Source organism: Nioella nitratireducens (assembly GCF_001879715.1).
Taxonomy (GTDB): domain Bacteria; phylum Pseudomonadota; class Alphaproteobacteria; order Rhodobacterales; family Rhodobacteraceae; genus Nioella; species Nioella nitratireducens.
Genome location: NZ_MNBW01000012.1, coordinates 57,672 through 112,592, shown reverse-complemented (window position 1 = coordinate 112,592; position 54,921 = coordinate 57,672). Strand labels below are relative to the sequence as shown.

The window sequence follows — 54,921 nt, the reverse complement described above, 5'->3', positions numbered from 1 at the left end:
TTGGTAAAGACATGAACCGTTTTGTTGCGACCTTCGCTTTCGTTGGCCTGTTGCGCCCCGCCCCCGGAACATGGGGCAGCCTTGCCGCCATTCCCGTGGCCTTTGCCCTGCACCAGTTGGGCGGTTTCGCGGCGTTGCTGCTTGGCACCGTCGTTGTGGCCATCGTCGGCTGGTGGACCACCCACGAATTGATCCGGGACAGCGACAACAAAGACCCGTCCGAAATCGTGATCGACGAGGTTCTGGGCATGTTCCTTGCGCTTTGGCCAGTCTCTTATGGCGCCGTCATGGCCGGGGCCAGCTTTTTTGCGCTTTGGCCCGGCGTGCTGACCGCCTTTGTCTTCTTCCGCATCTTCGATATCTGGAAGCCCGGCCCCGTGGGCCTTGCCGACCGGCGCGGCGATGCGCTTGGGGTGATGCTGGACGATGCCGTCGCGGGCGGGCTGACCATGCTGGTCGTGGTGGTCTTCGCGGCCTTTTCGCATCTGGTGCTGATGTGAACGCCGCCGCCGTCATCGACGCCCTGCGCGCCCGCGGCTGGCTGATGGCCACCGCGGAAAGCTGCACCGGCGGCATGATCTCGGCGGCGATCACCGATGTGGCGGGCAGTTCCGACGTGTTCGACCGGGGCTTCACCACCTATTCCAACGCCGCGAAAGAGGCGATGCTGGGGGTGAATGCGGCCACCCTCGCCGCCCATGGCGCGGTGTCGGAACAGGTCGCGCGCGACATGGCAGAGGGCGCGCTGGCGCGGTCCGACGCGCAGGTCGCGGTCGCTGTCACCGGCATCGCGGGCCCCGGCGGATCCGGTCACAAGCCCGAAGGGCGGGTCTGCTTTGGCCTTGCCACGGACGCGGGCACCGCCACTGAAACGGTCGAGTTCGGCGCCATTGGCCGCGCCAACGTGCGGCAGGCGACGGTGGAGCACGCGCTTGGCCTCGTCCTGGCCGCCGCGTCCCAAAACTGACCGATTTCGACACATAGCCCGCACTTTATGCCTATTTACAGGGCATTTCTGAAATTGCGCAGATTTCGGGCGACAATTCTGGCCTTCGCCCTTTCTTTTCGCGCGCCCTGCTCGTTTTTCGCGCGCAATGCCTGAAAACAAGGGAAGGAGATCGGGGAATGAACGCAGCGGATACCGCCTGGATCATCGTGGCCACGGCGTTGGTTTTGTTCATGACATTGCCGGGGTTGGCGCTGTTTTACGGGGGGCTGGTGCGCGCGCGCAACGTGCTTTCGGTGTTCATGCACTGTTTCGCCATTGCCTGTTTGATGAGCATCCTGTGGCTGGCGGCGGGCTATTCCATCGCCTTCGGCCCGGCAGACAGCCCGATCTGGGGCGGGCTTGGCCGCGCCTTCCTGGCCGGGGTCGATGCCGAGACCTTGTCGGGCACCTTGCCAGAGGTGCTGTTCTTCGCCTTCCAGATGACCTTCGCCATCATCACGCCTGCGCTGATCGTCGGCGCTTACGTGGAACGGGTCGGCTTTGGCTTCGTTCTGATCTTCTCCTCGCTGTGGATGCTGCTGTGCTATGCGCCGGTAACGCACTGGATCTGGGGCGGCGGCTTTTTGTCGGACGGTGGCATTTTCGGCGAAACCGGCGTACGCGATTTCGCCGGTGGCATCGTGGTGCATGAAACGGCGGGTCTGGCCGCGCTGCTGATCGCGGTTTTCCTCGGCCCGCGCCGGAACCAGACGACCCCGCCGCACAATCCCGGCTTCGTCATGATCGGCGCGGCGATGCTGTGGGTGGGCTGGTTCGGCTTCAACGGCGGTTCGCAGCTGGCCGCCGATGGCGGCGCTGCCATGGCACTGGTGGTGACGCATATTTCGGCTGCGACCGCCTCGCTCAGCTGGGGGCTGTGGGAAAAGCTCAAACACGGCACCATGTCGATGGTGGGCGTAGTAACCGGCACCATTGCCGGGCTGGCCTCGATCACCCCCGCCTCGGGGTTCGTCGGTCCGATCCCGGCGCTGATCATCGGCGCCATCGCGGGCATCCTGTGCCAGGAAATGGTGACGATGATCCGCAACAAGGCCAGGATCGACGACACGCTGGACGTGTTCGCGGTCCACGGCGTCGGCGGCATCTTCGGCACCATCATGATCGCGGTCTTCGGGGCCGGGTCATGGATCGCACAGCTTGGGTCGCTGGCCATCGTGGGCGTCTATACCGCCGCCGTGACCGTGGCGTTGATCGTTGTCGTGCGCGCCATCACGCCGTTGCGCGTCGATGTCGAGACCGAAACCAACGGTCTGGACCTGTCGGTTCACGGCGAACGGGCCTACGACATGTCAAGTTGACGCTGCAGTCGCCACGGTCGGGAAATCCCGTTTCGGAAAGGGCCGCTCGCGGCCCTTTCTGCTGGCGGCACCGGGCCGGGCCTAGCCGTACAACTCTTGCGCGCGCGTCTCGAAGGCTTGCACGATCCGCTGCATCGCCTCTTGAAAGAACAGCCCCGCCGCACCCTGCAACAGCTTGTTCTTGAACTCGAAATCCACGTCAAACCCCACTTCGCAGCCACCCTCGGCGTCGGTGAACCGCCAGTGCGAAATCATGTGCTTGAACGGACCCTCGATATATTCTGTGTCGATCTCGCCCATCTCGGGGCGCAGCACCACGCGGCTGCCAAAACGTTCGCGGAACATCTTGAAACCGATCACGAGGTCGGCCAGCATCACCTCGCCCGCGGCATTGGCCGTGACCGAGCGCACCCGCGCGGCCATGATCCACGGAATGAACTCTGGATAGCGGGCCACGTCCGCGACCAGAGCATACATCTGGCTTGCGGTGAATGGCAGCAATCGTGTCTCTGCGTGTTTGGGCATCGCGCTTTCGGGTTTCCTCGGACCGCCTCCATGTCCTAGAAGTGACAGGGGAAATCAAGGGACAGGGTCGAAATGGCGCAGAAACCTTACGTTGTAGACCAGATGATCTCGGCCAAGGCCATCGCCGCCCGGATCGAGGAACTGGCCCGAGAGATCGAGACAGCCTTTGCCGGCACCGACAAGCTGGTGGTCGTTGGGCTTCTGCGCGGCAGTTTTGTCTTCATCGCCGATCTGGTGCGCGAACTGGACCTGCCGGTCGAGGTCGATTTCCTTGAAACCTCGTCCTATGGCAGCGGTATGGAAAGCAGCCGCGAGGTGCGCATTCTCAAGGATATCCGGGGCGAGGTCGAGGGCCGCGACGTATTGGTGGTCGAAGATATCGTCGATACTGGCCACACGCTGCACCATGTGCTGCACCTGTTGCAGGGGCGCCATCCCAGGCGGCTGGAAACCATCGCCCTGCTCGACAAGCCCGCCCGCCGGGAGGTGGACGTCAAAGCCACATGGACGGGCTTCGAGATCCCCGATGAATTCGTCGTGGGATACGGCATCGACTTTGCCCAACGCAACCGCAACCTGCCCCATATCGGCAAGGTCCGCTTCGTGGACCAGGCCGCGTCGGCATGAACCTGTTCTGGCTCATCCGGATGCGCCGATGGGCGCAGAACCCGCCCCCGATGAGCCGGGTCTTGCTGGTGCTCGGGGTCATCGCGGTCTGCCTCGTGCTGTTCGGGATCGAGCGGATCTGGGGTTGGCCCGACTGGCTGACGGTCGAGCCGATCGGGCGCGGGATGCGCCGGTTCTGACCGCCGCAAGACGGTTTGCCAGCATTTGCGCACATTGCCTGTGCGGGTCACCTTTTTGTGAGCGCCGCCTAGGCCCTTGCCAGACGCCCCGATTCCTGCGGAAACTTGTCACTGTGACCGTAACTCTGACAGAGAGGCCATGATGCCCGTTTTCAAAAAGACGATCCTCGCAAGCTCGATTTTCACCCTCGCTTTTGGCGCCGCCGCCATGGCGCAAATGGATTATTCCGCTCAGATCGCGGCCCGGCAGGGCCAGATGGACATCATGGCGCTGAATGTCGGCATTCTCGGCAACATGGCGCGCGGAAATACCGGCTATGATGCCGACCTGGCGCAGGCCGCCGCCGACAACATTTTCGCTGCCGCCTCGGTCGGCCATCAGATTGCGTGGCCCGCGGGGTCGGACAATTTCGATCTGGGCGACGCCACTGCCGCCCTGCCCGCCGTCTGGGACGATCCCGACGGCTTCGACCAAGCCTGGGGCGATCTGCGCACCGCCGCCGCTGGCATGGCCGAGGTCGCGGGGACGGGTCTGGACGCGGTTCAGGGCGCCATTCGCCCGCTTGGTGGGGCCTGCGGCGGTTGTCACCGCAATTTCCGCCAGTCCGACGACTGATCTGCACGCGGGGCGGCAGGACCAGCCGCCCCACCGCAGGAGGCGCCCATGCGTTTTTCCCGTGTCCTTCTTGGCTTGATCGTGGTCGGTGCGGCTGCTGGCTGGCTTTTGTCGGCGCCGCAGCCGCTGACCGCCGCCGATATCCCGGACCGCAGCCCCGACGTAGCCCATGGCGAGCAGGTCTTCTGGGCCGCTGGCTGCGCCTCTTGCCACTCGGTCGAGGACGCCTCGGGCGACGCGCGGCTGGTGCTGTCGGGTGGGCGCAGCTTTCCATCGAATTTCGGGACATTCTACGCCCCCAACATCTCATCCGACCCGCAGCACGGGATCGGCGATTGGAGCGAGGCGGACTTCCTGTCTGCCGTCATGCGCGGTGTCAGCCCGGACGGCCGCCATTACTATCCGGTCTTTCCCTATGGCACATACGCGCATGCCGGGATCAGCGACATGCAGGATCTGTGGGCGTTCCTGCAAACCCTGCCCGCCGACGCCACCCCCTCTCGTCCCCATGACGTCGGGTTCCCCTTTTCGGTCCGGCGTGGGCTTGGCCTGTGGAAACGGGCCTTCCTCAACGAGGATTGGGTGGTCGATGGCAGCGACCTGTCGCCCCAGGTCATGCGCGGGCGCTATCTGGTCGAGGCGCTCGGCCATTGCGCCGAATGCCACACGCCGCGCAATGCGCTTGGCGGGCTGGAGCGGGCCAATTGGCTTGCCGGGGCCCCAAACCCCACGGGCGAGGGCCGCATCCCCGGCATCAGCCCCGCGCATCTGAATTGGACCGAGGCCGATATCGCCGCCTATCTCGGCGACGGGTTCACCCCCGATTTCGACAGCGCTGGCGGCGAGATGGCCGAGGTCATCACCAATATCTCGCAATTGCCAGACGCCGACCGGGCCGCGATTGCCGCCTATCTGCGGGCGCTGCCGGGCGGCTAACCCCTTTGCCTTCCCATCAAAAAACGCCGCGACAACGCCTTTGGCCCGGCCCGCTTCTGCCCGAGCTCCGCCGCATTTGTTCGGCATCGTCCCGCCTATTCCTCGGCCAGAAGGTCGATTGCAAATAGGGACAGAGCAGATGCTGAACATTCATCAATTCATTGCCGACGACTCTGGCGCGGTGACCGTTGACTGGGTCGTGCTGACCGCCGGGATCGTCGGGCTTGGGCTTGCCACCATGGCCGTGGTTTCGGCCGGGGTGGAAAACCTCTCGGGCGATGTCGGGACGCAGCTTACAAGCCAGACCATCACCAGCAGTTTCGGCTCCGGCCTGCCGTCGATCACATGGAACGGCGGAACGTCGCAGGAATATTACGACTACGGCGCGGGCCTCGCCCCCGGCAACAACGGCGCAACCTATTACTGGGCACAACAGGCCGCCAGCGCAGATGCGCCCGAGGGCTTCAACTTCGACAATCCGCTGGCCGATCCGGATACCGGCCAAGTCGTTTACACCAGCAATGACGGCAATTATTACGCCTCGGGCGGCGAAGTTTGGGCAGTCGGCGACTACCCCGGCACGCCGCAATACTGGGGCGCCTGAGCATTTGATCCGCCGGGGCTATCCCAGAACCCGGCGGATCGTCTCCCGAAACAGACCCATCCCCACGGGGATCAGCGTGTCGGGGAAATCGAAATCGGGGTTGTGCAGCTGCGGCTGCCCCTCGCCCGAGCCAAGCCAGACCATCGCCGCCTTGGCGCGCTGGCCGAATTGCCCGAAATCCTCTGACCAACTTTGCGGATGGTCCGCCACGGCCCACGGCGTGCCGGTGGCCTCAAACGCCGCCTCCAGCACCGCGACCGCCTCGGGCGCGTTGGTGCAGGCATCAAACACATCGTGATAGGTGATCTCGACGGCAAGGCCCTCCCGCGCGGCCTCGTCCGCCACCCGTGCTTCGGCGCGGGCCACGAGGTTGGCCATGCCCTCATCGGTAAGGCTGCGCAGCGTCGCCCAGACCTCTCCCTTGCCGGGGGCAATGCCGAAGGTAGCCTCGCCAAGCGTCGCATGGGTCAGCGTTACCAATTGGTAGCCGTCGACCAGCGGCCCACCGGGGCCAAGCGACTGAAGCCCCGGCATCAGCCGCGCCATGGCCGCCATCGGCGACAACCCGTCCCGAGGCGCAGCGGCATGAGAGGTCTTGCCCTCCAGACGCACCCGCATCCCACGTGACGCGCAATTGGCCGGCCCATGGCAGATCTGCACATGGCCCACCGGAAGACCGGGAAAGTTATGCAGCGAAAACGCAAAATCCGGCGCGATCCGGTCAAAGCGGGGATCATCCATCACCGCCCGCGCGCCCTGCCCCGTTTCCTCGGCCGGTTGCAGCAGCAGGACAGCACGGCCCCTTGCGGGACGCCGGTCCGACAGGTCGCGCGCCAGACCGGCCACCATGACCATATGACCATCATGGCCGCAAAGATGCCCCTTGCCGGGCACCGTGCTGCGATAGGGGCTGTCGGAGAGTTCCTCGATCGGCAGCGCGTCCAGTTCCGCCCGGATCAACACGGTCGGCCCCTCTTGCGCGCCCTCGAATACCGCTGCAACGCCATGCCCGCCAAGCCCGTTCAGCAGGTCGTCCGGCGCGAAATCGGCCAGGAAACGCGCCATGCGGGCCGCCGTCGCCTGTTCTTCGCCGGACACCTCGGGATGGGCGTGCACCTCATGACGCAGCGCCACCAGCCGATCCAGGAAAACGTCGTTACGCAACGAAAGGTCAGCCCAGTTTCGCCAGCCGCGCCGCGCGAAGCCGGGCAAAATCGTCGCCCGCATGGTAAGACGAGCGCGTCAGCGGCGTGGCCGAAACCATCAGGAAGCCCTTGTTATAGGCCGCCTTTTCGTAGCCCTTGAATTCCTCGGGTGTCACGAACCGATCCACCGCGTGGTGTTTGGGGGTGGGCTGCAAATATTGGCCGATGGTCAGGAAGTCGATATCGGCGGCGCGCATGTCGTCCATCACCTGATGCACGGCCTGCTTGTCTTCGCCAAGCCCCACCATGATGCCGGATTTGGTGAACATGGTCGGGTCCAGTTCCTTGACCCGTTGCAATAGCCGCAGGGAATGGAAATAGCGCGCGCCGGGGCGCACCTCGGGATAGAGGCCGGGGACGGTTTCAAGGTTGTGGTTGAACACATCCGGTTTCGCCGCGACCACGATTTCCAGCACCTCGGGAGCGCAGCGGATAAAGTCTGGCGTCAGGATCTCGATCGTCGTGCCGGGGCTGCGATGGCGGATCGCGCGGATGGTCTGGGCGAAATGTTCGGCCCCGCCATCTTCGATATCGTCACGGTCGACGCTGGTGATGACCACATGGTTCAGCCCAAGTTTCTGCACGGCGTCAGCCACACGGCCCGGTTCGAACGCGTCCAGCGCTTCGGGCGGCTTGCCGGTGGCGATGTTGCAAAAGGTGCAGGCGCGGGTGCAGACCTCGCCCATGATCATCATGGTGGCGTGCCCCTGAGACCAGCATTCGCCCGCGTTCGGGCAACCGGCCTCTTCGCAGACCGTGACCAGCTTGTGCTCTCGCATGATCTGGTGGGTCTTCTTGTAGCCCTCGCCAACCGGCGCTTTCACGCGAATCCAAGACGGTTTCTTGGGTTGGGCGTTATCGGGGCGGTGCGCCTTTTCCGGGTGGCGCTGTTCGGGGATCTTGAGATCACGCATGCAGGGGCTCCTCCAATCCGCCCTATTTAACCGCAAAAGGCGGAAAAGTAACCCCGCGCGTGGCGGGATGCGGCTATGCAAACGTCAAATGCCGCGACCGCATTGCAGACCAATCTGGAATCGTTCTAAAGGACGCAAAGCGAGTTCCGACTCCAACGATTTTCCCTTTACCGACAGGAGAGTAACCATGCTTCCCGGTTCCAGATTGCCGCAAGTGACCTTCAAGACCCGCGTCCGCGACGACAGCCTAGAAGGCCCCAACCCGTTCCGCTGGCAGGACATGACCACCGATGACTATTTCGCCGGCCGCCGCGTGGTGCTGTTCTCGCTGCCCGGCGCCTTCACCCCCACCTGCTCCACCTACCATTTGCCCGGTTTCGAAAACGGCTATGCAGATTTCGCCGAGCACGGCATCGACGCGATTTACTGCATGTCCGTGAACGACAGCTTCGTCATGAACAAATGGGCCGAGGCGCAGGCGCTGGAAAACGTGCAGGTGATCCCCGACGGGTCGGGCGAGTTTACCCGCCGCGTCGGTATGCTGGTGCGAAAGGACAACCTCGGCTTCGGCCTGCGCTCGTGGCGCTACGCGGCCATCGTCGATGACGGTGTGGTCGAGGCGTGGTTCGAAGAGCCGGGCCTGGAAGACAACCACGGTGACGATCCCTACGGCGTATCTTCGCCCGAAAACGTGATGGCGTGGCTGCAAGAGCAGGCACGCGGCGCAGCGGCCTGATCGCCCGCACCAGACGACCAACACGGCCCGGACACAGCGTCCGGGCCTTTTTCGTTGCACAGGCCGCACGCCGCATTGCCCACAGCCCCCGTGCGGGCCAAAGTGGCCACAGCCGAGCAATGGAGAGCAGCCATGGCCATCGACTGGGTGCAGCATCGCCAGCAAGACCACAAGATCACCCGCGCGCAGGAATTCCTGAAGCAGATCGTCTATGGCGGCAATGACGGGATCGTCACCACCTTCGCCATCGTCGCGGGGTTTGCTGGGGCGTCCTCGGACCAGACCGGGCAGATCGGGGCGCTGGCGGTGCTGGTGTTCGGCCTTGCCAACCTCTTTGCAGATGGCGTCTCGATGGGATTGGGAGAGTTCCTGTCAGGCCGTTCGCAACGCGACCTCTACCACGCGCGCCGCACCAAGGAGTTGAGCGAGCTGGCGACCGATCCCGCCGGCGAGCGCACGGAAATGAAGCAGCTTCTGCGCGAACGCGGTCTGTCCGTCGCGGATGCGCGCACCATGACCGATATCTTGATGCGCAATCACAGCTTCGCTGCCGACCTGATGATGACCTATGAATTCGAGATGCCCGACCCGGCCAGCAGCACGCCGCTGGTCAGCGGGCTTTATACCTTCGCCGCCTTCCTGTCGCTTGGGGGGATTCCGCTGGTCCCCTACCTGATCGGAATGCCGCTGGAGGCCGCCTTCCCGGCCTCGGTCGCGGCGACAACCCTGGCGCTTTTCGGGTTGGGTGTCTTGCGGTGGCGGGCCACGGGCGAGGCGCCGGCCCGCTCGATCCTTGAAACGATGGGCGTGGGGGGGCTGTGCTCCGTGGTCGCCTATATCGTCGGCGCACTGGTCGGCTGATCCCCCTTGCATCCCGGCGCGGCTTTGGCCCTGATGGCGACATGACACACCGTGACACGCTGCTCGCCACCGCCCGATCGCCCGAAACCCTCGCCCGCTATATCGCGGAGCTTGCTGATCTCGTGGCCTTTCCCACCGAACCCGGCGCGGCCAAGGCCCATGCGGCTTGTCAGGCCCATATCGCGGCGCTGATGGCGGACCACGGCTTTGCCGCTCGCAGTATCGAGGGCGATCACCCGCCCGCCCTGCTGCTTTCGCGGGTCGAGGGGGACGGTCTGCCCACCATCCTCGGCTATGGCCATGGCGATACCGTGCCAGGGATGGACGGGCGCTGGTCCAAGGGGCTCTCACCGTGGCAATTGACCGAGCGCGACGGCAAGCTCTACGGGCGCGGCGTGGCCGACAACAAGGGGCAGGTGCTGGTCAACCTCACCGCCCTGCGCCTTGTGCTGGACGCGCAAGGCGGTCTCGGCTTCAACATGCATATGCTGGTGGAAATGGGCGAAGAGATCGGCTCGACCGGCCTGAACGAGATCTGCGCGGGCCTGAAGGATGAGATTGGCGCCGATCTGGTGCTGGCCTCGGACGGGCCGCGACTGGCCCAAGATCGCCCGACCGTCTTTCTTGGCGCACGCGGCGCGGTGAACCTGACATTGACCATCCGGCACCGCAGCGGCGGGCGGCATTCGGGCAATTTTGGCGGGCTCTTGCGCAACCCCGGCACCGAGATGGCGCATGTTCTGGCAAGCCTCATCGGGCCGCATGGCGAGGTCCGCGTTCCCGGCTGGACACCGCCCGGCATCCCCGACGATGTGCGCGCGGCGTTGGCCCCGATCACCCCTGCGGGCGGCGAGATCGACCCCGGCTGGGGCACCCCGGGCCTGACCCCGGCGGAACGGGTGCACGCGTGGTCCACGGTCGAGGTTCTGGCCTTTTCCTGCGGCACGCCCGAGCGCCCGGTCAACGCCATCCCGCCAGAGGCCGTGGCCCATATCCAGCTGCGCCATGTGGCCGGAATCGACACCGACGCGATCACCCCCAACCTGCGCGCCCACCTTGATGCAAACGGCTTTGATTTTGTCGAGATCGACGAGCCCGAGGCCCGTTTTCCGGCCTCGGCGACACCGCTTTCCAACCCGTTCGCGCAGTTCGTTCTGTCCTCCATCGAGGCCAGCACCGGCCAGCCCCCCGGCCTTTTGCCGTCGCAAGGCGGGTCGCTACCCAACCATGTCTTCACCGACACGCTCGGCCTGCCCGCCGTCTGGGTGCCGCACAGCTACCCCGGCTGCAACCAGCACGCGCCGGACGAACATCTGCCCAAGGCGATGATGCCCGGCGCCATCGCGCTGATGGCGGGGCTTTACCACGACATAGGACAGGCGGGTCGCGCCGGGCTGGGGCTGGACTGAGCGCACGGCAAACGCCAGTTCACGCCATATCCCCCTGCCGCTTTGTCGGAAACCTGCGATCGAGTGCCGCTTGGGCGCGCTAGGCTGCCGGGAAACCGGACTGCGAAACAGGAGATTTTCATGCAGACCCAAGCCCGTGTGGTGGTAATCGGCGGCGGTGTCGTCGGGTGCTCGGTGCTCTACCATCTGGCCAAGGCGGGCTGGACCGACAGCCTGCTGTTGGAACGCTCGGAACTGACCTCCGGCTCGACATGGCACGCGGCGGGCGGCTGCCACACGATCAACGGCGATCCGAACGTGGCCAAGCTGCAGAAATACACCATCGAGCTGTACCGCGAGATCGAGGAGCTTTCGGGCCAGTCCACCGGGTTTCACATGACCGGCGGTGTCATGCTCGCCTCGACCCCGGAACGGTTCGACTGGCTGAAATCCACCATGGCCAAGGGTCGCTATCAGGACATCCAGTCCCGCGTTATCACGCCGGAAGAAGCGCATGAGCTGATGCCGCTGATCGACCCGGCGCAGTTCGTGGGCGGGCTGGAAACCGTGGTCGACGGCCACCTCGACCCGTCGGGCGTGACCTGGGCCTATGCAAAATCGGCGAAGAAACTGGGCGCGTCCTACGAACAGCATTGCAAGGTCGAAGAGATCCTGCGCGCCCGCGACGGCGGCTGGATCGTCAAAACCAACAAGGGCGACGTGGCTTGTGACCATGTGGTGAACGCGGGCGGCCTCTGGGCCCGCGAAGTGGGCAGAATGGTGGGGCTCGAACTGCCGGTTCTGGCGATGGAACACATGTACCTCATTACCGAGGACATGCCGGAAGTCGCTGAAATCAATGAAAAGACCGGCAAGGAAGTCATCCACGCGGTCGATTTCGATGGTGAATTGTACCTGCGGCAGGAACGCGGCGGGATGCTGATGGGCACCTATGAGAAAGCCTGCGTGCCGTGGTCGGAACGCGCCACCCCGTGGGAGTTCGGGCATGAGCTGTTGCAACCCGATATTGATCGGATCGCGCCTTCGCTGGAAGTGGGTTTTGAACATTTCCCCGCCTTCCAGAACGCGGGCATCAAGCAGATCATCAACGGCCCCTTCACCTTCGCCCCCGATGGCAACCCGCTGATCGGCCCCATTCGCGGGTTGCCCGGCATGTGGTCGGCCTGTGGCGTCATGGCGGGCTTCTCCCAGGGCGGAGGCGTCGGGCTGGCGCTGGCCAACTGGATCACGGCAGGCGATCCCGGTTTCGATGTCTGGGCCATGGATATCGCGCGTTACGGCGATTGGGCCACGATGAGCTATACCAACCCCAAGGTGCAGGAAAACTACGCCCGCCGCTTTTCCATCAAGTTCCCGAACGAGGAATTGCAGGCCGCCCGCCCCTACAAGACCACGCCGATCTATGACCGGCTCTTAGGTCTCGGCGCGCAGATGGGCGACAGCTGGGGACTGGAAGCACCGCTCTGGTTCTCGCCCGACGGCACCAAGGATGCGTTCAGCTGGCGCCGCTCGACCGATTTCCCGCATGTGAAAGAGGAAGTTCGCGCCTGCCGCGAGGCTGTCGGCGTGATGGAAATCTCGGGTTTCTCCAAGTTCTTCGTGCGCGGCCCCGGCGCGGCGGCGTTCCTGGACAAAGTGCTGGCCTGCAAACTGCCGAAACCGGGCCGCATGACGCTGGCCCCGATGCTCAAGGAAAACGGCAAGATGCAGGGCGACCTGTCGCTGGCCTGCCTTGGGGACGCGGAGTATTTCCTCGCAGGCTCCGGCATGGCCGAGGTGTTCTACGCCCGCTGGTTGGAACAACACATGCCGCAGGATGGCTCGGTCACGCTGGAGGTTGTGGGCCTTGGGCTGGTCGGCCTGTCCATCGCCGGCCCCAAATCGCGCGAGCTTCTGCAACGCCTCTGCCACGAGGACGTGTCGAACGACGCCTTCCGCTTCATGGCGATCCGGCAGATGGATGTGGGCATGGCCCCCTGCCTTGTCGGTCGCGTCAGCTTTACCGGCGATCTCGGTTATGAGCTGTGGATGAAACCCGAATACCAGCGCCATATCTTCGAGCGGATCATGCAGTCAGGCGCGGATCTGGGGATCAAGCCCTTCGGCCTTCGCGCGCTCAATGCCATGCGGTTGGAGAAGAACTTTGGCGGATGGGCGCGCGAATACCGGCCCGTCTACGGCGCGCTGGAATGCGGGATGGACCGCTTCGTTGCCTATGGCAAGGACGCGGAGTTTATCGGCAAGGCGGCGGCTTTGGCCGAGCGCGACACCGGCGGCACCCTGCGCCTGCGCAGCTTCGTGGTGGATGCGAAAGGCGCCGACGTCATCGGGGATGAGCCGATCTGGCATGACGAAACGGTGGTCGGCTGGGTCACCTCGGGCGGCTTCGCCCACCATTCCGGTGTGTCCATGGCCATGGGCTATGTGTCCAGGGACGTGGCCGACAGCGACGGACCGTGGTCCATCGAACTGTTGGGCGAGCGCCTGACCGCCCGCCCGCAAACCGCGCCGCTGTTCGATGCCAACATGGAACGGATGCGCGGTTGATCCAAACCGGGGCGGGGGTCAATCCCCGCCCCGGTCGCTTTCGCGTTGCTGCGCCAGCCAGCGCTCCAGCGCCGGGTTGACGTCGCCTGCCCCCGCCACGGCGTCCGCCGCCACCGGCTCTGGCTGCATCCGGGGCAGACGTCCGCCGTTCGGCGTGCGGAAATAGTGCATCTCCCGCGCGCCGAAATAGAAGCTGACGATCGCCCCAAGCAGCCACCACAGCGGCTCTGGCACCGCGTTCAACCCCTCCATCCGGCCAGAAAAAGCCACCGGATCGACCATGGCGAAGACAAACAGTCCGATCGTGCCAAGCGCCAGAAACGGCCGGGGCATCCGGTTGATTCCGTTGATGATCCGGTCAAACAGCCCCGGTCGCGCATATTGAAACTCGTCGCCTTGCGCATCCAGTGCCGCCCGCTGCGCCGCCGCCGACAACTCCAATGCGCGGGTTTCATTGGCGTGGAACACTTCCGCCACATCGCTGACCGCCGAGCCCGCCGCCGAAAGCGCATCCGCCCCGCCCAAGGCGCGTGAAATCAACCCCATGCCGCAACCCTTTCCCGATGTTCCGCGTCTGTCAGGTGAAATTCGGGCGAGATGAACGCCTCGGCCCGCAAGATCCAGCCGCCCTTGCCGCCGTCGCGCCGGGTGGCATAGCGCCTTGACGCCGGTCGTCGATCCGCAATCGCGTAGTAGAAATTCCGCCGCGCGATCCCGTAGGCATCGACCAGCGCCTGCCCGGCCCGATCATGCACCGTTTCCGCAGCCGCGATGGTCTGTGGCCCGATAACGCCGTCCACCACGATTTCCTGCCCCATATCACGCAACAATCTTTGCAAAATGCGCAAGGCGTTGGTCCCGGCGTTGACCTGCATGTCGAAGACGGTCGGCTGCAACGCCTCTGGCAGCCGGTCAATATGCGGCCGCCGATAGTAATGCTCGATGAAAATTTCGACCGCCCGCTCTCGGGGCAAGGCGCGCACATCGGTGACATCCACGTCGCCATCGCCGTCAAGGTCCAGCCCAAGCGCGCGCATGGTATGGATGGTGACCCCGTAATTCGTCGCCCCCCCGGGATCGTTGGGGTCATTCACGAAGCCCCCTTCGCGGTCGACTATTTCAGACGCAATCTGGCGAACCGACAGCATGGTTCAGCCCTCCCATGCTCAGGTTCCGATTGCCCCGACCATAGGCACAAAAAGGTTAAGCCTCCGCTAACCCTGCCTTCTTCTTGGCAAAAATACTCCGGGGAGTGTGAGGGGCTGGCCCCTCACTACCCTGACCTGTCCAAAGGGGACCATCTGCGGCAGACGCGGTGAAAACTCCGTTCCCGGGATTTCCGCGCTGCTCAGCTCTCGGGCGTCGGCGAGCGATACACGCCCTGTTGTTCCAGCGCGTCGATCACCTCGGCGGGCATATAGGTTTCGTCATGGCGGGCCAAAAGTTCCGTGGCAATGAAGACCCCGTCTTGCAAGCTGCCGGTCGCCACCGTTCCCGTGCCTTCGTCGAACAGGTCGGGCGGCGCATCCGAGCCGACATACCGCACCGGGATATCGGCCCCGCCGTCTGTCACAACGAAATGCAGTTCGGTGCCTGCATCGCGCACAAGGCTGCCGTCCAGCACCAGCCCACCGATGCGGAACACCTCGGTCGGCGGCGGCGGCGTCACCGCCACTTCCGATGGCGTGCGGAAGAAATTGATGCCATCGCGCATGCCATAGCCGATCAGCCCGACGGAAATCGCCAAGGCCGCGACTGCGACCAAAATCACCTGGATTCTGCGTTTCTTCTTCAACCCGCGCATGGGGCCCGCCTCCTCAAATTCGCCAGACTGCGTCCTAGATGGGCATTCCCGCCGCAAAGGTCGAGAGCATCCGCAAGGACAGGTTGCCTCAGGCGGTCCGGAACTCGATCTTGCGGCGCAGGAATTGCGTCGCCTTGTTCGACACCCGTGCCGGATCGCCCGTGGTCAGAAATCCCGGTTCCGTCCCCGGCCCCAGCTTGTCGGGATGCCGCTCAAGGTAATCCGCAAGGCTCTCGGCCACCAGGTTGGCTTGGCTGTAGACCGCCACATCGGGGCCGAGCGCGTCCTGGAACACCTCCTGCATCAGCGGATAGTGGGTGCAGCCAAGGATCGCGGCCTCTGGTGTGGGCATCCGCCGTTGCAACGCCTCGACATGGCTGCGCACCAGTGCTTCGGCCAAGATCATGTCGCCTTGCTCGATCGCATCGACCACGCCGCCACAGGGCTGCGCCTCGACATCCACGCCGATGGCGCGAAACGCCAGTTCACGCTGAAACGCGCGGCTGCTGACGGTGGCGGGCGTGGCGAACAGCGCCACATGTTTCACCGCCACTTCGCGCGGCGGGGAATTGTCGCCCCATTGCCGTTCGGTCAACGCCTCGATCAGCGGCACGAAGACGCCAAGCACGCGCTTTCCCTCGGGCACCCAAGCCTCCTGCATCCGGCGCAGAGCCGCCGCCGAGGCGGTGTTGCAGGCCAGGATCACCAGATCGCAGCCCGCATCGAACAGCCGCTGCACGCCCTTGGTGGTCAGATCATAGACATCATCGGCATTCCGCACGCCATAGGGCGCATGGGCATTGTCGCCGTAATAGACAAAGGGCACCTCCGGCAGGCGCTTGGCAACGGCATCCAGCACCGTCAACCCGCCCAAACCGCTATCAAATATCCCGACGGCCATCTCGCTTGTGTTTATCCTCGAATTCGAACCCGATCTCGGACGGGTTGATGGGGGTTGGGGACAATTGGTAGGTGGATTGGCGCAGGAAGTCCATCATCGCCCGCGTGTCCCCGGCAAAGCGGTCCAGCTCTGCCCGCGCAATGGGGGGGCCGATCACCACCTTGACCGGCGTGTTCACCCGCTTGCGAAATTCCTTGATCAACAGCCCCATGCGCAGGGTCGTGTGCAAATGGCTGGCCAGTTGGAACAGGCGGCTGGTGTGCCCCTCGAAAAAGATCGGCACCACGACCGCGTCCGACTTGGTGATCATCCGCGCCGTGAAGCCGCGCCAATAGGGGTCCATCGGCCGCCCGAAGGGCTTGTTGGCCGTGGCCACGGTGCCGCCGGGAAAGATCCCGATCGCGCCGCCCTCGGACAAGTAGCGCAGCGCCGACTTGCGGGTCTGGATGTTCAGCGCGACCGCCTCTTTCGTTTCATCGAAGGAAATCGGCAGGATGACCTTGTCCAGATCCTCGGACTTGCGAAAGACCTGATGGGCAAGAATGCGGAAATCGCCCCGCGTGATCGACAGGATATGGCCCAGCATCAACCCATCGAGAATGCCGTAGGGATGGTTGGCGATGGCGATCAGCGGCCCGTCCACCGGGATATTGTCCAGGCTACCGCCCGTCACCTCCAGCGACAAACCATAGCGTTCGACGATCACTTCCCAGAAATCCCGGCCCGAGCGCACCTCGTCATCATAGCCGCGCGCGCGGCGGATCAGCTTGATCCGACCGGTGGTGTTTTCCATCACCCGGATCATCGCCCGACCGCTTTTGGTTCGGGCTGAATGCGCATAGGAGATTTCCCGCGCGATTTGCTTTTCGTCCTTGGGCTTTTGCTTGCGTGTCATCGCTGTGTCACGAACGGGGTTTGAGTGGAATGGCCATACGCCGGTTCCGCGATTCTTGCCAGCGTCATGATCATGACAGTTGTGTGACAGTCACCGCCGCGTCCACCCCCACAGGCACAACAGCTCCATCGCCACATGCGCACCCGCCACGGCAGTGATCTGCCCGGAATCGAAGGGGGGAGAGACCTCGACCACATCGCCGCCGATCAGGGTGATCCCGGCAATGTCGCGCAGGATGATCGCCGCCTGCGCCGTGCTCAACCCGCCCCAGACCGGCGTGCCGGTGCCGGGGGCATAGCTTGGGTCCAGACAGTCAATGTCGAAACTCAGGTAGACCGGCGCGTCGCCCACGATCTCTTTCACCCGCGCGGCAATCGCCTGCGGCCCCAGTTCGTGAACGCGGCGCGCATCGAGGATCTCGATGCCCAGATTGTCCTCCACCACCGTGCGGATGCCCACATGCACGGAATGCGCCACGTCGATCAGCCCTTCCTTCACCGCCTTGTAGGCGAAGGTGCCGTGATCCACCCGCGCCGGGTCGTCGTCGGGCCATGTGTCGGTATGGGCGTCGAATTGCAGCAACGCCACGGGTCCGTGCCGTTTGACATGCGCGCGCAGCAGCGGCAACGTGATCGAATGATCCCCGCCAAGGGTGATCAGCGCCGCGCCTTGCCCCAATATCCCGTCCGCATGGGCCTCCAGCACCGCTGGAAAGCCGCCGGGATTGGCATAGTCGAAGGCCAGATCGCCATAATCGGCAATCGCCAGCGCGCTCATCGGGTCATAGCCGTCCCAGCCATAGGGCGGATCGTAGACCTGCAACGCGCTCGCCTCGCGGATCGCACGCGGGCCAAAGCGCGTTCCGGGCCGGTTTGTCACCGACTGGTCGAACGGCACGCCGGTCACCGCCACATCCACCCCGGTCAAGGTCTTGGTGAACCGCCGACGCAGGAAACTGATTGCCCCGCCAAAGGTGTTCTCAGCGCTGCGCCCCTTAAGGTCCGCCCGCGTGAACGCCCCGTCCACATCCTTTTTCGCGTCTTCCAGCGCCATGCCCGGCCCCTTTCCCTGTCACGTCCGTGCCCCATGCAAACCCTGTTGCGCGGGAAATGGCAACTCTGCCTTGCATCGCGCCCGCCCACCCTACATTACCAAGACACCCGCCCGGACAGGAGCCGCCCGATGCCAGAGCAAACGCTGCGACAGGAATTCATCGAAGGGATGAGCCGCGCCGCCGCCTCGGTCAGCGTCGTGACAACCGATGGGCCCGCCGGTCGCGCGGGCGTGACCGTCAGCGCGATGACCTCGATCTCCGCCGATGGCGAGGCGCCGACGATGCTGGTCTGCCTGAATGAATCCGCCTCGGCGCTGGCGCCGCTTCTGGAAAACAAATGCTTTTGCATCAATGTTTTGGCAAATGATCAACAGCTTGTGTCCGATGTCTTTTCGGGCCGTGCCCCCGCCCCGGACGGAGACAAGTTCGCGGCGGCCCCCTTCGTCCCCGGCGCGACCGGGGCCCCCCGCCTGACCTCGGCTCTGGTCAGTTTCGACTGTCGGCTGGTCTCGGCTGAAAAACTCGGCACCCACCATATCTGCATCGGCGCGGTGGAAGAGGTCCACGTCGCCCATGACGGCTCGCCCCTGCTCTACGGCATGCGCAGCTATCTGCGGGCCGAAAAGCACTGAGCCGCCAGCGACCGTCCAACGCATCGAGCGTGGGCGCAGCCCACTCAATTCGGTCAGGGGCGCAGCAGGCGGGCCCGGCCGTTGCGGATATGGTGCACAATCCCCTGCCCGCCCGGCACCGCCGCCAAATCAGTGATCGCCATCCCAAGCGCGATACAGCGCAACAGGCGGGAGGTGACCCCATGGGTGACCAACACGGTCGGCCCCTCAAGCTCCAGCAACAGCGACTGCACCCGGTCCGCCATCTGCCCCAGCGTTTCGCCGCCGGGGGCGGCGAATTTCCACAAATGCGGGTCGGTGGCGGCCCGCACCTCGGCATTTTCGGCCCTGAGATCGTCAATAGTGCGACCCTGCCAGCGGCCAAGGTCGATCTCTTCCAGCCGGGCGTCGCAGGCAATCTTCCGCCCGTCCAGCGCCAGCCGCGCCGTGCGCAGGGCCCTCGGGGCCGGGCTGGACAGCACACGCACCCCATCGTGCGGCAATTCCCGCGCCAGAATGCGACCCTGTGCTTCGGCCTGCGCCAGACCGGTGACCGTCAGCGGCGAGTCGAGCCGTCCCTGCATCCGGCCCGCCGCGTTCCACTCGGTTTCCCCGTGGCGCAGAACCCAGATGTCGGGCAGGTCAGGCAGGACATCGGTCATTGGCATCTCTCCTCGGCCGGGGGAACCACCCCCTCCTGCCCCTTGAACGGCAAAAGGCGCCACGGGTCACGCAGCGCCTTTTGCAAGGAAAATGGTGGGTGATAAGAGATTCGAACTCCTGACATCTTCGATGTGAACGAAGCGCTCTACCACTGAGCTAATCACCCTCTGTGGAGCAGGCTTTTAGACTCGGCGCGGCGGCGGCGCAAGGGGGCAGATCAGGGAAAATCATCCCCGTCGGCCTCGTCGTTTTCGGTCACGTCCGGCAGCTTGATCCTGGCGGTCACCATGACGCCCGAAGGCTTTTCTTCGCGCTTGCGCGGGGTGATTTTCCCCAGACCCGGCAAGATCACCGTGCGGCCATCGCGCAGGGCACCCGCAATGGCCTCGCCCAAGTCGACCGCCGTGTCGCGCAGGTCCGAGCGTTTCAGCTCGCTTTCGGCGCCAACCGCGTCGAGCAGGTCTTTCATCCGGAACGGCGGCGCCTCTTCGCCCTCCTGTCGCGGCACATCGCTGAGATTGAGGTCGGTATCGTTGACGACCTCTGCGGAGAGGACGTTTTCGGAGTCGCTGGAATCGCTCGGCATTTGGATTCTCCTGCTCGATAGTCTGCGGTCAGGAAACACGCCGCGCAGGGGCCACGTCAAGGATCGCGGGCAGCCGCGCTCAGTTCCCTTGCCCGAGGGCCGCGCTCAGCTGCAAATGCCGTCCGGTCCACCGGGGCCAGCCGATCAGTTCGGACACGGTGACGAAGCGATAGCCCTGTGCCGTCAACCCGTCGAGCGTGGCTGGCATCGCGCGCACCGTGCCGCCGATGATGTCATGCGACAGGATCACGGCACCGCTATTGGCATGGCTCACGATGCGGCGCGCCACCGCCGCGCTACCCGGCCGCCGCCAATCCTCGGGATCGACAGACCACAGCACGGTCGGAAACCGCCGCGTCTCGTAGATCAGCCCACGCTGGCGCGGCGACAACAGCCCATAGGGCGGCCGCATGGTGACGGGCGGACGCCCGGTCGCCTCGGCAATGATCTGGGTGGTGCGGTCCAGCTCGGCCAGCAAAGAGGTATTCCCCAGCGAGGTCAGCCGCGGATGGTTCCAGGTGTGGTTGCCGATCTCGTGGCCTTCCTCGGCGATCCGCCGGGCCAAGGCCGGATAGCGCGCCACGCGGCGTCCGATCAGGTAAAACGTCGCCCTAAGGCCACGGGCGCGCAGCAGATCCAGCAATTGCGGGGTCAGGGTTTCATGCGGGCCGTCGTCGAACGTCATCGCCAGCAGGGGCTGATCCGTCGGCACGCGGGTGATCGTAGTCGGGCCACCCCGCGCCACCCCCTCGGGTATGGCAAACGCGCTGGTGGCCTGGGCCTGCGCCCAAACGGAACCTGGCAGGGTCGTCGAGACAACAACCGCCCCGGCCCCGCCAGCGAACTGGCGGCGTGTCAACATGTTCAATAATCCCCAGCAAAGGGCGCGTTAGACCAATGCAGAGCAGCATGCCCCGAATCGACCACGAATCAAGTATTGCCCGAGGCTTCTGGCAATTTTCCGTTGCAAATGAGCGTCAGATGCAGCGGACCCGGCGAAATTGCGGCCCAAACCGGGCCAACCGGGCGCCGCATTGACACACCGGCTTGCAACGGAAAACGGTTTGGGAAAGACTGCCTAATCGTACAAATCCGCTGAAATTCCTGCCACTGGGGGCAAGCAGCGGCTCAAAAAAGGGGGAGTCTTATGAAACGCACACTAACGGGCGCGGCCTTGGTTCTGGCCATGGCAGTCGGAACCGCCACCTTCGCGCAAGAAAACACGGCGACCATGTCACCCGAAATCGTGTCGCAGGACGCCTCTGCCAGTGCCGCGGACGGATCGATTCTGGTGCCGATCCTGACGATGATCTTCCTGCTGTTCGTCTCGACCGGCCATGGCGGGTACGCCCCGGCGTAACCAGCCTTTTCATCCACCACGGTCTGGCTGGCCGATCCGTGACGGCATCTGACCATCACGACTGAAAAGGCCGCGAGGGAAACCCCCGCGGCCTCTTTCTGTTGGATCGGATCAGTGCCGCGTTCAGTGCGCCGTGGCACCGGCCCCGGGGGCGGCGGCCTTGGCCGCGGCGGCGGCGGCGGCCTCTTCCGCTTCTTCATCCCATTCGATCGCCTCGGGCGTGCGCACCAGCGCGTGTTTCAGCACGTCGCGCACATGCGCCACCGGGATGATCTCCAACCCTTCCTTCACATTGTCGGGGATTTCCGGCAGATCCTTCTCGTTCTCGTCCGGGATCAGCACCGTCTTGATGCCACCGCGTAGCGCCGCGAGCAGTTTCTCCTTCAACCCACCGATCGGCAGAACGTGTCCACGCAGCGTGACTTCGCCGGTCATGGCGATATCCTTGCGAACCGGGATTTGCGTCAGGACCGAGACGATGGAGGTCACCATCGCTACGCCGGCACTTGGCCCATCCTTGGGGGTCGCCCCTTCGGGGACGTGGACGTGGATGTCGATTTTGTCGAATTTCGGCGGCTTGACCCCGATCTCGGGCGCGATCGAGCGCACGAAGCTGGACGCCGCATCAATCGACTCTTTCATCACGTCGCCAAGCTTTCCGGTGGTCTTCATCCGGCCCTTGCCCGGCAGGCGCAGCGCCTCGATCGACAGCAGGTCGCCCCCGACGCTGGTCCATGCCAGCCCGGTCACCACGCCGATCTGGTCATCCTTCTCGGCCAGACCGAAGCGGAACCGTTTGACGCCAAGGAAATCCTCCAGCGTTTCGGGCGTCACCGTCACGGTCTCGGTGTCCTTTCGCAGGATCTTGGTCAGCGCCTTGCGGCAGATCTTGGCGATCTCGCGTTCAAGGTTCCGCACCCCCGCCTCGCGGGTGTAATAGCGGATGATGTCGGTCAACGCCTCGTCCGTCAGCGAAAACTCCTTCGCCTTCAGGCCGTGGTTCTTGATCTGCTTGGGCAGCAGGTGCTGCTTGGCGATCTCGCGCTTTTCGTCCTCGGTGTAGCCCGCCAGCGGGATGATCTCCATCCGGTCCAGCAGCGGCCCCGGCATGTTGTAGCTGTTGGACGTGGTCAGGAACATCACGTTCGACAGATCGTATTCCACCTCAAGATAGTGGTCGACAAAGGTCGAGTTCTGTTCCGGGTCCAGCACCTCCAGCATCGCAGACGCGGGATCGCCCCGGAAATCCTGCCCCATCTTGTCGATTTCATCGAGCAGGATCAGCGGGTTCGTGGTCTTCGCCTTTTTCAGCGCCTGGATGATCTTGCCCGGCATGGACCCGATATAGGTCCGACGGTGGCCGCGGATTTCGGATTCATCGCGCACACCGCCAAGCGAAATGCGGATGAATTCGCGCCCCGTGGCGCGGGCCACGGATTTGCCAAGCGAGGTTTTGCCCACGCCCGGCGGGCCGACGAGGCACATGATCGGCCCCTTCAGCTTTTTCGAGCGCTGCTGCACCGCGAGGTATTCGACGATGCGTTCCTTGACCTTTTCCAAACCGTAATGGTCGTCATCAAGGATCGTCTCGGCGCGGCCCAGATCCTTTTTCACGCGCGACTTGGTGCCCCACGGGATCGACAGCATCCAGTCGAGATAGTTGCGCACGACGGTGGCCTCGGCGCTCATCGGGCTCATCGACTTGAGTTTCTTGACCTCGGCATCGGCCTTTTCGCGCGCTTCCTTGGACAGCTTTGTCGCGGCGATGCGCTCTTCCAGCTCGGCCACCTCGTTGGCGCCCTCTTCGCCGTCGCCAAGTTCACGCTGAATGGCCTTCATTTGCTCATTCAGGTAATATTCGCGCTGCGTCCGCTCCATCTGCGATTTCACGCGGGTCTTGATCTTCTTCTCGACCTTCAGGACGCTCATTTCGCCCTGCATCAGACCATAGACCTTTTCCAGCCGCTCGGACACGTCCAGAGTTTCCAAAAGCTCCTGCTTTTGCGCGACGTCGATGCCCAGATGACCGGCGACAAGGTCGGCCAGTTTCTCGGGCTCATTGGATTCCGCGACACTGGTCAGTGCCTCTTCGGGGATGTTCTTGCGCACCTTGGCATAGCGCTCGAACTCTTCGGCGACCGAGACGAGCAGCGCCTTGATCGCGTCCGCATCGCCCTCGATTTCCTCGATATCCTCGGCGCTGGCCTCGAAAAATTCGGGGTTCTCCAGAAAGCCTGTGATCGCCACGCGCGATTTGCCTTCGACCAGCACCTTCACGGTGCCGTCGGGAAGTTTCAGCAATTGCAACACGTTGGCAAGAACGCCGGTGCGGTAGATGCCATCGGTGTCGGGATCGTCCTCGGCCGGGTCAATCTGGCTCGACAACAGGATTTGCCTGTCATCCTGCATCACCTCTTCCAGCGCGCGCACAGATTTTTCGCGGCCCACGAAGAGCGGCACGATCATGTGCGGAAACACGACAACGTCGCGCAGGGGGAGGACAGGATAGGTGGTGGTATGCTCTGGCATGTCGCCTTCCTTGTTCTTGGCAAGAGGGCGCGGATCCCGCATGGCGGCAACCCTTTGGCCCTCTCCGGGTGGGATAAGGTTAATTGGGGCACCCATGGCCCGATTTCAACCTGCGCCACCTCCGCTTGGGTTTGCGGCAGTCTGCACTTGCACGCCGGTGGGGGCAAGCGGCGATGGGGCCGAAAGTGAACGGAATATGACGGATGCGTTAACGTGACATCTCGTAGAGTGGCAATGCCGCATGATGGGGCAGCGCTTGCAACCCGGCAGAGATCTCGGACCACCCCGCAACGGGGGCGTCGTCCAGCGCCGCGCGGGCCCGCCCGGTCACGATGATGCGACCGGGGCCGGTCTCGGCCGCCTCGGAAACCGCCTCGGCGGGCAGCAATTCGGCAGGCGAAAACGCCAGCAGGTAGCCGGTGCAGATATACCCGCACGTATCGACCACCACGTCGCCCGCACCCACCTGGTCCAGCAGGTCGGCCTGCATGACCCGCCAATAATCGCTCTCGGCCCGTGCCATGCCCAGCATCGCGCCCAGGCCATTGGCCAGCCACAGCGTGACCACCGCAACCACCATGGCCCGGCGCACCACCGGGCGGCTGTCATCCAGATGCAGCACCAGCGACAGCGCAAGGAACGGCAGGACGGCGATCCAGAATTCCTTGTTCGTCGGCTCCCAGATCGTAACGACCAGCGCATAGACCAGCCCATGCCACGCCAGAAGGCCCCGCATACCCGGCAGGCGCACCCGGCCCGCGCCGGATCCGAGGGCCAAAAACAATAGCCCCAGAATGGACAGCACGCTGACCGCCGTCAAAACCCCGAGCGCCAGCGGCCCCGCGGCCAGCCCGGTCGCGGCGAAATGGGCCTCCTCCAGCAGCATCCGCCCCGGAAACACCGTCTCGATCCGGGCCGTCGCCTCGGGGATGGCGAACAGGAACAGGCTCGACCAGATCGCGGTGCCCAGACCGATCAACGCCTTGACCGGCGCCAGAACCGACAGCGGCGTCCACAGCCCGTCGGCGGCATAGCCCTTGGCCCATGTGATCAATTCGGGCAGGCTGTGATGGCCAAGCAACAGCCACCCGGCCCAGAGATACCCGGCCCCCACCAGCCCGCCGAAAACCGCCAGATAGGCCAACGCCCCACCCCAGTGCCGCCGCGCCAGCAGGATCGCCAGCGCCAGCGGGGCCAGAAACACATGGCTTTGATGCAAAAGCGTCGCCAGCCCCGCCAGCAGCGCCGCATAGACCGCCGCTTGCGCGCCCCCATGCCGCCAGCCCGCCTGCCAGAGCGCCACCACACTGGCCAGCACGAAGGGCAAGGGCAGCAGGTAAGTGTCGGGCATCATCGCGTAGAGCCAAAAGGCAAAGCACCCCGCCAGCAGCCAGACCGAGGCCGACATGGCCCACAAGCCGCCCCCGGCCAGCCGCGCGACCCGCCACACCAGCGCCAACGTCCACAGCGCGGCGGCGAGGCTGGCCAGTTGCATCACCCCAAGCGCCGACACCGGCAGCCCCGTGCCTTGCGCGATCCGGGTCAGGGCCAGCATCAGCGGCTCGTAGAACAGGTGGTTGGGGTGCCATTGCGGCACCGCCCCCGCGACGCGATCGACGTAATACACCGCGTCCTCAGCTTCGGTGAAATTCTGCGGCCATGTCAGCAGGTATAGCAGCCCTGCAAGCAGGATCGACAGCCCCGGCAGCAGCCAGTCGCTGCGGGAAGAAAACCCGGCTTGAGCAGTATATTTCGACACCACGGCCCCCATTCCCAGTGCTGTCACCCCCCGTTGCTACCACGCGACCGGCGCAAGCACCAAGCGGCACGCAATAAACACAGTGTTTTCGGGGCGCAGTCGTCAGCGCACAGGGTCAGCGCACAGGGCAGCACACAGGGTCAGGGGGATTGGAACGCCGCAAGGATTGGTCCTGGATCTCGGTCCTGGGCTGATCAAAGCGGCTCGATATCGCCCTCGGCCCGCGCGGCATGAAAATCCGCCTCGAACCCGGCGAAATCATCGGCCTCGATCGCGTCGCGCATCCCTTGCATAAGCTCTTGAAAGTAATGCAGGTTATGCCAGGTCAGCAACATCGAGCTGATGATTTCCCTGGCCCGGAACACATGGTGCAGATAGGCCCTGCTATAGCCCGTGCAGGCGGGACAGGTGCAGGCCTCATCCAGTGGGCGCGGGTCGTCCTGATGGCGGGCATTCTTGATATTGACCACGCCACGCCGGGTAAAGGCCTGGCCCGTCCGGCCCGACCGGGACGGCAGCACACAGTCCATCATGTCGATCCCGCGCTTGACCGCGCCGACGATATCGTCCGGCTTGCCCACCCCCATCAGGTAGCGCGGCTTGTCCACCGGCAGCATGTCGGGCGCCGTGTCCAGACAGCCGAACATCGCCTCTTGCCCCTCACCCACGGCCAGACCGCCCACGGCATAGCCGTCAAAGCCGATCGCCTTGAGCGCCTCGGCGCTTTCCTCGCGCAGGTCGTGTTCCAGCCCGCCCTGCTGAATGCCGAACAGCGCGTGGCCCGGACGGTCGCCGAAAGCCTCGCGGGACCGCGCGGCCCATCTCATCGACAGGCGCATGGACCGGGCGATGCGGGCCCGATCCGCGGGCAGCGCCGGGCATTCGTCGAAACACATCACGATGTCCGAGCCGAGCAGCTTCTGGATCTCCATCGAGCGTTCCGGCGTCAGCATGTGGCGTGAGCCGTCCACATGGCTGCGGAAACTGACGCCCTCTTCGGTCAGCTTGCGCAGATCGGCGAGGCTCATCACCTGGAAACCGCCGGAATCCGTCAGGATCGGCTTGTCCCAGCTCATGAACTTGTGCAGCCCGCCAAGCCGGTCGATCCGCTCTGCCGTGGGCCGCAGCATCAGGTGATAGGTGTTTCCCAGCAGGATGTCGGCGCCCGTCGCCGCAACGCTTGCGGGCATCATCGCCTTCACGGTCGCCGCCGTGCCGACGGGCATGAAGGCAGGCGTCCGGATCTTTCCGCGCGGGGTGGTAATCACCCCCCGGCGGGCCTTGCCGCTGGTCGCTGTCACGGAAAAGTCAAAGCGCTCTGTCATCTGCTCACCCATTGCTTTGGACAAGCGCCTGTCATAGGCGATTCACTGGAAAAGCCAAGGGAGGTCACGACATGGACGCCACGAACGAGACGGTTCGCCTGGGGTGGGAAGAATGGGTCGCGTTGCCGGGTCTTGGCCTGCCTGCGATCAAGGTTAAGGTGGATACCGGGGCGAAAACCTCGGCGCTTCATGCCTTCGACATCGAAACCTTCGGCCCTGTCAGCCGCCCAAAGGTGCGGTTCGCGGTCCACCCCGTGCCGGGGCGCACCGACATCACCATCGCCTGTTCCGCCGCGATCAAGGACCGGCGCGAGGTGACCTCGTCCAATGGCGAAACCGAGTGGCGCTACGTGATCGAGACCGACCTGGCCATGGGCGACACCCGCGTGCCGGTCGAGGTGACACTCACCGATCGCACCACCATGGCCTATCGCATGTTGCTGGGCCGACAGGCGGTGCAGCCGGATTGGGTCATCAGCCCGTCCGAAAGCTTTTGCCAGCCTGACCTGTCCTATGACGTTTACCATTCGGCGGTGGTCAAGCAGGCCGCGCCGAAACGCGCGTTGCGCATCGCCGTCATGAGCCGCGAAAACAACTATTCTACCCGGCGGCTGGTGGACGAGGGCGAAGAGCGCGGCCATTCCATCGAGGTGATCGACACCACCCGCTGCTACATGGCGATCAACGCGCTGGCCCCCGAAGTGCATTATGACGGCGCCCGCCTGCCCCGCTACGACGCCGTGATCCCGCGCATCGGTGCCTCGGTCACCGCCTATGGCACCGCGGTGCTGCGCCAGTTCGAAACGCTCGGCACCCATTGCGTGAATGGCAGCGTCGGCATCACCGCCAGCCGCGACAAGCTGCACGCCCATCAATTGCTGGCGCGCCACAAGATCGGGATGCCGCGCACCGCCTTCGCGGCCTCGCCGAAGGATACCGGCAACCTGATCGGCCTTGTCGGCACCGCCCCGCTGATCGTGAAACTGTTGGAAAGTACCCAAGGCAAAGGCGTGGTGCTGGCCGAAACCAAGAAGGCCGCGCAATCGGTGATCGACGCCTTTCGCGGGCTGAAGGCCAATTTCCTGGTGCAGGATTTCGTCAAGGAAGCGGCGGGCGAGGATATTCGCTGCCTCGTGATCGACGGCAAGGTGGTGGCCGCGATGAAACGCAGCGCGGCGGGGGATGATTTCCGCTCGAACCTGCACCAGGGCGGCACCGCCGCGGCGGTCCGCATCACCCGCGAAGAACGCGAGGCGGCGCTGCGCGCGGCCAAGGTCTTTGGGCTGGGGCTGGCCGGGGTCGACCTGCTGCGCGGGGCGGACGGACCGAAAGTGCTGGAGGTCAACAGCTCGCCCGGCTTCGAGGGAATCGAAAAGGCCACCGGCAAGAACATCGCCGCCCACCTGTTCGACGCGATCGAAAAAAAAGTGCGCCCGACCCCTGCCCGCAAGCGCAAGAGCAGCTAAGGGATCGACGCGCTTTCGCGCGCCGACCGGCGCGGCCCGTGACCGGGCCGCGGGTGGGGGCGCTGCCCCCGTCGCCTTCCGGCGACTCCCCCGGAGTATTTTTGCCAAGAAGAAGGGGGGCCGGGAATTCGGAACCCGCGCCGCGTCTGTACGAGGGGTGCACAGGGGGTGCACAGGGGGTGCACGGGCGGCAACACCGTTTTTCGCCCCCCTCTGGACCTCGGGCCATGCTTTCCTTATATCTTTTCTCAACAATAGGTTTACCCAGCCGGAAGGCACGAGATGCAAGAGCAGCTAGAGGGCGCCCCGCTCATCAAACCGTCCACCACCGACCACCCGCTATACGACTCGGTGATCGAGGCATGCCGCACGGTCTATGACCCTGAAATTCCAGTGAATATTTATGATCTGGGATTGGTTTACACGGTCGAGATCAGCACTGAGAACGAGGTCGAGATCACCATGACCCTGACCGCACCCGGATGTCCGGTCGCGGGCGAAATGCCCGGATGGCTGGCCGATGCGGTCGGGCCTCTGGACGGGGTGAAGAGTGTGAATGTCGAAATCACCTGGGACCCGCCTTGGGGAATGGAAATGATGTCGGACGAGGCCCGGCTGGAACTCGGATTCATGTAGAAAATCAAGCTTAAAGACTTGATTTTTTGGAAATCAAGTTATATGACTTGATGAATGACGGATGAACGCTCCCAAATAGCCGTGTTGACCGGCGATCTCGTGCAGTCGACCGCTGCCGGGGCCAGCCTGACAAACAAGGCTATAGGGCGCATCAGCAGCATGGCGGCCATCACCACTGGCTGGCCCGGCAACAACGCCGGCCATTTCACGCGGTTTCGCGGTGACGGCTGGCAATTCGTTGTTGACCGCCCTGCATGGGCGTTGCGCGCGCTGATCTGTGTGCACGCCGTCCTGCGCCAAGACGAGGACGGTCCGATCTCTCGTATCGCCATCGGATTGGGGCCGCTTGACCCGGTGACCGGGGACGACCTGTCCGACGCGTCAGGACCGGCCCTTGTGGCCTCGGGGCGGGCCTTGGATAACATGGACAAGGCGCAGGTTTTCGCCATTGTCGGAAAGGGTGTCACCCCCTTGCATCACGCCGTGCTGGCGCTTGTGGAAGACCGGGTGACGCGCTGGACCGTGGAACAGGCCGAGGCCGCAGCCTATTTCCTGTCGCCAACAGCGCCGACGCTCAAATCCATTGCCGAAACCCTCCATATCTCGACACAGGCCGTCCATGCGCGGCTCAAGGGCGCGGGCGCGCAAAGCCTGCGGCGGGCGGTTGAGGCTTGGGAACAGGCCGGGGCTGCCCCGTGACAGAGACCCTGATTGCCCTGACCTGCGCCCATGTCCTGGCCGATTTCCTGTTTCAGAACAAATGGATGGTCGCCAACAAGCTGCGCTTTGGCGGCCTTGCGGCGCATGGCGCGGTGGTGGCGGGGCTGACGGCCCTGGCCCTTGGCGGCGCGCCTTGGGCGGTGGCGCTGACCACCGGGCTGCATCTGGCGATCGACGCTGGCAAGGCCCGGCTGGCGGTTCCGGGGCTGCGCGCCTTTGTGGCCGACCAGGTGCTGCATCTGGCAAGCCTGCTGGCCATTGCCGCGATTTGGCCCACGGCCTTATCCGATGGGCTCTGGCCGCGCCTCGGCCCCGATTTGCTGCCACTGCTGGTGCAGGGCATGGTGCTGGTCGCGGGAATCGTCCTTGCCACCCGCACCGGGCAATTTGTCGTGGGCCTGCTGATGGCCCCCTACCTGGGGGCCTTGCAGGAAGAGGACGGGCTGGAAAACGGTGGCGCCATGATCGGTCTGCTGGAACGCGGGCTGACCTTTCTGCTGGTGCTCTCTGGCCAGACGGCAGGGGTTGGCCTCTTGATGGCGGCGAAATCCTTTCTGCGGGTCGGCACCGCCAATGAAAACAGGCGGATGGCCGAATATGTGATTATCGGCACGCTCGCGTCCATCGGGTGGGCGCTGCTGGTCTCATTCGGCACCGTTGCCCTGCGGAACCTGATCGACATGCCTTGAGATCGCCCCGCGCCTGTCTTACCTTCCGGGTCAGCAGGAAAAGGACGCATCCCATGTTCGGTATTCCCGGCAAGCAAGCCGTGACCATCACCCCCAACGCCGCCCGCCAGATTGCCAGGCTGATGGCGTCCGGCGGCTCTCAGGGGCTACGCATCGGCGTCAAGAAGGGCGGCTGCGCGGGTATGGAATACACGATGGACTATGTGTCCGAAATCGACCCGCTCGACGAGGTCGTTGAACAGGACGGCGCGCGGGTAATGATCGCGCCGATGGCGCAGATGTTCCTTTTCGGCACCGAGATCGACTACGAAGTGTCGCTGTTGGAGGCGGGCTTCAAGTTCCGAAATCCGAACGTGGCCGATGCCTGCGGCTGCGGCGAGTCGATCAAGTTCAAGGATGTGGACGAGCTGCAAGCAGACCGCAGCACGCAATGAGCCTGTCAGCCGGGGACATCGACTTTGCGGTCGAGCTGTTCTCGGGGCTGGGAGAGATATCGACACGGCGGATGATGGGGGGCCTGTGCCTGTATCACGAGGGCACGATCTTTGCGATCCTGCGAAGCGACGGGGCGTTACTGCTGAAGGGTGCGGGAGAGGTCATCGACGCGTTGGAAGCCGAGGGCTGCACCCAATGGGTCTATAGGCGCGACAACGGCAAAAGCGGCGCCATGCCCTATTGGTCAATGCCCGATGCGGCCCTCGACGACCCCGACCTTGCTTGTGACTGGGCGCGCAGGGCGCTGACGCAGCTTTAACCGGTTTTCAGGTGCAGATAGGTTTCATTGAACCGGCGCGTCAGGTGATCGCCTGCCGTGATCGTCTGTCCCGACCCGATGGGAGCCACGTTGGTATCGAAATTCGGATTGAAGAACAGAGGGATCGAGATCCTTTCACCGGCAGTTCCCTTGACCCGATGCGGCGTCGCCACCACCCGGCCACCGGTCCACATCTCCAGCATCTCGCCGAAATTGATCACGAAATCGCCGACCGGAACCTGCACCGCCAGCCACGACCCGTCGCGCAGTTGCACCTCCAGCCCCGGCGCGCCGTCGGTCGCAAGCAGCGTCAGACAGCCGTAATCCGTATGCGCGGCGATACCGAAATCCTTGTCCCCTGCCCAATCGGGCCGCGCGGGGTAATAGTTACCGCGCAACAGCGCCATGGGCTTGGAAAATCGGCTGTCGAAAAAATCGCCGGGCTCGCCGATCGCCTCGGCCACCGCGCCAAGCAGCATCAGGGCCACTTCTCCGGCCTTGGCGTAATAGGCCTGAACCGTCTCGCGAAACCTTTCGGGTTGGTCTGGCCACAGGTTGGGGGCATAGACCGCCAGCCGCGCGTCGGGGTCATCCTCTGGCAATTCAAAACCGCAATCGAAGACCTCTTTGTAGTCGGGGTTCGACGCCGGATCGACCTGCTCTGATCGCGGCGCGCCCCAGCCGCGGTTGGCCCCGGTTCGCGCCATGTCGATGGTGGACTTCGCGGCAGCGGGCAACGTGAAGAACGCCCGGTAGGTTTCTGTTAGTGAAAGAATATCTTCGCTCGATATTACCGTGTTGGTCAGCGTCATGAACCCGGTCTCTGTCGCAGCCCGGCGAATGTCACGCAGCATCTTGGGACGGTCGGGGTGCTGCCGGTCGCGCAGGATGGCGGCGTCGATACGGGGCAAGATGGGGGCGTCGGTCATGGCGGTCCTCGCAAGGCGAAACGCCCTCTATATGGTCCGGATGCCCTGACACGGCAATATGAGCCGGTCGCGGCCCTTCCGCCCCAATCGCTTTCGGGCTATGCCAAGGATGACAGATACCCACGGGGAGGATCCGATGCCGCGCAAACTGGCCGCTGGAAACTGGAAAATGAATGGCACGGGCGAGAGCCTTGCCGAGATCGACCGGCTTGCCGCCGCCCTGCCCAAGGCCGAGGCCGAGGTAGCGGTGTTGATCTGCCCGCCCGCTACGCTGCTCGAAAGAATGAGCGCACGGCTCACGCACAGCGCCATCGCGACCGGCGGACAGGATTGTCACTTCGACGAAAGCGGCGCGCATACCGGGGATGTTTCCGCCGCCATGTTGCTGGACGCCGGGGCCACCCACGTGATCCTCGGACATTCCGAACGCCGCAACGACCATGGCGAGACCAATTCCGATGTCCGCAGCAAGGCACGCACCGCGATAGCCGCAGGGCTGCACGTGGTGATCTGCGTTGGCGAAACCGAGGCCGAGCGGGATGCGGCCAATACGCTCGACATCATCCAAGGCCAGCTTGCGGGTTCTGTGCCCGATCTGGTGACCGGCGAAAACCTTGTCATCGCGTATGAGCCTGTGTGGGCCATCGGCACCGGAAAGGTGCCCAGCATGGCCCAGATCGGCGAAGTGCATGACTTCATTCGCGCGTCCCTTGAACGCCGCTTCGGGGCAGGCGTGGGCCGGTCGGTGCCGCTGCTCTATGGCGGGTCGGTCAAACCCGCCAACGCGCAAGAGATTTTTGCCGTGCACAATGTCGATGGGGCGCTTGTCGGGGGGGCTTCTCTCAAGGCCGCCGACTTCCTGCCGATCGTCGAGGCACTGGCCGCCGCCTGAGCGGTGCGGGGCGACCGCACAAGGCCGCCCCTTGCCCTCAGATCACCTGATCGAGCGCCCCGATGAGTTTCTTGATCTCGTCAGGATGCGTGTAATGGGTAAAGCTCAGCCGCAACACGCCCTGATCGGGGTCCACCCCCACGGCCTGCAGGGCGCGCACGGCGTAGAAATCGCCACCGCCGGCCATGATCCCGTGCGGGGCGAGGTCTGCCGCCGCCGCTTCCCCTGCGCGGTTCAGGGCCACGGCCACCGTCGGCGCGCGCCCGTCGGCCTGCGCGGGGCCGATCAGCCGGGCCGAATTCTTCGAAGACAGATAGTCCAGCAGCGGCTGCAACAGCACCTTTTCGTGGTCGCGCATCACCCCGTGGACAAAGCGCGCCGCCCCCGCCCCTTCGGACGGCCCGCCGTGATGGGCCGAAAGCGCGTCGATGTAGTCGGCCATCCCGGCACTTGCCGCCACTTGCGCATGATCCGGCCCCGCCGGGGTAAACCGTTTGAAAAGCGTGTCGGCATTGAAATAATGCGCCTGGTTCGGCAACGCTTCACCCAGAGCGCGTCGGATCACCATGATCCCCTGATGCGGGCCATAGGTCTTGTAGGCCGAGAACAGGTAGACATCCGCCCCGAGCGCATCGACATCGACAAAGCCATGTGGCGCATAGCTGACCCCGTCGACGCAAGTATAGGCCCCCGCCGCCTTGGCCTGTGCACAGATCGCGGCGACGTCATTGACCTCGCCCACCACGTTGGAACATTGCGGAAAACACACCAGCCGCACCTTGCCATCGGCCAATAGCGGCGTCAGCGCGTCGGGGTCCAGATGCCCGGTTTCGGCGTCTATCTGCCACTCGCGGACCTCGATGCCCTCGTCGGCCAACCGCCGCCACGGGCCACTATTGGCCTCATGGTCCTGATTGGTGACGACGATGGCCTCGCCCGGCTGTAAATGCTGCCGAAACGCCTGTGCCAGCACATAGGTGTTCTGCGTGGTCGAGGGGCCAAAAGACAGCTCGTCGGTATCCACCCCCATCATCGCGGCCAGCCGCCGCCGCGCCTCGTCCATTTCCGCGCCGCCAAGGCGGCTGGCCTCGTACGGGGCATAGGGCTGCACCTTGCGCTCGTGGTAGAACCGGACCAGACGGTCGATCACCGGCTGGCAGGTATAGCTGCCCCCCGCATTCTCGAAAAACGCCTGCCCCTGCAAAGCGGCCTGCTGAAACGCGGGAAATTGCGCCCGCACCCAGTCGATATCCAAAGCGGTCATGTCCGTGGTCCCTTTCCTGTCACCATCCTCGGGGACGCCCGGCCAAGGCCCGGGCACGCCCCAACCTGGCAGGTCTTCCAGCCGAGCCGGTGCCCGAAAGGGCCATCGGCAGCCCGCCATCCGGGGCGGACAGCCAAGGGGTAGCGGCGCGCTCTCGGGGCGTCAAGCCCGCCGCCTTGGTGCTCAGGGTGCCCCCGCCAAAGGCGGCGACATCGCACGCGATCAGGCGTTCACGTCTACCACGACGCGCCCGCGGACGCCCCCTTTCAGGATCGAGCGGCCAAGCCCCGGCAGGTCGGACAACGTCGCCGGTTCCACCATCGCCTCCAGCTTGTCCATCGGCAGGTCAGCCGCGATCCGCTGCCACGCCCGCAGGCGGTTGTCATAGGGCTGCATGACACTGTCGATGCCAAGCAGGTTCACGCCGCGCAGGATGAAGGGCGTGATCAGCGCACCGTCGATGGCCGCGCCTCCGGCCAGACCGATCGCCGCAACCGACGCGCCGTAATTCATCTGCTTGAGCACACGGCCCAGCATCGCGCCCGCGACCGCATCGACGCAGCCCGCCCAGAGCTCGCGCTCAAGCGGTTTGCGGGTCACTTCGGTCAACTCGTCGCGCGGCACGATCTGGCTGGCGCCCAAGCCGCGCAGGTAGTCTTCCTGCTCGGGACGTCCCGTCACCGCGGCGACCTCGTGGCCGAGCTTGGCCAGGATTGCCGTTGCAACAGAGCCGACGCCGCCCGCAGCGCCCGTCACCAGAACCGGGCCGTCACCCGGCTTCAACCCGTGGTCTTCCAGCGCCATCACCGCCAGCATCGCGGTGAACCCGGCGGTACCCACGGCCATCGCCTGACGGGTATCCAGCCCCTCGGGCAGCGGCACAAGGAAATCGGCAGGCACACGCGCCTTCTGCGCATAGCCGCCCCAGCGGTTTTCGCCCACGCGCCAACCAGTCAGAACCACCTTGTCGCCGGGCTTGTAACGGTCGTCGTCAGAGGCCTCGACCGTACCGGCAAAGTCGATGCCCGGCACATGCGGATAGCTGCGGACCAAGCCGCCGCCCGGCCCGATGCACAGCCCGTCCTTGTAATTCACGGTGGAATACTCCACCGCCACGGTCACGTCGCCCTCGGGCAGCATGTCCTCGGCGATATCCTCCACGCCAGCGACGGGTTTCTCATCGCCTTCCTTGCGGACCACGAGTGCTTTCATCGGTTGTCTCCTCAGTTCCAGAATGTCTCGTACACGGTGGCCGCGCGTACGCCTTGCGGCGTGATCACGTCCACCTCGGTGCCTGCGTCCCAGTGTGTCATGCGGATCATGCCGATGGCCACATTGGTGTTGTAGTCGGGCGACCATGTTGCGCTGCTGACGCGGCCCACCTGCCGATCGCCCGCCATCACCGGCCAGAACCTGTCGCAGGGCGGCACCGCGTCGCCGTGGATCTCGATGGGTCGGATCTGGCGCACCGGGCCTTCCTTGGCCACCCGCAACAGCGCGTCGCGCCCAACACAGCCAATCGCGGTGTGGGTGTTGCAGAAGCGGCCGAGCCCGCATTCATGGGGCGTGTTGTCGTCGGTCATGTCGTTGCCGTAGGACAAGAGCCCGCTCTCGATCCGTTCGATCAGGTTGGGGCAGCCCGCGTGCACGTCCAGATCCTTGCCCGCCTCCATCAACGCGTTCCATAACGGCATGCCCGTTTCTTCGCCGTCCACGTAGATCTCGAACCCGCCCTGCTTGGAATAGCCCGAGCGGGCGACCACAAGGTCGCGGCCCTGAAACTGGAACCAGCCGAAGCGAAAGAAGCGGACGTCGCGCACGGAGTCGCCGAAAACCCGCGCCATCAGCTCATCGGATTTGGGCCCTTGCACGGCGAGCGGTGAAATGTCGGGCTCATCGACCAGAACATCAAGACGATAGCCATAGGCGATGCCCTTGACCCAATACAGCAAATCACTGTCGGCAATGGAAATCCACCAGCGGTCCTCGGCCAGTTTGACCGCGACCGGGTCATTCAACATGCCCCCCGTCTCGTCTACGATGGGCACGTAGTAACACTGGCCCGGCAGCATCCCCCGCAGGTCGCGCGGGGTCAGCATCTGCATCAGCCGCCCGGCATCGGGGCCGCGCAGTTCCACCTGCCGTTCACAGGCGACGTCCCAGATCTGCACCGCCTCTTTGAGATGGTGGTAATCTTCCTGCACCGAGCGGAACACCGTCGGCAGCAACATGTGGTTATAGACAGTATATCCCTTGACGCCGGCGGCTTCGACACCGGCGGAAAAGGGGGTGCGGCGCAGGCGCCGTGACAGAGAAATCTGTGCCATTGCGGCAGACTCCGGCAAGGGTGGGGACAGGGGGTCGAGGCGGGATGCGCCCGCCTCGGTGCGGATCAGATGGCGCTCAGCGGCCCGGACCTTTCCAGTCGATCTGGCAGATTTCCGCAGACTTGCCGTCGAAATCCCAAACCCGGCCAAAGGCGCGCACGCGGCCCTTGGTGGCGGTGCCGACGGTGATATCGGGGCCCATCCAGTATTCCGAGTTGGTCACGACGATATCCTTGCCCTGATGGCCCGGCACCGGCACGACCTCGCCCTGGATCTTCTTGCCGACCATCAGGCGGCGGGCGTTGCCCTCGGTCTCGAAAACGACCGGCGCGCGCTCGGCCCCGAGGAACTCTGCCACCAGCATCTTGAACAGCCCCGTGGTTCCCTTGGCCGCGCCCGAGAATATGTTGACCAGCCCGTCATAGGCGGCTTCGCTCGCGCGTTCGTCGATGAATGCCGCCGCCTTCCAGCCGCCGCGCGCCATGTAGCCGGGGATTTCCAGCAGCAGGCCCACGTTCAGACCCGACAGGTCTTCGTCGCCGTAGTGGCCTTCGTCGATGCGCACGCCCGACCACGCCTGGCACCAGGTCTCGGTCGGCGGGTGCTGACCGAGCGAGATCACGCAGGGACAAAACACCGTGCAGTTGCAGTTCAGGATCAACTCGCCCTTGATCGCCCAAGGGACGGTTCCAACCTCGCCATCGAGTGCCATGTGTCTCTCTCCTCTCTCAAAGACCAGTGAAGGCGACCCACGCCGCCCCGGCCAGCAGCGCCACCCCGAGGGGACGTGTCAGCCATCGCCCGACATCGGGCAGTTTCTCGATCACCATCAGAAGCGTTGCGAGCCCCATGAAAGCGATATTCATCACGCCACCGACAAAGCCGAGCAGCATCAGCGCCCAGCAACAGCCAAGGCAGACAAGGCCAAGCCGGACGCCGTTGCGCATCGGCCCCTCGTCCCAATGCTGCATGAAAAAGGTCAGCGGCGCGCGGCATTTGGACAGGCACGCCTCTTTCAGGCGGCTGAACTGATACGCCCCCGCAAGGGCCAGCAACCCGGCAGACAGCACAGCCGACAAGCTGGTTCCGAAAGGGTCGAGCAGGCCCGCGCGGAACAACACCACCTGGGCGGCGGCGGCGACCAGCGAAAAGCCAAGCCAGACCGACAGGTAGCCCGCAACCAATGCGCCAAAGCGGGTTTCGGCCCCAGTCCTTGACAGGTCTTCATAGGTGGCGAAAGCGGGCAGCGCCGTCGGGGCCATCATCGCGGCCGACATCAGCGCCCACATCACGGCCATCTTGGAAAATCCCGCGCCATCGGGCGTCAGCGTGCAAAAGTCGGACCAGAAATCAGGGCCGTAAAGCTGCCCCGCCGCACGCAGATCGGCAGGCACCGACATCATATACAAGATCGCCCAGGCCAACAGGATCAGCCCGAACAGCGCCAGCCAATGCGGCCCCCGCATCGCCCTGATCCGTGTTGCAATCACCGCGCGACCTCCCCGACTCAACTCTTGCAATTTAAATGTCAGACTTTTAAATGTCTGACAAATGAAAATTGATCCGTCAAATCCCGCCGACCTGTCGGCCCAGATCGCCAAGGCCATCCGTGACGCCATCGTCGCGGGGGATCTTATAGTAGATGAGCGCCTGCCCTCGGAGGCCGAATTGGCCGACCAGTTCGAGGTCTCGCGCCCGACGGTGCGCGAGGCGCTGAAACGTCTTGCGGCGCAATCGCTGATCCGAACGCAGCGCGGGGCGTTTGGCGGTGCCTTTATCAACCGGCTGTCTTATCCCGACGCCTATGGGCAACAGATCACCACGGCAACGCTTCTGCTCAGCATGAATGACGTCCGCTTCGACACCGCCTGCGAAGCGCGCTACGCGCTGGAACGGGCCTGCGCGCCGCTATCGGCGCAACGGCGCAGCGCCGATCATCTGGCCACCATGCGCGCCGAGATCTTTCGCCAGCAGCAGCCCGGCCTGACAGACGAGGCCTTCTGCGCCTCGGACGTGGCGTTTCACCGGGCCTTGGTTGACGGGGCGGGCAACCCGGTGCTGTCGTATCAATTGGCGGGCGCGGTCGAGGGGATGCAGCCCCTGATGAACATGATTACCTTCACCGCCCGCTCGCGCGAGGAAATCGTCGGTCTGCATACGGCCATTGCCGATGCGATCGAGGCGCAGGACGGCGAAGCCGCGCGGGACGGTTTGACGCGATTAGAACGCTATACAATCCACCTTGCCCGGTCGGTGATGGAGGAGCGCGCCAAACGCGGGGCCTGAGGCCACGAAACCGCGATCACGGCAGCCTGTGTGATGGGCAGATGGTCGCCCCGGCTGCGCCACGCTCTAATCAGACCCCCCGGCGCAAATGCCGGTCGAGGCACACCATTGGATCATGCGACAATTTTCGCGGCGCCACCTGTTCCGGCAAGCGCTCGGATTTCGGGGCAGGCCGACGCGTCAGGTAATCACTCAGCGAGGTCATGAAGGTGGCGACATCCTCTTCGGACCAGCCGTAAGGATCGAACCCGGACAGAGAGATATGCGGCACCAGCTTTAGCCCGCGCAGAGTCTGCCCTTCGGTCACGGCTGCGGTCATCGACCAGTCGGGGAACCATCGCCCCTCCAGACTGCGCACCGATAACAGCTTGATTTCGCTATGCCGCTCGTCGCGCGAGATGCGCCCGAAGACCTGCCGGATTTCCGACTCGCCGCCTTCAAGCCATTGCAGGAACGTGGCGTTGTCGTAGATCAACGCCCCAGTCAGACCGTCGCGCGCGTTGTTGGTGCGCGAGACCTTTAAAATCTCGTCGACCTCACGGAACGAAAATTGCGTCGCCTTGGAGCAATACGCGACACCTATCAGCTTCGACATCCCAGTTTCCCCCATACCCGAGGCTTTGCGTGCTGCCATTCCGACAATCTGCATCGCCCCGTCACGACGCACATGCCCTGAGCATGGCCTTGCGCGCCGGACCGTCGATCGAGGCGACTGTGTGCCATCCTCCGGCGGCTGTCAAACAGCGGCCGGGGCGAACCCGGCCATGTGCGCAAGAAACGCCCAAATTCGTGGCCGGGGACACGCCCCCCCTTTGCACCGGCACAAAACGCGCCTATATCTGTCGTGTCTCTTCGGGGACTATGGACATAAACGCGCTCGTAATAAGCGGATCGGACCCGGGGGCGGTACCCGGCGGCTCCACCAAAAATCCTTCGTTTGGGGATCATGGGGCCGAAACAGGATCGACGAACGTCTAAAGGGGTTAGCTTTGTCTCGGCGGGGTGCCACCGTACCGGCCCAAACAGTACAATTGCAAACGACAATCGTGCTCCGGCAATGGCTCTGGCAGCGTAAGCTGCTTAAGTCGCCGAAACTTAAGTCCTTGGGCCTAGCAGCTTAAGGCGGGGTTCGCAGGCACCTGGCAACAGAAGCCTGCACTTCCTTGCCGCCTCTTACGACGTAGCGGTGCAGTGGGCGCTGTCCGCGCAGGGTTTCCGGCTGGTCAAAGCGACGATCGCGGCCCTAGCCTTGCGCCGCGCGCTGCTGCTGCGCGGTGACGAAACTGCGAAACATCTTGAAGCCCGCATCCTCGAACGATCCGGGGGCGGTTGCGATCCGCAAGGCAAGGTGCTCCGCATCTTCCAGCACGATCAGAAAGACCAGTGACGCGCTGTCGCGCCCCGCCAGATGCGGCCCGGACAGGAAACTGACGCTTTCGCCCAAGTGCGCTTGGGACCGGACCCATTGCGTCGAACCGCGCTGCGCGTCGAACACGGCCTGTGTCACCACATGCACGTGGCCGATATCCCCGCTGCGAATGGTGCGAGCCGTTTGCCCCCCGGTCTGGCAGCGCAGCGCAAAGCCCATCAGCCAAGGGCACCCGAGACGGACGCGATCATATCCTTTGGAAGACTGTAGAACATCGACAGGCATGGCCCGATCCTACGGGGCATTCGCGCGCAAGCCAACCGCCCCCGTCGCGCGGGCCTAGCCGGGCTGAATCTGTGCCAGCATCCCGACCAACGGCCAGTTCAGCCACAAGGCCAAGGCCCCCAACCCGCCGCCCACGGCGAAGAACAGCAGGTCAAAGCCCGGATCCCACGCCTTTTGCCGAGAGGCCAGCCACCCCACGACCGGATGCGCGACCAGCATGGCCAGCCCCTGCCCGGCCAAGGCCCCCGGCAACCCGAACCACGTGATCCCGACCACCATGCCGGTGGCCACGAACACTGCCCGCGTCGCCGCCAGCACGAAGAACCGCTTGGAATCACCCGCCGCCAACGCCGCCTGATCATAGGTCACCCCCACGATGGCCGGGATCTGGACGACCGAAATCAGCACCACCATGCCGCCCGCCGCAAGGTAGCGCGAGTCATAGAGCAGGTCGATCAACGTATGCCCCAGAAACGCGGGCACCATCACCATGGCGATCATCCCCGCCGTCGCCAGTACCCGGATCTTGCGCAACCGCAGGAAGTTCTCACGGCTCTCGGCGGGCGGGCTTTCGCGATAGATCGGGATCATCACCTTGCGCACCACCACCGAGCCGACCATGAACGGGAAGGAGGCCCAGAAATAGCCGATATTGTAGATGCCGAAATCATGGGTGCTGAGCCAGCCGCCGATGATCACCTTGTCCGCCTGCCCGATGGCAAATCCCGCGATGGTGCTGAGAAACACCCATTTCCCGAAATGGATCAGCTCATGCGCCGCCGCCCTTTCCCACCGGACCCGGTTGCGTGCGCCGGGCAGGAACAGATCGAACAACAGCACCTGCATCATCGCGGAAACGAGGCCGGAAAAGACCAGTGCCCAAACCGATTGCAGCGCCCAGGCCAAGCCGATGGCCGCCAGCACGCCGATCACCTGTGTCATCATCTCCAGCAGCGTCACCCGCCCGGCCCGTAAATGCCGGTTGGCGGTTTCGTAGCGTGTGGGGGTGAAGCCGAGGATGAGTTGCGTCAGCGCCGCGACCGGCAGGTAATAGACCAGATCCGGCTCACCGAAATAGACAGACATCGGCCATGTCAGCGCGCAGGCGACGGCCCACAACCCGACGCCGCGCACGATCTGGATGGTCCATGCCGTATCGAGGAAATCAGGGTCATCGCCACGCTTGCTCTGCATGATGGCGGGGCCGACCCCGACATCGGAAAACATCGCCAGACCCATCAGGAAGACCGAAACCATGGCCATGACCCCGAAAGCCTCGGGAAACAACAGCCGCGTCAGAACGAGGTTCGACGCCAGCCGCAGGACCTGGCTGAAGCCAAAGCCCATGAAGTTCAGCCCCGCACTGCGAAACGCGCGTTGCATCAGCCCTTCGCCATGGGTCAGCCGCCTGACCGTTCCCATCATCTGCCGCGACTCCATTGCTTGGGGGCCGGCAGCAGTCTGACCGCCGCCGCCACGCCCGCATAGGTCACAAAGCCCAAAGGGTCGGAAAGCGCAAGGCCAAGGGCGCGCCGCCGTCGCAGCGGCAGCTTGTCGTCATTGGCCAGCAGGTCCGGGAACCGCGCGGCGATTTCGGCCACGCCCGCGTCTTGCCGCCGCCGCACGGCAATGAGGGCGCGCAGCCCCTCTGCGATTGGCCAGTCATAGGGAAACGGCACCAGATGCCGCTCGTCTGGCCGAAAAGACAGGCGCACAAACGTGTCGTCGGAAATGACCGGCGGAAACGCCCGCCAGCGGGCACGCCCCGCCGCGTTCACCGCGAACAGCCCGCAGCCCGGCACACCGTAGGTCATGAACGGCACCCTTTGCCACAGCCGCCCATAGCGGCGCGAAGCGGCGGAAACCGCCGTGATCCGCACCTGTCCCGAGGCGTAGGCAGGCTCCGCCCGGTCCAGCGCATGCCACAGCGCCGCCAAAAGCCCCGGCGAAACCGTCACATCCGCATCCAGATAGGCCCGCGCTGGATAACGCGCCGCCGCGTCGCCTGCGTTCAAGGCACCGGGCTTGCCAAGGGCGGGCCGATCCAGCACCTGATAGGACCAGCCCTTTTGGCTGGCTTGCCCGGAAAACCCCTGCGCGATTTCCCTCGTGGCATCCGTGCAGCCATTGGCGACGACGATCACCTCGACCGGCACCGGGCAGCGATCACTGGCGAACAGGGCGGTCAGGCAGGCCCCGATCAGCCGGGCCTCGTTATGGGCCGGGACGATGATGGAAATCATGCGACGGCCCTTTTGGCTTTGACCTTGCAGGGGTTTTTCCGCAGGTTGACCGGAACAATCGACAGGCAAGGCAAACCGTGCCCATGACGCGAAAACTCGGCTATCTGGTGCCGCAATTTCCCGGCCAGACGCATATCTTTTTCTGGCGCGAAATCGCCGAACTGGAAAAGCGCGGCGTGACGGTGGACCTGCTGTCCACCCGCCGCCCGCCGCCGGGACTGGTCGCGCATGACTGGTCGGCGGCTGCGATGGCGCGCACCACCTATCTGGGCCGCCCCGATATTGGCACGGCGCTGTCCGCCCTGCCCCGCCTGCCTTATGGCGAGCTGCTGCGCGAGGTCCGGACCGAAGGCAAGGCGTTGGCGCGCGACGTGGCGGTGTCCGTTCCGGCCGCGCAGGCGCTGATCCGCCAGTGCCGGAGGCGCGGCATCGAACATGTGCATGTCCATTCCTGCGGGCGCGCGGCACTGCTGGCCGCGATGGCCCGGCGCATGGGCGGTCCACGCTATTCGCTCACCCTGCACGGGCCGCTCAGCGATTACGGCCCCGGCCAGCGCTTCAAATGGCGGCATGCGGCGTTTGCCTCGATCATCACCGAAAAACTGCGCGCGGAAATGCAGGCTGACCTGCCCGACGACCTGCCCAAGCGGCTTTTTATTCAGCCCATGGGCGTCGATACCGACGTGCTGGCCCCAATCGGCCCCTACCGACCGGCGACCAAGGCCGAGACGCTGCGACTTTTCTCCTGCGGGCGGCTTAACGTGGTGAAGGGTCATCAGGATTTGATGCAGGCCGTGCGCACCCTGCTGGATCAGGGGCGCGACGTGGAGCTTGCGATCGCGGGCGAAGATGATGACGGCGGCTCGGGCTACCACACAGGGCTGGAGGCGCGGATTGCCGAGCTTGGCCTGACCGGCAAGGTCCGCCTTCTGGGGGCCATCGACGCAAGCGCCGTCCGCGATCACATTCGCGCCGCGCATCTCTTCGTTCTGGCCAGTTGGCATGAACCACTGGGCGTTGCGCTGATGGAAGCGATGAGCTGCGGCACCCCCACCATCGGCACCAATGCCGGCGGCGTGGCAGAGCTGATCCGCGACGGAGTGGACGGGGTGCTCGTGCCGCCCAAATCGCCCGGCTCCCTTGCCGCGGCCATTGCCGCACTTGCGGATGACCCGGCGCGCGCGGCGCGCCTGTCCGTCGCTGGCCGCACGCGGATCGTCGAGGGGTTCCACGCGGGGCGCGGGGCGGACATGCTGATCTCGGCGATCTGGGGCCAGCAATAGGTCGAGCTTGGCCCAAGCCCGCCCGCCCAGGGCCGCCAAAGACGTGGGATGAGGTGCCCGGACCATCACCCTTACTCCTGTGTGGTCAGCGCATAGCGCTGTCCCGGCTCATCCTCGAATTCCGCCACTTCGATGGCCACTGTCCAGATCGGGCCATCGGGGCCGGTCAGAATCTGGCGCCCGTCCTCATCCATCAGGGCATAGTCCGCCGCCCGTCCGGGCAGAACCGCAACGTCGCGCCCGGCACCGCCATGCGCGCGGTCCCCGGCCCCAAGGTGCAGCCGGTCATTGCCGTCCCCCGCCACGAAAACATCCCGCTCCGCGGTGCCGAACAAATCATCGCTGCCCGGCCCGCCAAAGCGATAGACCCCGTGGCCAAAGGCCCCGTCGGGGCGATCTTCCCAGCCGCCAGCGGTGGCGTTGTAGGCCATCAGCGTGGCCCATCTGGGGTTCGAGTCGTCCAGATGCCGCAAGGCGCCCCAACTGCCCCATTGGCTGGCCGCGCTGACATCGACGAAGGCGTTGAACAGTGTCCCCCCATCAGCGCGCCATCCGGCCAGCAATTCGGCGTAGAGCGCAGCCATTTCGGGGCTGTAGCTGAACCGGGTGAGGAAATCCGTCAGGTCATCATTCCAGACGGCCTCGCCCAGTCCGACAGCATGCGTGCCGCCCTCGTACATCACCATGTCGAGGCCGTAGCGCGCGGCAACGTCGGCGTGATAGGGAAAGCCCTCGTCGATCACCTGCCCGAGCGAGCCGTCGCGCAGTGCGTCGGCGGCCAGTGCAGCCCCCTCAGGGTCAGCCGCCCATCCCAGCACCTCGTCCACGCGTTCATCCATGCCCAGTTCATTGCCGAAATACCCCGCCACCGCGTAGGCGTCGAAACTGTTGGCCGGGGCGGGTAGCCCCTCGTCCTGCGCAAAAGGCGCCTCCAGCAACGCTTCTTCCAGACCGGGCCAAGAGGTCTGGGTAGCCACGACACGGATCAGGCGATCCTCTTGCCCGGCAAATACCTCGGCCCACAGATCGGCCACCTGGGCCGCGCGCAGCCCTGCAAACTGCATCCACGCGTCGCCCTCGGCCCCGTCCCAACGCGCAGCCGCCTGTGCGGCGGCCCAATGCGCCTGCGGGAACAGGAAGTTCCAGACCTCGTTCGACCATTCCGCGTAGACCCGCCGTTCCGGTGCCAGCCGCGCCTCGACATAGGTGGCAAAGGCCCGGACATAGGCGTCATCGGCCCTGTGCGGCAGGGTAAACCATGGATCGGCCCCGATGCGGTTCGCAAGGTCCACCATAACCTCGACCGGCACCCCGCGCCGCACCCATGTGTAATCACTGATGCGTGGACGGTCGGTCCAGATTTCTTGCGTGGACCCGTTGGTGTTCATCCAGTCCATGAAGCGGATCGCGCGCAGTTCGCGGATACGGGCGATCCAGTCGGGGTTGAAGACCTCGCCCAATTCGAAAAGCGGGATGCGGTCCTGCCGGACCACGGCAATGTCGCGGATCGGGTCGGTGGCCTCGGTCGCTTCGATGCGCAGGCCCACCGGCCCCTCGCCGGGGGTGAAGTCAAACCACGCCTCGTGATCGGCCATCGCCACGTTTTCCGCCCGCCCGATGATGCGGAAACTGCCTTGCCCCGCCCATGTCACGCGGTAGCGTCCGGCGGCACTTGCGGCCTCTTCCGGCAGATCGGTCAGGATGAAACTTTCCAGCGCCACCACATCCTCGGGCAATCGCAGCGGCCAGCCCGCATCACTCAAGACCCCGCCTGCTTCAAGTTCTTCGGCACTGACCCCGCCCCATTGGTCGGGCAAATGGCCGATCCATGGCCGGGCCGCGTGCATGAGGTCGATGAAGGGCAATTGCGTCGACCAATCCGAAAGCCCGGTCAGCCCCATCGCCAACGCCGGGTCCGGCACGCCGGTGTCCGGCACAACGCCCGCATGATCGGGCCATGCGCTGCCCTGCACACGGTCGAAAATGCGGCCCGAAAGATTGGCGGCATTCGCGCGCACGAGCGGGTGAATGCTGTCTGGCAAGGTCAGGTCGACCGGCGGCGCCTCGCCATAGATCGAGGCATAGCTGATCATCGCAGCAAGGAAATAGAGCGTCGGCGTGCCGTGAGGAGCATCATCGAGGTAGACATCCGTTGCAGCCAGCCCGTCGAGGGGCGGGGTTGACAGCAGCTCTGCCAGTATCGGGGCCACCGGGATCAAGGTCAGGTCCAGATCGGGCCGCGCGGCGCGCAGCAATGTGGCATAGTCCTGAAACCACTGGTGATAGTCGCCCTGATTATAAGCGTGATAGCGGCGCAGGTCGCGGTCGCTCGGCGGAAAGCGGCGGGCGATCAGCGCAAGGTCCGACCAGCCCTCGTACAAAAACACCCGTGCGCCCGGCGCCTGCGCCTCGGACCAGTCCAGCAGACGCAGGGTGGCGGACAGCGGGGAATATCCCTGTGGGTTGTCCCCTTCATAAAGCGCGTCAGGCGGCTGATACTGAATGAAATTGGCGTTATTGAAAAGGATCGTGTTGAACCCCGCCCGACGAAAGGCCAGCCGGTCCGCATCCCAGACCGGCGGCACCTCGTCAAAATACCATGTCGGTTCTGGCGGCAGTTGATCGGCAAAAGTCAGCGGCGCCCCGAAGGCACCATCAGCGGCAAATCCATTCCCGCCCGCGACCGCCAGCCGATGCAGCCAGTGCGGCATGGTCGTCTCGTCGCTGTCCGAGGCATGGTTGATCAACGAATTGCCGTAGATGAACGCCCGCACATCCTCTGCCGCAGCACGAAACGGGGTCAGCAGAAGCACGAGCAGCACCAAGACCCTACTCGGCGGCATGATCCCCGGCTGTGTGCTCCCATTTCTCTGCAAACAGATTTGGCTTGTCATCACGCCGCCCCAATACCCAATCATAAACTTCTGAAATCTGGGCCGCTTTTCGCGGCCATGTAAAGTGCTGCGCCACCCTGTCGCGCGCCGCGTGCCCGGCCTCGGCCAAGGCGGGCCGGTCCCGGTCCAGCCGGTCCAGCGCCGCCCGCAGACCCGCGACAATCGCGCCCCGGTCGCCAAGCGGCACGGTCCAGCCGGTGTCCGGCGTCACCAGTTCAGCTGGCCCTGCATAGTCCACGATCAAGGCGGGCAGGCCAAGGGCCATCGCCTCCAGCACGACGCCGCCGCCGAATTCGCGGATCGAGGGGAAAGTCAACAACGCCCCCGCCGCCAGCACGTCCTGAACCGCCCCGTGCGGCAACCAGCCGTGGAAGGTGACGGCCCCCGCCACCCCGAGCGCATCGGCCCGCGCGCGCAGGTCGGGCAGCATCGGACCATCGCCCACAAGATCGAGCCGCATCCGCCCAGCCTGCAACAGCGGCGCAGCGGCGTCCAGCAGCATGTCAGGCCCCTTGTAGGGCACCATCCGGCCCACGAAGACCCCGCGCAGGGGGGCGTCCTGTTCCGGCGCGGCGCATTTGGAAAACCGGGCCGGGTCGATGGCGTTTTCCGGCAGGTAAATCGTCTTGCCCTGCATCGCGGCGGGCATTTCACTGGCCGTATGCCGTGACCCCGCAAGGATCGCCGCCGCATGGGCAAGGCTGCGTTTGCGACCGGGCAGCGCCTTGTAGGCCGAGCGGATGTAGCTCAGCCATTCCTTTTCCTGCCTGCGGGCGGCGTCGAATTCCCTTGGCCACGGCACGCCCCCGTTCAGCGGCCCCAGCACGAAGGGCACCCCGGCCCGTGCGCATTTGGCAGCCAGCGGGCTGGAGATCGTCGGCGACAAGGGTGTCACTCGGTGCACGATGTCATAGCGCCCGGCCCGGATATCGGCCCCGAACCGCCGCCAGATCAGCCGTTCGAACTGCGGATAGATCAACGCGTTGATCAGCTGCAGCGTGGTCCAGCCCTTGCCACCGCCGCCGCGCAACGTCTCTCCGACAGCCCAAAGCGGGCGCGCAAAGGCCTCGGAGTCGATGGCGGTGAACTCGCGGCCCTCGATCAGCCCGGCGTCAAGAATGGCGTCGCGGTTGCGCACCTGTGTCACCAGATGCACCTCGGCCACCTCGCGCAGCGCCTGCGACAGCGACCAGCCAATCAGCGGCACGCTGACCCAATCGGGGTTGGCCGCCTCGGCGATCACCAGAACCTTGGGCTTGCCCGTCATTCCCGCCCCCTCACAGGATTGTTCGCAGCGCCGCGCGGCGCGTGTCGGACCTTTGGCGCACGTCCCGGCGCACCCGTTCAGCGTTGCCCAGCAACGCCCCGGAAAACAACCATGTCATCGGCGTCAGGGTCGCGTTGGGGATCATGTCGATCATATTGATGGCCAGGATGATTGCCACCCCGCCAAACCAAAGGCTGGGGGGGGCCTCTCGTCGGCGCAGGGCCTGCCATGCAAGGCCCATGGGCAGGATCAGCAGCCCGAATTCCGCAAGGAACCCGACCCAACCATACACCCCGATGGTGATGATCCAACGCCCGTCCGTGGTGGTCAGCAACTCCCCCGTCTGGCCATTGTAAATCTGGTTGCGTCCCCATGTGCCCCAGCCGAACACGGGCCGCTCCATGGCACGGTCGATCAGGATGTTCTCGTTCTCGAACCGGAACTGCAACGAGCCTGCCCGTTCTTCGTCGATGTTTGCGGCCATCGACAGGATGCGCGCCTCGGGGATGAGGTGAACGCTCTTCATCGCGGGATAGAGCAGCGTTAGGCTGGCCAGAACCAGTGCCACGCGAAGCTGGGCGCGCACGGTCAACAGCAACAGCATCGGCGCGAAAGCGGTGGCATAGAGCAGCGAGGCCAGCGATTTGCACAAAACCAGCACCACGGCCATGTAGGCGGCCGCGATCCACCAGACGACAACGCTGCGGCTGGTGCTGTTGCGGGCGATGATCACCGCGGCCATCAGCGCGGTCATCGCAAGGAAGGCAGCCCAAAGCCCGTGATAGAGGAACACGATGGGCCGGAAGCCCCCGTCGCGGATCATCTGGTCAAAGGCGTGCTGAAAATAGCCGAAAATCCAGATATTTAACTGCGGACTGAGGCGCACCTCGATCAGCATCGGCACGGAATAGACCAGCCCCGCGAAAAGCATGGCAAACATCATATCGCGCAGATCGTCTCTGCTGCGCAGGAAATGACGTGCGACAAGAAAGGGCGACAACAGCAGGAACTGGTTGATGCATTGCGCCGCCGCCTCGCGCAGGCGCAAGGGCGGCAAGGCGAAATTGTCGAAATAGACCGGGTCCATATTGGTCAGGACGGTCCCGATCGGGCTGAAGATGAAGGTCAAAACCAGAACACGGGCCAGCGGGTTTTCCGGCATCAATCTCAGATCGCCGCGATATTTCACCAGGCAGATCGCCAGAATGCTCAGGTTCGGAATGGTCTGCTTGGTCAGGGGCGGCATCAACGGAAAATCGAACCCGGCCGGCGGGGGGGGCAGAAACAGGTAGCCCAGAACCAGCACGACCAACAGCGCCCGCCCCGGCGGCAAGCGCCAGAACAGCCACAGCGCCAGCGCCGGGAAGCTCACCAGCGCGAGAGTTGCGAGCGCATTGGGCATGGCGTTATCCGGTGGTCCTTTTCGTCTGCTCTGTCATTTTATTGCCCGGATTCCCCCTTCGTTGGGGGACATTCGCAGTCTATACCCCATCGTTGGGGCAGAATTATGCCTTGAAAGCCAGGAAAGACGGGGCGCAGCAGAATGGGGACCACGGCAGCAAAACGGCTGAAGATAGCCTATCTGTGCGACTTCGACCCGCGCAACCGGACGCTGTATTCCGGCGGCAACGCCCGCCTGTTCGACGCCTTGCAGGCCCATGTGGGCGACGTGACGGTGCTGCCGCAAGATTGGGGTGTGGCCGAGCCCTTGCGCCGGGCGGTTCTGGCCGCGCCAGAGGCGGTCAGCATCCGCGCCCGGTGGCGGGTGCACCTGGCCCTGGCGCCGCTGGTCGCACGCCGGGTGGTCCGCGCCTTGAAGGCCGAGCGCTTTGACGTGTTGTTCGGGGCCTATGCGTTTCACGCCATGTGCCGGGTGCGGCCGCCCTACCCGATGGTCACGGCCTATACCTCGGACGCGACACCGACGATCTACAAACAGTCCGAAATCGGGCACAGCTTCGGCTCTTGGTTTGCGCCGTCGCGGCTCTTCGATCCGCTGATCGAACGGGCCGAGGCGCGGCTCTTTTCCGGGCTTGATCTGGCGCTGTGGCCCTCGGACTGGCTGACCGAGGCGGCAACGGCGCGCTACGGTCTCGATCCCGACCGCTCGCTGACGGTGCCATGGGGCGCGAATGTTCCCGATCCCGGCCCCTTGGGCGAAACGCCACCGCTGCCCCCCAAAGGCCCGGTCGAGATCCTGCTGGTGGGCCGTGACTGGACCGCCAAGGGGGGGTGGACCACCGCCGAAACGGTCGCCCGCCTGCGCGCCGAGGGCATCGACGCAAGGCTGACGGTGGTGGGTTGCACCCCGCCGCCGGAAATCGACCGCCGGGGCCTGACGGTTCATCCCTATCTCGACAAGCGCAAGCCAGAGGGCTTGGCGCAGTTTCAGGCATGTTTCCGCAAGGCGCATTTCCTGTTGATGCCGTCGATGGAATCCTACGGGTTCGCCTTTTGCGAAGCCTCTGCCTATGGATTGCCGACGCTGTGCCTGAACGTGGGCGGGGTTCCGGTCTGGACTGGCAAGAACGGCCATGCCCTGCCCTTCGGCTCCACCGCAGACGCCTTCGCCGAGGTCATCAAGGGCTATCTGGCCGATCCCGACCGGCACAGCGCGCTGCGCCGGTCGTCCCGCGCGCTTTATGAACAGCGGTTGAACTGGGCGGCCTGGGGCCACAAGGTGGCGGACTTGATGGCAGATCGGGTGGATCGGCTTAGTGCCCCGTCCCACGCAGAACCACGGAAAACGTCCGCAGGATGATCGCCAGATCCGTGCGGAGCGACAGCGCCCGGTAATAGGCCTGATCGTACCACGCCCGTTCATGAAAGCTTGTGTCATTCCGGTCCGAGGTCTGCCAATAGCCGGTGATCCCCGGCCGCATGGCGTAATATTCGGTCCCCGGATAAAGGACGCGCTGGTTGCACATCATCGGACGCGGGCCGACGATCGACATCTCGCCCATCAATACGTTCCACAGCTGCGGCACCTCATCCAGCGAACTGCGGCGCAGGAACCGGCCCATCCGGGTGATCCGCGGATCGTTGCGCAGTTTTTGATGCCTGTCCCATTCGGCGCGGGCCTCGGGATGGTCGGACAGATAGGTTTCCAGCACCTTGTCGGCATCCGGCACCATGGTGCGCAACTTCCACATGCGAAAGCTGCGCCCGTTGCGACCGATCCGCTCCTGACAATAGAATACGGCACCGCCCTCTCTCAACTTGAGAATGGCCGCGAAGACACCGATCAGCAGCAGCGCCGGAACCGCCACCAAGGCGATGATGGCCAGATCCAGAACGCGCTTGGACCGACGCCGATAAAGTGTCCGGGTTTCGTCGATCGACATCGGGGTGATGACGAACGGGGCCTCACCTTGGCCATACAGATCGAAACGCTCATACATACGCGCACCCCTCCAGAGGGCGTGTCCCGCACTGCGGGCACGAGACAAAGCGCTTCCGGCCCGCCGCCTGCGACTCTGGCGCGGATCATGAAGTCAGTAGGTTTCTTGGTGCGAGCAGACGCGGGACGTGACCCGGTTCCCCCAGGATTTCGATCGAACCATCCCCACCTTTTCGAGAGATGCGCGCCCGGATGGCAGTCCGGTCCCGCATCGCCCTAAAGTCATGGCCGATCAGCGCCTTCACACGGGTCAATAAATGCATTTATGGCATAATTTCGTCAATTCTCGATTGCCATATTCCCGCTTAGGTTGTGTAAATTATGGGATAGCGCTGTTCGCGATCAAGATACAAAAAGACGTGTTTTCCGCACCTTGATCAAAGCGCCTCATCGACCATCTGCTGCTACTGTTTCCCGTTAAGAAACATAAACGGCAAAATTTTCACCTCTAGGGCGAGCTTGCGGAACATCCCTGTCCATTGGGGCAGGTTGGCGCAGGTTCAAAGGAAACAATGGTCGGCCGAAATGGCCTCTTTCCGGGGGCGCAAACCGTGGCGATTTTGTGGCAGCGGTGGGGCCACTTCCCGACAAAGCGATGCCGGAAAATTTGATGAAAATTCTGAACTCTCCTTCCGGTTGTCATTGGGGCGAAACAATGGCGACATCCGCACATGTTTGTCGCCAAGCCGGACAAATTTCCGCCACATTGTGATTCGGACACCCGCCCGAAAACCCGGCAAACTCCATGATTTGGCCGGGTTTTTTCGCCCTTCCGACCTATCCGAATGGGCAGGTGCGCAGTCAGAGTTTTTCCCGGCCGGTGCGCACGCCGCTTGATAAGACCCACCAGCGCCCCCATAACCGGCTCAACCGCCACAGGCAGGAGGCCCCATGCCCGAGATCGACCCCCTTCTTGACGCTTCGTTCTGGATCACCGCCGGAGCGATCCTGGCGCTGCTGTTGCTCTCGGCTTTCTTCTCGGGGTCGGAAACCGCGTTGACCGCCGCCTCTCGCGGCAAGTTGCGCACGCAGGCCGACCGCGGGTCGGCCATGGCGGACAAGGCCCTGAAACTGACCGAAGACAGCGAGCGGTTGATCGGCTCGGTCCTGCTTGGCAACAACCTCGTCAATATCCTTGCGGCCTCATTGGCGACATCGCTCTTTACCCGCGCCTTCGGCGAAAGCGGCGTTGCGCTGGCCACTCTCGTCATGACCCTTCTGGTGCTGATCTTCGCCGAGGTGCTGCCCAAGACCTACGCCATCACCAATGCCGAAAAGGCCGCCGCCGCCGTCAGCCCGATGATCGCGCTGGTGATCCTGGTGTTCGCACCAGTCGTGTCCATGGTGCAGGTGCTGGTGCGCGGCATGTTGCGGGTGTTCGGCGTGCAAACCGACCCCGACAGCGCCGTCCTGTCGGCCCGCGAGGAAATCGCTGGGGCCATCACCCTTGGCCATTCCGAAGGCGCGGTGGAAAAGGAACACCGCGATCGTTTGCTTGGCGCGCTCGATCTGGGGGAACGCACTGTCGAGGAAATCATGCTTCACCGCTCATCCATCGAGATGATCGACGCGGAAGAGGATAGCGAGGCGATCCTGAGCCAGTTGCTGCAATCCCCCCATACCCGCCTGCCCGTCTATCGCGGCGAGCCGGAAAACATCATCGGCGTGGCCCATGCCAAGGACGTGCTCCGCGCGATGGATCGGCTGATGCGCGGACCCGAGGCCTCGGCCTCGGGGCTGGCCGCGTTTTCGATCATCGACGTGGCGATGAAACCCTATTTTGTCCCCGAGACGACGACGCTCGACGACCAGATGCGGCAATTCCTGCGCCGCCATACCCATTTCGCGCTGGTGGTCGATGAATATGGCGCATTGCAGGGGCTGATCACGCTGGAAGATATCCTCGAAGAGATTGTCGGCGAAATCACCGACGAATTCGATGTCGAGGAAGAGGTCAACCTGACGCCGGGGGCCGATGGCAGCTATCTGATCGACGGCGGCATGACGATCCGCGACCTCAACCGCGCCACCGACTGGAACCTGCCCGACGAAGAGGCCAACACCGTGGCGGGGCTGGTTATCCACGAGGCGCAGATGATCCCCGAGGAAGGGCAGGTGTTTTCCTTTCATGGGTTCCGTTTCGAGGTGGCCGAGCGCCAGCAGAACCGGCTGACCCAGATCCGGGTGCGCAAGCTCTTGTAGCCTGGGGAACTTCGCCGCCTGCGGCGCCGATCCGCGCGGCCCGTGAACGGGCCGCGCAGTTGGGGGCGCTGCCCCCAAACCCCAGGAGTATTTTTACAAAGAAGAAGCAGCGATGTCGCTTTTGGGCTTGCGGGCGGCGGGCGGCGGGGGCTGTCTTGCGGGAGGTGGGCCATGTGGGAGAACGGCGATGAAAACCAGCACTCGGGTATGCGTGATCGGCGGCGGCGTGGTGGGGTGTTCGGTGCTCTATCACCTGACCAAGCTTGGCTGGTCGGATGTGATGCTGCTGGAACGCTCGGAATTGACCAGCGGCTCGACATGGCACGCGGCGGGCGGGTTCCATACGCTGAATGGCGACACCAACATGGCAGCCCTTCAGGGCTATACGATCCGGCTTTACAGAGAGTTGGAAGAGCTGACCGGCATGTCCTGCGGGTTGCACCATGTGGGCGGCGTGACCCTGGCCGACACGCCGGAACGCTTCGACATGCTGAAGGCCGAGCGCGCCAAGCACCGCTTCATGGGGCTGGAGACGGAGATTTTGGGCCCGGATGAGATCAAGGCCATTGCGCCGATCACCAATGTCGAGGGCGTATTGGGCGGGCTTTACGATCCGCTCGACGGACATCTGGACCCGTCCGGCACCACGCACGCCTATGCCAAGGCCGCGCGCATGGGGGGCGCGACGATCGAAACCCATTGCATGGTGCGCGAGACCAATCAGCGCCTTGACGGAACGTGGGACGTGGTGACCGAAAAGGGCACGATCCACGCGGAACATCTGGTCAACGCAGGTGGTCTTTGGGCGCGCGAGGTCGGCGCGATGGCGGGCTGTTATCTGCCGCTGCATCCGATGGAACACCAGTATCTGGTGACGGACGACCTGCCGGAGATCTATGAGCGCGAGGTCGAGCATCCGCATGTGATGGACCCCGGCGGCGAAAGTTACTTGCGGCAAGAGGGGCGCGGGCTTTGTATCGGCTTCTACGAACAACCCTGCCGGCCCTGGGCCGTGGACGGCACGCCGTGGGGCTTCGGCCATGAACTGCTGCCCGATGACTA

The 54,921-nt window shown here is 64.5% G+C and carries 56 protein-coding genes, 1 tRNA gene and 1 other RNA gene (2 of these 58 running past the window's edge); 28 read left to right on the top strand and 30 right to left on the bottom strand.

The genetic code is table 11. The features are described 5' to 3' along the window. The 4 genes from BKY27_RS13520 to BKY27_RS13505 form a co-directional block, all read left to right on the top strand. Positions 1-15, top strand: the final stretch of a protein-coding gene (locus BKY27_RS13520) for a bifunctional 2-C-methyl-D-erythritol 4-phosphate cytidylyltransferase/2-C-methyl-D-erythritol 2,4-cyclodiphosphate synthase (protein WP_084667972.1). The gene continues 1,143 nt to the left of window position 1, outside the view; only the last 15 of its 1,158 coding nucleotides appear in the window; its start codon lies beyond the left edge, outside the window; it ends in the stop codon at positions 13-15. Beyond that, positions 12-500, top strand: a complete 489-nt coding sequence (locus tag BKY27_RS13515) for a phosphatidylglycerophosphatase A family protein (protein ID WP_071675022.1) — start codon at positions 12-14, stop codon at positions 498-500. Before BKY27_RS13520 ends, BKY27_RS13515 begins: the two co-directional genes overlap by 4 nt. Then, entirely contained in the window at positions 497-967 is a 471-nt protein-coding gene (locus tag BKY27_RS13510; RefSeq protein ID WP_071675021.1) for a CinA family protein, read from the top strand. Before BKY27_RS13515 ends, BKY27_RS13510 begins: the two co-directional genes overlap by 4 nt. 158 nt (positions 968-1,125) lie before the next feature. Next, entirely contained in the window at positions 1,126-2,307 is a 1,182-nt protein-coding gene (locus tag BKY27_RS13505; RefSeq protein WP_071675020.1) for an ammonium transporter, read from the top strand. Positions 2,308-2,388: 81 nt separating this feature from the next. Here BKY27_RS13505 and BKY27_RS13500 read toward each other — a convergent pair whose 3' ends face one another. Beyond that, the gene (locus BKY27_RS13500; protein ID WP_071675019.1) at positions 2,389-2,832 is read right to left on the bottom strand and encodes a type II toxin-antitoxin system RatA family toxin; all 444 of its coding nucleotides are present in this window, start codon (positions 2,830-2,832) and stop codon (positions 2,389-2,391) included. A gap of 72 nt (positions 2,833-2,904) precedes the next feature. Here BKY27_RS13500 and hpt point away from each other — a divergent pair, with 72 nt between their 5' ends. The 5 genes from hpt to BKY27_RS13475 all read left to right on the top strand — a co-directional run bounded on the left by hpt (position 2,905) and on the right by BKY27_RS13475 (position 5,794). Then, the gene (gene hpt / locus BKY27_RS13495; protein WP_071675018.1) at positions 2,905-3,459 is read left to right on the top strand and encodes a hypoxanthine phosphoribosyltransferase; all 555 of its coding nucleotides are present in this window, start codon (positions 2,905-2,907) and stop codon (positions 3,457-3,459) included. Beyond that, on the top strand, positions 3,456-3,638 hold the full coding sequence (locus BKY27_RS13490) for a hypothetical protein (protein WP_071675017.1): 183 nt from the start codon (positions 3,456-3,458) through the stop codon (positions 3,636-3,638). The genes hpt and BKY27_RS13490 overlap by 4 nt, the downstream gene beginning before the upstream one ends. 142 nt (positions 3,639-3,780) lie before the next feature. Next, on the top strand, positions 3,781-4,254 hold the full coding sequence (locus BKY27_RS13485; protein ID WP_071675054.1) for a c-type cytochrome: 474 nt from the start codon (positions 3,781-3,783) through the stop codon (positions 4,252-4,254). A 48-nt stretch (positions 4,255-4,302) separates the two neighbouring features. Further along, a complete protein-coding gene (locus tag BKY27_RS13480) occupies positions 4,303-5,190 on the top strand; it encodes a cytochrome c (protein WP_071675016.1) in 888 nt (295 codons plus the stop codon). A 139-nt stretch (positions 5,191-5,329) separates the two neighbouring features. Next, entirely contained in the window at positions 5,330-5,794 is a 465-nt protein-coding gene (locus BKY27_RS13475; protein ID WP_071675015.1) for a hypothetical protein, read from the top strand. An 18-nt stretch (positions 5,795-5,812) separates the two neighbouring features. Here the strand turns inward: BKY27_RS13475 and BKY27_RS13470 are convergent, their stop codons facing one another. Together BKY27_RS13470 and lipA are read right to left on the bottom strand one after the other, a co-directional pair. Then, positions 5,813-6,958 (bottom strand): amidohydrolase, encoded by a 1,146-nt coding sequence (locus tag BKY27_RS13470; RefSeq protein ID WP_233491839.1) that lies wholly within the window; start codon positions 6,956-6,958, stop codon positions 5,813-5,815. 7 nt (positions 6,959-6,965) lie between these two features. Further along, a complete protein-coding gene (lipA, locus tag BKY27_RS13465; protein ID WP_071675014.1) occupies positions 6,966-7,913 on the bottom strand; it encodes a lipoyl synthase in 948 nt (315 codons plus the stop codon). Positions 7,914-8,100: 187 nt separating this feature from the next. On the opposite strand from lipA, the gene BKY27_RS13460 reads away from it, so the two are divergent. From BKY27_RS13460 to BKY27_RS13445, 4 genes are all read left to right on the top strand, one after another. Beyond that, entirely contained in the window at positions 8,101-8,649 is a 549-nt protein-coding gene (locus BKY27_RS13460) for a peroxiredoxin (RefSeq protein WP_071675013.1), read from the top strand. Between the two features lie 132 nt (positions 8,650-8,781). Then, on the top strand, positions 8,782-9,510 hold the full coding sequence (locus BKY27_RS13455; protein WP_071675012.1) for a VIT1/CCC1 transporter family protein: 729 nt from the start codon (positions 8,782-8,784) through the stop codon (positions 9,508-9,510). 41 nt (positions 9,511-9,551) lie between these two features. After that, entirely contained in the window at positions 9,552-10,919 is a 1,368-nt protein-coding gene (locus tag BKY27_RS13450; protein ID WP_071675011.1) for a M20/M25/M40 family metallo-hydrolase, read from the top strand. A gap of 120 nt (positions 10,920-11,039) precedes the next feature. Beyond that, the gene (locus tag BKY27_RS13445) at positions 11,040-13,466 is read left to right on the top strand and encodes a GcvT family protein (RefSeq protein ID WP_071675010.1); all 2,427 of its coding nucleotides are present in this window, start codon (positions 11,040-11,042) and stop codon (positions 13,464-13,466) included. Positions 13,467-13,484: 18 nt separating this feature from the next. On the opposite strand, the gene BKY27_RS13440 is transcribed toward BKY27_RS13445, so the two are convergent. The 6 genes from BKY27_RS13440 to speB form a co-directional block, all read right to left on the bottom strand. After that, positions 13,485-14,012: a holin family protein gene (locus BKY27_RS13440; protein ID WP_071675009.1), complete on the bottom strand. Its 528-nt coding sequence runs from the start codon at positions 14,010-14,012 to the stop codon at positions 13,485-13,487. Next, a complete protein-coding gene (locus tag BKY27_RS13435) occupies positions 14,003-14,614 on the bottom strand; it encodes a holin-associated N-acetylmuramidase (RefSeq protein ID WP_071675008.1) in 612 nt (203 codons plus the stop codon). The genes BKY27_RS13440 and BKY27_RS13435 overlap by 10 nt, the downstream gene beginning before the upstream one ends. 200 nt (positions 14,615-14,814) lie before the next feature. Continuing rightward, complete coding sequence (ccmE, locus tag BKY27_RS13430; RefSeq protein ID WP_071675007.1) at positions 14,815-15,270, bottom strand: cytochrome c maturation protein CcmE; 456 nt, start codon at positions 15,268-15,270, stop codon at positions 14,815-14,817. A gap of 88 nt (positions 15,271-15,358) precedes the next feature. After that, entirely contained in the window at positions 15,359-16,171 is an 813-nt protein-coding gene (locus tag BKY27_RS13425; protein WP_071675006.1) for a glutamate racemase, read from the bottom strand. Further along, positions 16,152-17,066, bottom strand: a complete 915-nt coding sequence (locus BKY27_RS13420) for a lysophospholipid acyltransferase family protein (protein ID WP_071675005.1) — start codon at positions 17,064-17,066, stop codon at positions 16,152-16,154. The genes BKY27_RS13425 and BKY27_RS13420 overlap by 20 nt, the downstream gene beginning before the upstream one ends. Before the next feature lie 90 nt (positions 17,067-17,156). Then, entirely contained in the window at positions 17,157-18,119 is a 963-nt protein-coding gene (gene speB, locus BKY27_RS13415) for an agmatinase (protein ID WP_071675004.1), read from the bottom strand. 129 nt (positions 18,120-18,248) lie between these two features. Here speB and BKY27_RS13410 point away from each other — a divergent pair, with 129 nt between their 5' ends. Further along, the gene (locus BKY27_RS13410; protein ID WP_071675003.1) at positions 18,249-18,752 is read left to right on the top strand and encodes a flavin reductase family protein; all 504 of its coding nucleotides are present in this window, start codon (positions 18,249-18,251) and stop codon (positions 18,750-18,752) included. 53 nt (positions 18,753-18,805) lie between these two features. Here BKY27_RS13410 and BKY27_RS13405 read toward each other — a convergent pair whose 3' ends face one another. The 4 genes from BKY27_RS13405 to BKY27_RS13390 form a co-directional block, all read right to left on the bottom strand. Then, positions 18,806-19,393 carry a histidine phosphatase family protein gene (locus tag BKY27_RS13405; RefSeq protein ID WP_071675002.1) on the bottom strand — a complete coding sequence of 196 codons (588 nt, stop codon included), beginning with the start codon at positions 19,391-19,393 and terminating at the stop codon, positions 18,806-18,808. Positions 19,394-19,485: 92 nt separating this feature from the next. Then, positions 19,486-19,560: transfer RNA gene (locus BKY27_RS13400), tRNA-Val, on the bottom strand. A gap of 51 nt (positions 19,561-19,611) precedes the next feature. After that, entirely contained in the window at positions 19,612-19,980 is a 369-nt protein-coding gene (locus BKY27_RS13395) for an HU family DNA-binding protein (protein ID WP_071675001.1), read from the bottom strand. A 79-nt stretch (positions 19,981-20,059) separates the two neighbouring features. Continuing rightward, positions 20,060-20,842 carry a polysaccharide deacetylase family protein gene (locus BKY27_RS13390; RefSeq protein WP_071675000.1) on the bottom strand — a complete coding sequence of 261 codons (783 nt, stop codon included), beginning with the start codon at positions 20,840-20,842 and terminating at the stop codon, positions 20,060-20,062. A gap of 285 nt (positions 20,843-21,127) precedes the next feature. On the opposite strand from BKY27_RS13390, the gene BKY27_RS13385 reads away from it, so the two are divergent. Next, complete coding sequence (locus tag BKY27_RS13385) at positions 21,128-21,340, top strand: hypothetical protein (RefSeq protein WP_071674999.1); 213 nt, start codon at positions 21,128-21,130, stop codon at positions 21,338-21,340. A 123-nt stretch (positions 21,341-21,463) separates the two neighbouring features. Here BKY27_RS13385 and lon read toward each other — a convergent pair whose 3' ends face one another. From lon to tgt, 3 genes are all read right to left on the bottom strand, one after another. Then, a complete protein-coding gene (lon, locus tag BKY27_RS13380) occupies positions 21,464-23,869 on the bottom strand; it encodes an endopeptidase La (RefSeq protein ID WP_071675052.1) in 2,406 nt (801 codons plus the stop codon). 208 nt (positions 23,870-24,077) lie between these two features. Beyond that, on the bottom strand, positions 24,078-25,655 hold the full coding sequence (locus tag BKY27_RS13375; RefSeq protein WP_146636248.1) for a hypothetical protein: 1,578 nt from the start codon (positions 25,653-25,655) through the stop codon (positions 24,078-24,080). A 167-nt stretch (positions 25,656-25,822) separates the two neighbouring features. Further along, positions 25,823-26,953, bottom strand: a complete 1,131-nt coding sequence (gene tgt, locus BKY27_RS13370; RefSeq protein WP_071675051.1) for a tRNA guanosine(34) transglycosylase Tgt — start codon at positions 26,951-26,953, stop codon at positions 25,823-25,825. A gap of 71 nt (positions 26,954-27,024) precedes the next feature. Here tgt and rimK point away from each other — a divergent pair, with 71 nt between their 5' ends. The 6 genes from rimK to BKY27_RS13340 all read left to right on the top strand — a co-directional run bounded on the left by rimK (position 27,025) and on the right by BKY27_RS13340 (position 31,218). Continuing rightward, entirely contained in the window at positions 27,025-28,419 is a 1,395-nt protein-coding gene (gene rimK, locus BKY27_RS13365) for a 30S ribosomal protein S6--L-glutamate ligase (RefSeq protein ID WP_071674997.1), read from the top strand. A gap of 282 nt (positions 28,420-28,701) precedes the next feature. Continuing rightward, the gene (locus BKY27_RS13360; protein WP_071674996.1) at positions 28,702-29,055 is read left to right on the top strand and encodes an SUF system Fe-S cluster assembly protein; all 354 of its coding nucleotides are present in this window, start codon (positions 28,702-28,704) and stop codon (positions 29,053-29,055) included. A 54-nt stretch (positions 29,056-29,109) separates the two neighbouring features. Further along, on the top strand, positions 29,110-29,754 hold the full coding sequence (locus BKY27_RS13355; RefSeq protein WP_071674995.1) for a hypothetical protein: 645 nt from the start codon (positions 29,110-29,112) through the stop codon (positions 29,752-29,754). Then, positions 29,751-30,464 carry a DUF3307 domain-containing protein gene (locus BKY27_RS13350; protein ID WP_071674994.1) on the top strand — a complete coding sequence of 238 codons (714 nt, stop codon included), beginning with the start codon at positions 29,751-29,753 and terminating at the stop codon, positions 30,462-30,464. The genes BKY27_RS13355 and BKY27_RS13350 overlap by 4 nt, the downstream gene beginning before the upstream one ends. A gap of 53 nt (positions 30,465-30,517) precedes the next feature. Next, entirely contained in the window at positions 30,518-30,898 is a 381-nt protein-coding gene (locus tag BKY27_RS13345; RefSeq protein ID WP_071674993.1) for a HesB/IscA family protein, read from the top strand. After that, entirely contained in the window at positions 30,895-31,218 is a 324-nt protein-coding gene (locus tag BKY27_RS13340; RefSeq protein ID WP_071674992.1) for a TfoX/Sxy family protein, read from the top strand. The genes BKY27_RS13345 and BKY27_RS13340 overlap by 4 nt, the downstream gene beginning before the upstream one ends. Here the strand turns inward: BKY27_RS13340 and BKY27_RS13335 are convergent. Beyond that, positions 31,215-32,147, bottom strand: a complete 933-nt coding sequence (locus tag BKY27_RS13335) for an isopenicillin N synthase family dioxygenase (RefSeq protein WP_146636247.1) — start codon at positions 32,145-32,147, stop codon at positions 31,215-31,217. The genes BKY27_RS13340 and BKY27_RS13335 overlap by 4 nt on opposite strands. Positions 32,148-32,283: 136 nt before the next feature. Here BKY27_RS13335 and tpiA point away from each other — a divergent pair, with 136 nt between their 5' ends. Next, on the top strand, positions 32,284-33,039 hold the full coding sequence (gene tpiA / locus BKY27_RS13330; protein WP_071674991.1) for a triose-phosphate isomerase: 756 nt from the start codon (positions 32,284-32,286) through the stop codon (positions 33,037-33,039). A 37-nt stretch (positions 33,040-33,076) separates the two neighbouring features. Here the strand turns inward: tpiA and BKY27_RS13325 are convergent, their stop codons facing one another. From BKY27_RS13325 to BKY27_RS13305, 5 genes are all read right to left on the bottom strand, one after another. Continuing rightward, a complete protein-coding gene (locus BKY27_RS13325) occupies positions 33,077-34,303 on the bottom strand; it encodes an aminotransferase class V-fold PLP-dependent enzyme (RefSeq protein WP_071674990.1) in 1,227 nt (408 codons plus the stop codon). Between the two features lie 222 nt (positions 34,304-34,525). After that, positions 34,526-35,515, bottom strand: coding sequence for an acrylyl-CoA reductase family protein (locus BKY27_RS13320; RefSeq protein WP_071674989.1), 990 nt, complete (start codon positions 35,513-35,515; stop codon positions 34,526-34,528). A gap of 11 nt (positions 35,516-35,526) precedes the next feature. Next, complete coding sequence (locus BKY27_RS13315; RefSeq protein WP_071674988.1) at positions 35,527-36,630, bottom strand: dimethylsulfoniopropionate demethylase; 1,104 nt, start codon at positions 36,628-36,630, stop codon at positions 35,527-35,529. Positions 36,631-36,706: 76 nt separating this feature from the next. Beyond that, positions 36,707-37,342 carry a DUF1326 domain-containing protein gene (locus BKY27_RS13310; RefSeq protein ID WP_071674987.1) on the bottom strand — a complete coding sequence of 212 codons (636 nt, stop codon included), beginning with the start codon at positions 37,340-37,342 and terminating at the stop codon, positions 36,707-36,709. Between the two features lie 16 nt (positions 37,343-37,358). Then, positions 37,359-38,096, bottom strand: coding sequence for a DUF2182 domain-containing protein (locus tag BKY27_RS13305; protein WP_071674986.1), 738 nt, complete (start codon positions 38,094-38,096; stop codon positions 37,359-37,361). Positions 38,097-38,181: 85 nt separating this feature from the next. Between BKY27_RS13305 and BKY27_RS13300 the strand changes: the two genes are divergently transcribed. After that, positions 38,182-38,916: a FadR/GntR family transcriptional regulator gene (locus tag BKY27_RS13300; protein ID WP_071674985.1), complete on the top strand. Its 735-nt coding sequence runs from the start codon at positions 38,182-38,184 to the stop codon at positions 38,914-38,916. 70 nt (positions 38,917-38,986) lie between these two features. On the opposite strand, the gene BKY27_RS13295 is transcribed toward BKY27_RS13300, so the two are convergent. After that, a complete protein-coding gene (locus BKY27_RS13295) occupies positions 38,987-39,511 on the bottom strand; it encodes a BLUF domain-containing protein (protein ID WP_158514983.1) in 525 nt (174 codons plus the stop codon). Positions 39,512-39,723: 212 nt separating this feature from the next. Between BKY27_RS13295 and ssrA the strand changes: the two genes are divergently transcribed. Continuing rightward, positions 39,724-40,076: a transfer-messenger RNA gene (gene ssrA, locus BKY27_RS13290) on the top strand. An 83-nt stretch (positions 40,077-40,159) separates the two neighbouring features. Here ssrA and BKY27_RS13285 read toward each other — a convergent pair. The 3 genes from BKY27_RS13285 to BKY27_RS13275 are packed head-to-tail and all read right to left on the bottom strand — an operon-like array spanning position 40,160 to position 42,813. Further along, entirely contained in the window at positions 40,160-40,570 is a 411-nt protein-coding gene (locus BKY27_RS13285; protein WP_146636246.1) for a hypothetical protein, read from the bottom strand. 54 nt (positions 40,571-40,624) lie between these two features. Beyond that, positions 40,625-41,995, bottom strand: coding sequence for an oligosaccharide flippase family protein (locus BKY27_RS13280; protein WP_071674982.1), 1,371 nt, complete (start codon positions 41,993-41,995; stop codon positions 40,625-40,627). Further along, on the bottom strand, positions 41,992-42,813 hold the full coding sequence (locus BKY27_RS13275) for a glycosyltransferase (protein ID WP_071674981.1): 822 nt from the start codon (positions 42,811-42,813) through the stop codon (positions 41,992-41,994). The genes BKY27_RS13280 and BKY27_RS13275 overlap by 4 nt, the downstream gene beginning before the upstream one ends. A gap of 83 nt (positions 42,814-42,896) precedes the next feature. Here BKY27_RS13275 and epsE point away from each other — a divergent pair, with 83 nt between their 5' ends. Next, positions 42,897-44,096: an exopolysaccharide biosynthesis GT4 family glycosyltransferase EpsE gene (gene epsE, locus BKY27_RS13270; protein WP_071674980.1), complete on the top strand. Its 1,200-nt coding sequence runs from the start codon at positions 42,897-42,899 to the stop codon at positions 44,094-44,096. 71 nt (positions 44,097-44,167) lie between these two features. Here epsE and BKY27_RS13265 read toward each other — a convergent pair whose 3' ends face one another. The 3 genes from BKY27_RS13265 to BKY27_RS13255 are packed head-to-tail and all read right to left on the bottom strand — an operon-like array spanning position 44,168 to position 49,659. After that, positions 44,168-46,939, bottom strand: a complete 2,772-nt coding sequence (locus tag BKY27_RS13265) for a hypothetical protein (RefSeq protein ID WP_071674979.1) — start codon at positions 46,937-46,939, stop codon at positions 44,168-44,170. Beyond that, positions 46,926-48,257 (bottom strand): glycosyltransferase family 4 protein, encoded by a 1,332-nt coding sequence (locus tag BKY27_RS13260; protein ID WP_071674978.1) that lies wholly within the window; start codon positions 48,255-48,257, stop codon positions 46,926-46,928. The genes BKY27_RS13265 and BKY27_RS13260 overlap by 14 nt, the downstream gene beginning before the upstream one ends. Before the next feature lie 10 nt (positions 48,258-48,267). After that, on the bottom strand, positions 48,268-49,659 hold the full coding sequence (locus tag BKY27_RS13255; RefSeq protein ID WP_071674977.1) for an O-antigen ligase family protein: 1,392 nt from the start codon (positions 49,657-49,659) through the stop codon (positions 48,268-48,270). A 141-nt stretch (positions 49,660-49,800) separates the two neighbouring features. Between BKY27_RS13255 and BKY27_RS13250 the strand changes: the two genes are divergently transcribed. Continuing rightward, on the top strand, positions 49,801-51,018 hold the full coding sequence (locus BKY27_RS13250) for a glycosyltransferase family 4 protein (RefSeq protein ID WP_071674976.1): 1,218 nt from the start codon (positions 49,801-49,803) through the stop codon (positions 51,016-51,018). On the opposite strand, the gene BKY27_RS13245 is transcribed toward BKY27_RS13250, so the two are convergent. After that, the gene (locus tag BKY27_RS13245) at positions 50,972-51,658 is read right to left on the bottom strand and encodes a sugar transferase (protein ID WP_071674975.1); all 687 of its coding nucleotides are present in this window, start codon (positions 51,656-51,658) and stop codon (positions 50,972-50,974) included. The genes BKY27_RS13250 and BKY27_RS13245 overlap by 47 nt on opposite strands. 890 nt (positions 51,659-52,548) lie before the next feature. On the opposite strand from BKY27_RS13245, the gene BKY27_RS13240 reads away from it, so the two are divergent. Then, positions 52,549-53,859 (top strand): HlyC/CorC family transporter, encoded by a 1,311-nt coding sequence (locus tag BKY27_RS13240; RefSeq protein WP_071674974.1) that lies wholly within the window; start codon positions 52,549-52,551, stop codon positions 53,857-53,859. A gap of 187 nt (positions 53,860-54,046) precedes the next feature. Beyond that, a protein-coding gene (locus BKY27_RS13235; RefSeq protein WP_071674973.1) for a GcvT family protein crosses the window boundary here: on the top strand, positions 54,047-54,921 show its 5' portion. 1,537 nt of this gene lie beyond the right edge of the window; 875 of the gene's 2,412 nt are visible here — the first part of the coding sequence; it begins with the start codon at positions 54,047-54,049; its stop codon lies beyond the right edge, outside the window.

Excerpts from the sequence above, each read along its gene's own strand:
- BKY27_RS13515 (WP_071675022.1), top strand. The coding sequence starts at position 12 with ATGAACCGTTTTGTTGCGACCTTCGCTTTCGTTGGCCTGTTGCGCCCC.
- BKY27_RS13505 (WP_071675020.1), top strand. The coding sequence starts at position 1,126 with ATGAACGCAGCGGATACCGCCTGGATCATCGTGGCCACGGCGTTGGTT.
- BKY27_RS13500 (WP_071675019.1), bottom strand. The coding sequence starts at position 2,832 with ATGCCCAAACACGCAGAGACACGATTGCTGCCATTCACCGCAAGCCAG.
- hpt (WP_071675018.1), top strand. The coding sequence starts at position 2,905 with ATGGCGCAGAAACCTTACGTTGTAGACCAGATGATCTCGGCCAAGGCC.
- BKY27_RS13490 (WP_071675017.1), top strand. The coding sequence starts at position 3,456 with ATGAACCTGTTCTGGCTCATCCGGATGCGCCGATGGGCGCAGAACCCG.
- BKY27_RS13485 (WP_071675054.1), top strand. The coding sequence starts at position 3,781 with ATGCCCGTTTTCAAAAAGACGATCCTCGCAAGCTCGATTTTCACCCTC.
- BKY27_RS13480 (WP_071675016.1), top strand. The coding sequence starts at position 4,303 with ATGCGTTTTTCCCGTGTCCTTCTTGGCTTGATCGTGGTCGGTGCGGCT.
- BKY27_RS13475 (WP_071675015.1), top strand. The coding sequence starts at position 5,330 with ATGCTGAACATTCATCAATTCATTGCCGACGACTCTGGCGCGGTGACC.
- lipA (WP_071675014.1), bottom strand. The coding sequence starts at position 7,913 with ATGCGTGATCTCAAGATCCCCGAACAGCGCCACCCGGAAAAGGCGCAC.
- BKY27_RS13460 (WP_071675013.1), top strand. The coding sequence starts at position 8,101 with ATGCTTCCCGGTTCCAGATTGCCGCAAGTGACCTTCAAGACCCGCGTC.
- BKY27_RS13455 (WP_071675012.1), top strand. The coding sequence starts at position 8,782 with ATGGCCATCGACTGGGTGCAGCATCGCCAGCAAGACCACAAGATCACC.
- BKY27_RS13450 (WP_071675011.1), top strand. The coding sequence starts at position 9,552 with ATGACACACCGTGACACGCTGCTCGCCACCGCCCGATCGCCCGAAACC.
- BKY27_RS13445 (WP_071675010.1), top strand. The coding sequence starts at position 11,040 with ATGCAGACCCAAGCCCGTGTGGTGGTAATCGGCGGCGGTGTCGTCGGG.
- BKY27_RS13440 (WP_071675009.1), bottom strand. The coding sequence starts at position 14,012 with ATGGGGTTGATTTCACGCGCCTTGGGCGGGGCGGATGCGCTTTCGGCG.
- BKY27_RS13435 (WP_071675008.1), bottom strand. The coding sequence starts at position 14,614 with ATGCTGTCGGTTCGCCAGATTGCGTCTGAAATAGTCGACCGCGAAGGG.
- ccmE (WP_071675007.1), bottom strand. The coding sequence starts at position 15,270 with ATGCGCGGGTTGAAGAAGAAACGCAGAATCCAGGTGATTTTGGTCGCA.
- BKY27_RS13425 (WP_071675006.1), bottom strand. The coding sequence starts at position 16,171 with ATGGCCGTCGGGATATTTGATAGCGGTTTGGGCGGGTTGACGGTGCTG.
- BKY27_RS13420 (WP_071675005.1), bottom strand. The coding sequence starts at position 17,066 with ATGACACGCAAGCAAAAGCCCAAGGACGAAAAGCAAATCGCGCGGGAA.
- speB (WP_071675004.1), bottom strand. The coding sequence starts at position 18,119 with ATGGCGCTGGAAGACGCGAAAAAGGATGTGGACGGGGCGTTCACGCGG.
- BKY27_RS13410 (WP_071675003.1), top strand. The coding sequence starts at position 18,249 with ATGCCAGAGCAAACGCTGCGACAGGAATTCATCGAAGGGATGAGCCGC.
- BKY27_RS13405 (WP_071675002.1), bottom strand. The coding sequence starts at position 19,393 with ATGACCGATGTCCTGCCTGACCTGCCCGACATCTGGGTTCTGCGCCAC.
- BKY27_RS13395 (WP_071675001.1), bottom strand. The coding sequence starts at position 19,980 with ATGCCGAGCGATTCCAGCGACTCCGAAAACGTCCTCTCCGCAGAGGTC.
- BKY27_RS13390 (WP_071675000.1), bottom strand. The coding sequence starts at position 20,842 with ATGTTGACACGCCGCCAGTTCGCTGGCGGGGCCGGGGCGGTTGTTGTC.
- BKY27_RS13385 (WP_071674999.1), top strand. The coding sequence starts at position 21,128 with ATGAAACGCACACTAACGGGCGCGGCCTTGGTTCTGGCCATGGCAGTC.
- lon (WP_071675052.1), bottom strand. The coding sequence starts at position 23,869 with ATGCCAGAGCATACCACCACCTATCCTGTCCTCCCCCTGCGCGACGTT.
- tgt (WP_071675051.1), bottom strand. The coding sequence starts at position 26,953 with ATGACAGAGCGCTTTGACTTTTCCGTGACAGCGACCAGCGGCAAGGCC.
- rimK (WP_071674997.1), top strand. The coding sequence starts at position 27,025 with ATGGACGCCACGAACGAGACGGTTCGCCTGGGGTGGGAAGAATGGGTC.
- BKY27_RS13360 (WP_071674996.1), top strand. The coding sequence starts at position 28,702 with ATGCAAGAGCAGCTAGAGGGCGCCCCGCTCATCAAACCGTCCACCACC.
- BKY27_RS13355 (WP_071674995.1), top strand. The coding sequence starts at position 29,110 with ATGACGGATGAACGCTCCCAAATAGCCGTGTTGACCGGCGATCTCGTG.
- BKY27_RS13345 (WP_071674993.1), top strand. The coding sequence starts at position 30,518 with ATGTTCGGTATTCCCGGCAAGCAAGCCGTGACCATCACCCCCAACGCC.
- BKY27_RS13340 (WP_071674992.1), top strand. The coding sequence starts at position 30,895 with ATGAGCCTGTCAGCCGGGGACATCGACTTTGCGGTCGAGCTGTTCTCG.
- BKY27_RS13335 (WP_146636247.1), bottom strand. The coding sequence starts at position 32,147 with ATGACCGACGCCCCCATCTTGCCCCGTATCGACGCCGCCATCCTGCGC.
- tpiA (WP_071674991.1), top strand. The coding sequence starts at position 32,284 with ATGCCGCGCAAACTGGCCGCTGGAAACTGGAAAATGAATGGCACGGGC.
- BKY27_RS13325 (WP_071674990.1), bottom strand. The coding sequence starts at position 34,303 with ATGACCGCTTTGGATATCGACTGGGTGCGGGCGCAATTTCCCGCGTTT.
- BKY27_RS13320 (WP_071674989.1), bottom strand. The coding sequence starts at position 35,515 with ATGAAAGCACTCGTGGTCCGCAAGGAAGGCGATGAGAAACCCGTCGCT.
- BKY27_RS13315 (WP_071674988.1), bottom strand. The coding sequence starts at position 36,630 with ATGGCACAGATTTCTCTGTCACGGCGCCTGCGCCGCACCCCCTTTTCC.
- BKY27_RS13310 (WP_071674987.1), bottom strand. The coding sequence starts at position 37,342 with ATGGCACTCGATGGCGAGGTTGGAACCGTCCCTTGGGCGATCAAGGGC.
- BKY27_RS13305 (WP_071674986.1), bottom strand. The coding sequence starts at position 38,096 with ATGCGGGGGCCGCATTGGCTGGCGCTGTTCGGGCTGATCCTGTTGGCC.
- BKY27_RS13300 (WP_071674985.1), top strand. The coding sequence starts at position 38,182 with ATGAAAATTGATCCGTCAAATCCCGCCGACCTGTCGGCCCAGATCGCC.
- BKY27_RS13295 (WP_158514983.1), bottom strand. The coding sequence starts at position 39,511 with ATGTCGAAGCTGATAGGTGTCGCGTATTGCTCCAAGGCGACGCAATTT.
- BKY27_RS13285 (WP_146636246.1), bottom strand. The coding sequence starts at position 40,570 with ATGCCTGTCGATGTTCTACAGTCTTCCAAAGGATATGATCGCGTCCGT.
- BKY27_RS13280 (WP_071674982.1), bottom strand. The coding sequence starts at position 41,995 with ATGATGGGAACGGTCAGGCGGCTGACCCATGGCGAAGGGCTGATGCAA.
- BKY27_RS13275 (WP_071674981.1), bottom strand. The coding sequence starts at position 42,813 with ATGATTTCCATCATCGTCCCGGCCCATAACGAGGCCCGGCTGATCGGG.
- epsE (WP_071674980.1), top strand. The coding sequence starts at position 42,897 with ATGACGCGAAAACTCGGCTATCTGGTGCCGCAATTTCCCGGCCAGACG.
- BKY27_RS13265 (WP_071674979.1), bottom strand. The coding sequence starts at position 46,939 with ATGCCGCCGAGTAGGGTCTTGGTGCTGCTCGTGCTTCTGCTGACCCCG.
- BKY27_RS13260 (WP_071674978.1), bottom strand. The coding sequence starts at position 48,257 with ATGACGGGCAAGCCCAAGGTTCTGGTGATCGCCGAGGCGGCCAACCCC.
- BKY27_RS13255 (WP_071674977.1), bottom strand. The coding sequence starts at position 49,659 with ATGCCCAATGCGCTCGCAACTCTCGCGCTGGTGAGCTTCCCGGCGCTG.
- BKY27_RS13250 (WP_071674976.1), top strand. The coding sequence starts at position 49,801 with ATGGGGACCACGGCAGCAAAACGGCTGAAGATAGCCTATCTGTGCGAC.
- BKY27_RS13245 (WP_071674975.1), bottom strand. The coding sequence starts at position 51,658 with ATGTATGAGCGTTTCGATCTGTATGGCCAAGGTGAGGCCCCGTTCGTC.
- BKY27_RS13240 (WP_071674974.1), top strand. The coding sequence starts at position 52,549 with ATGCCCGAGATCGACCCCCTTCTTGACGCTTCGTTCTGGATCACCGCC.